Annotated in this window: 31 protein-coding genes and 1 pseudogene (1 of these 32 running past the window's edge); 16 read left to right on the forward strand and 16 right to left on the reverse strand. The window is 64.1% G+C overall.

Annotation, left to right across the window (positions count from 1 at the left end):
• Both E3U47_RS15930 and E3U47_RS15935 read left to right on the forward strand, forming a co-directional pair.
• On the forward strand, positions 1-1,162 hold a 1,162-nt coding region (locus E3U47_RS15930), incomplete at its 5' end, for an MFS transporter (protein WP_134692645.1).
• Between the two features lie 324 nt (positions 1,163-1,486).
• On the forward strand, positions 1,487-1,954 hold the full coding sequence (locus tag E3U47_RS15935; protein ID WP_134692646.1) for a hypothetical protein: 468 nt from the start codon (positions 1,487-1,489) through the stop codon (positions 1,952-1,954).
• 112 nt (positions 1,955-2,066) lie between these two features.
• On the opposite strand, the gene E3U47_RS15940 is transcribed toward E3U47_RS15935, so the two are convergent.
• The gene (locus E3U47_RS15940) at positions 2,067-4,937 is read right to left on the reverse strand and encodes an HD domain-containing phosphohydrolase (protein ID WP_134692647.1); all 2,871 of its coding nucleotides are present in this window, start codon (positions 4,935-4,937) and stop codon (positions 2,067-2,069) included.
• Positions 4,938-5,262: 325 nt separating this feature from the next.
• On the opposite strand from E3U47_RS15940, the gene E3U47_RS15945 reads away from it, so the two are divergent.
• From E3U47_RS15945 to E3U47_RS15970, 6 genes and pseudogenes are all read left to right on the forward strand, one after another.
• Positions 5,263-6,357 carry an MBL fold metallo-hydrolase gene (locus tag E3U47_RS15945; protein WP_134692648.1) on the forward strand — a complete coding sequence of 365 codons (1,095 nt, stop codon included), beginning with the start codon at positions 5,263-5,265 and terminating at the stop codon, positions 6,355-6,357.
• Positions 6,358-6,418: 61 nt separating this feature from the next.
• Positions 6,419-10,315 (forward strand): patatin-like phospholipase family protein, encoded by a 3,897-nt coding sequence (locus E3U47_RS25105; RefSeq protein WP_134692649.1) that lies wholly within the window; start codon positions 6,419-6,421, stop codon positions 10,313-10,315.
• A gap of 189 nt (positions 10,316-10,504) precedes the next feature.
• Positions 10,505-12,397, forward strand: a complete 1,893-nt coding sequence (mrdA, locus tag E3U47_RS15955) for a penicillin-binding protein 2 (RefSeq protein ID WP_134692650.1) — start codon at positions 10,505-10,507, stop codon at positions 12,395-12,397.
• Positions 12,398-12,652: 255 nt separating this feature from the next.
• Positions 12,653-12,877, forward strand: a pseudogene (locus E3U47_RS15960) (FMN reductase); the annotation flags it as partial.
• Positions 12,878-12,931: 54 nt separating this feature from the next.
• The gene (locus E3U47_RS15965; protein ID WP_134692651.1) at positions 12,932-14,119 is read left to right on the forward strand and encodes an acyl-CoA dehydrogenase family protein; all 1,188 of its coding nucleotides are present in this window, start codon (positions 12,932-12,934) and stop codon (positions 14,117-14,119) included.
• 9 nt (positions 14,120-14,128) lie between these two features.
• Positions 14,129-15,232, forward strand: a complete 1,104-nt coding sequence (locus tag E3U47_RS15970) for a sigma-54-dependent Fis family transcriptional regulator (RefSeq protein ID WP_134692652.1) — start codon at positions 14,129-14,131, stop codon at positions 15,230-15,232.
• A 27-nt stretch (positions 15,233-15,259) separates the two neighbouring features.
• On the opposite strand, the gene E3U47_RS15975 is transcribed toward E3U47_RS15970, so the two are convergent.
• The 9 genes from E3U47_RS15975 to E3U47_RS16015 all read right to left on the reverse strand — a co-directional run bounded on the left by E3U47_RS15975 (position 15,260) and on the right by E3U47_RS16015 (position 27,082).
• Positions 15,260-16,642, reverse strand: coding sequence for an MFS transporter (locus E3U47_RS15975; RefSeq protein WP_134692653.1), 1,383 nt, complete (start codon positions 16,640-16,642; stop codon positions 15,260-15,262).
• Positions 16,639-17,850 carry an acyl-CoA dehydrogenase family protein gene (locus tag E3U47_RS15980; protein ID WP_134692654.1) on the reverse strand — a complete coding sequence of 404 codons (1,212 nt, stop codon included), beginning with the start codon at positions 17,848-17,850 and terminating at the stop codon, positions 16,639-16,641. Before E3U47_RS15980 ends, E3U47_RS15975 begins: the two co-directional genes overlap by 4 nt.
• Before the next feature lie 228 nt (positions 17,851-18,078).
• Positions 18,079-19,728 carry an ABC transporter ATP-binding protein gene (locus E3U47_RS15985; protein WP_134692655.1) on the reverse strand — a complete coding sequence of 550 codons (1,650 nt, stop codon included), beginning with the start codon at positions 19,726-19,728 and terminating at the stop codon, positions 18,079-18,081.
• Entirely contained in the window at positions 19,725-20,579 is an 855-nt protein-coding gene (locus tag E3U47_RS15990; protein WP_134692656.1) for an ABC transporter permease, read from the reverse strand. Before E3U47_RS15990 ends, E3U47_RS15985 begins: the two co-directional genes overlap by 4 nt.
• 101 nt (positions 20,580-20,680) lie before the next feature.
• On the reverse strand, positions 20,681-21,736 hold the full coding sequence (locus tag E3U47_RS15995) for an NADP(H)-dependent aldo-keto reductase (RefSeq protein ID WP_134692657.1): 1,056 nt from the start codon (positions 21,734-21,736) through the stop codon (positions 20,681-20,683).
• Positions 21,737-21,814: 78 nt separating this feature from the next.
• Positions 21,815-23,164 (reverse strand): LLM class flavin-dependent oxidoreductase, encoded by a 1,350-nt coding sequence (locus tag E3U47_RS16000; protein ID WP_134692658.1) that lies wholly within the window; start codon positions 23,162-23,164, stop codon positions 21,815-21,817.
• A 14-nt stretch (positions 23,165-23,178) separates the two neighbouring features.
• A complete protein-coding gene (locus E3U47_RS16005) occupies positions 23,179-24,423 on the reverse strand; it encodes an acyl-CoA dehydrogenase (protein ID WP_134692659.1) in 1,245 nt (414 codons plus the stop codon).
• A gap of 20 nt (positions 24,424-24,443) precedes the next feature.
• A complete protein-coding gene (locus E3U47_RS16010) occupies positions 24,444-25,376 on the reverse strand; it encodes an ABC transporter permease (protein ID WP_134692660.1) in 933 nt (310 codons plus the stop codon).
• Complete coding sequence (locus E3U47_RS16015; protein WP_134692661.1) at positions 25,373-27,082, reverse strand: ABC transporter substrate-binding protein; 1,710 nt, start codon at positions 27,080-27,082, stop codon at positions 25,373-25,375. The genes E3U47_RS16010 and E3U47_RS16015 overlap by 4 nt, the downstream gene beginning before the upstream one ends.
• Positions 27,083-27,527: 445 nt before the next feature.
• Here E3U47_RS16015 and E3U47_RS16020 point away from each other — a divergent pair, with 445 nt between their 5' ends.
• The gene (locus E3U47_RS16020; protein ID WP_134692662.1) at positions 27,528-29,633 is read left to right on the forward strand and encodes a TonB-dependent receptor domain-containing protein; all 2,106 of its coding nucleotides are present in this window, start codon (positions 27,528-27,530) and stop codon (positions 29,631-29,633) included.
• Positions 29,634-29,707: 74 nt separating this feature from the next.
• Here the strand turns inward: E3U47_RS16020 and E3U47_RS16025 are convergent, their stop codons facing one another.
• From E3U47_RS16025 to E3U47_RS16050, 6 genes are all read right to left on the reverse strand, one after another.
• A complete protein-coding gene (locus E3U47_RS16025; RefSeq protein WP_134692663.1) occupies positions 29,708-31,480 on the reverse strand; it encodes a tyrosyl-tRNA deacylase in 1,773 nt (590 codons plus the stop codon).
• A 348-nt stretch (positions 31,481-31,828) separates the two neighbouring features.
• Positions 31,829-32,335 (reverse strand): hypothetical protein, encoded by a 507-nt coding sequence (locus E3U47_RS16030; RefSeq protein ID WP_134692664.1) that lies wholly within the window; start codon positions 32,333-32,335, stop codon positions 31,829-31,831.
• Between the two features lie 327 nt (positions 32,336-32,662).
• Positions 32,663-37,915 carry a SpvB/TcaC N-terminal domain-containing protein gene (locus E3U47_RS16035; RefSeq protein WP_134692665.1) on the reverse strand — a complete coding sequence of 1,751 codons (5,253 nt, stop codon included), beginning with the start codon at positions 37,913-37,915 and terminating at the stop codon, positions 32,663-32,665.
• 73 nt (positions 37,916-37,988) lie between these two features.
• Positions 37,989-41,372 (reverse strand): hypothetical protein, encoded by a 3,384-nt coding sequence (locus E3U47_RS16040; RefSeq protein WP_134692666.1) that lies wholly within the window; start codon positions 41,370-41,372, stop codon positions 37,989-37,991.
• A gap of 72 nt (positions 41,373-41,444) precedes the next feature.
• Entirely contained in the window at positions 41,445-46,049 is a 4,605-nt protein-coding gene (locus tag E3U47_RS16045; RefSeq protein WP_134692667.1) for a neuraminidase-like domain-containing protein, read from the reverse strand.
• A 25-nt stretch (positions 46,050-46,074) separates the two neighbouring features.
• Positions 46,075-50,691: a Tc toxin subunit A gene (locus tag E3U47_RS16050; protein ID WP_167659494.1), complete on the reverse strand. Its 4,617-nt coding sequence runs from the start codon at positions 50,689-50,691 to the stop codon at positions 46,075-46,077.
• A 208-nt stretch (positions 50,692-50,899) separates the two neighbouring features.
• Here E3U47_RS16050 and E3U47_RS16055 point away from each other — a divergent pair, with 208 nt between their 5' ends.
• From E3U47_RS16055 to E3U47_RS16085, 7 genes are all read left to right on the forward strand, one after another.
• A complete protein-coding gene (locus tag E3U47_RS16055) occupies positions 50,900-51,199 on the forward strand; it encodes a DUF2388 domain-containing protein (RefSeq protein WP_134692669.1) in 300 nt (99 codons plus the stop codon).
• A gap of 165 nt (positions 51,200-51,364) precedes the next feature.
• A complete protein-coding gene (locus E3U47_RS16060) occupies positions 51,365-52,579 on the forward strand; it encodes a M20/M25/M40 family metallo-hydrolase (RefSeq protein ID WP_134692670.1) in 1,215 nt (404 codons plus the stop codon).
• A gap of 14 nt (positions 52,580-52,593) precedes the next feature.
• Positions 52,594-54,093 (forward strand): glycolate oxidase subunit GlcD, encoded by a 1,500-nt coding sequence (glcD, locus tag E3U47_RS16065; protein ID WP_134692693.1) that lies wholly within the window; start codon positions 52,594-52,596, stop codon positions 54,091-54,093.
• Positions 54,093-55,139 carry a glycolate oxidase subunit GlcE gene (gene glcE / locus E3U47_RS16070; protein WP_134692671.1) on the forward strand — a complete coding sequence of 349 codons (1,047 nt, stop codon included), beginning with the start codon at positions 54,093-54,095 and terminating at the stop codon, positions 55,137-55,139. Before glcD ends, glcE begins: the two co-directional genes overlap by 1 nt.
• Positions 55,140-55,148: 9 nt before the next feature.
• On the forward strand, positions 55,149-56,357 hold the full coding sequence (gene glcF / locus E3U47_RS16075) for a glycolate oxidase subunit GlcF (RefSeq protein WP_134692672.1): 1,209 nt from the start codon (positions 55,149-55,151) through the stop codon (positions 56,355-56,357).
• Positions 56,358-56,578: 221 nt separating this feature from the next.
• A complete protein-coding gene (locus tag E3U47_RS16080; RefSeq protein WP_134692673.1) occupies positions 56,579-56,917 on the forward strand; it encodes a hypothetical protein in 339 nt (112 codons plus the stop codon).
• Between the two features lie 127 nt (positions 56,918-57,044).
• Positions 57,045-57,671 carry the beginning of a PLP-dependent aminotransferase family protein gene (locus tag E3U47_RS16085; RefSeq protein ID WP_134692674.1) on the forward strand. 807 nt of this gene lie beyond the right edge of the window, so 627 of the gene's 1,434 nt are visible here — the first part of the coding sequence; its start codon is at positions 57,045-57,047; the stop codon falls past the right edge of the window.

Below are 57,671 nucleotides of genomic sequence, written 5' to 3' on the forward strand. Positions count from 1 at the left end.
ATGGCTGGCGATCCTCTCGGTCGCCGTGGGCGCCTTCGCCCTGGTGACCAGTGAATTCCTGCCGGTGGGCGTGCTCAACGATGTCGCCGGCGACCTGGGCATCAGCGCCGGCCACGCCGGCCTGATGGTGACCCTGCCAGGGGTCATGGCCGCCCTCGCCGCGCCGCTACTGTCGGTAGGCATCGGCACCCTGGACCGGCGCTACCTGCTCAGCGCCCTGACGCTGATCATGATCATCGCCAACTCGGTGGTAGCTTACGCCACCGACTTCAACCTGCTGCTGCTTGGCCGCGTGCTGCTGGGCATCAGCATCGGCGGTTTCTGGGCCACCGCCATTGCCTTGAGCGGCCGCCTCGCGCCCAGGGGCGTGGGGGTGGCCCAGGCCACCTCGATCATCATGGTCGGTGTCACCCTGGCCACCGTGCTGGGCGTGCCCGTGGGCACCTGGCTCAGCGGCCTGATGGGCTGGCGCATGACCTTCCTGGTCACGGCCCTGCTGGGTATACCGGTGCTGCTGGCCCAGGTCCTGTTGCTGCCACGGCTGACCCCGGACAAGGCCATCCAGGTCAGGGACCTGCCGGCACTGTTCGTCAACCCCCTGGCCCGGGTCGGCCTGATCGCCGTGTTGCTGATCGGCTTGGCCCACTTTGCCGCGTATACCTATGTCGCGCCCTTCTTCAAGCACAACGCCAGCTTCGATGGGCCGACGATTGGCTCGCTGCTGTTGCTGTATGGCGTGGCAGGGGTGATCGGCAACCTGTTCGCCGGCTTCGCCGCCAACCAGAGCGTGCGCCACACCCTGATGCTGGTGGCGCTGATGATCGGCGTCGGCACCGCGCTGTTCCCCTACTTCGCCACCAGCCTCACCGGCGCCGCCATGCTGATCGCATTGTGGGGCTTCGCCTTCGGCGCCTTCCCGGCCTGTGCCAGCATCTGGATGTTCGTCGTCGCGCCCAAGGATGTCGAACGCGGCATGCCGCTGTTCGTCGCCATGTTCCAGGTGATCATCGCCCTGGGCTCGTTCTTCGGTGGGCAGATCGTCGACCAGTTGGGTAGCGCGGTGCTGTTCAGCCTGGCCACCGCCCTGGTGGGCTGCGGTTTCGTCACGGTGCTGGTGCTGGGGCGCAATGTCAGTAATCGCCTGGCGAGCCAACCGCTCTAAGCTGTGTATGAAAAGTCTTGATACGAAGGTCAAGCGAGGCTGTTTTCAACGCAGCATGAACGAGTATCAAGGCTTTTCGTACAAAGCCTAAGCGGCGACCTGGGACACTGGCGCGCATCCGCAAACGTGCCAGGCACCCGCAGTGTACGATCGATTAATATCGCAGTTGTTACCGTGCATACCACACGTTATTCCAAACCTCAATAAAGAGCTACTCTCGCAGGTGTCGTCCCTCATACCTAGCAATATTACTAGTTTCCGCCAACCAGCGATTCACCAATACTTCCTGTGCATCCTTCCAATACACCATCATGGAGCGACATCATGAGCACCAAAGATGAGCAATCAAAAAATGAAGGCCTCGAAGAAAGCACACACAAGAGCTCAATCACCTCGCAAAACGATAATACTAAGTCGGCCACTAAGCTTCCTCCCAGGATTATTAGCATGGATGACAAGCAAATAACCATCAGCTTCACTCATCTCGGCCGCGGAAGTTCAAACCCAGAAGGTAAATCAGACGTTAGGGCAGGTAGTAACTTTGTCAACAAAGAGCAACTTAAAAAGTTTAAAGCCATCTACCTTGCCCCTATAAATGACAAGACAGGTTGGTTCACACTGCGCGTAGATAAACCCTTAAACGACCATTCCATTCGCCGTTTCCAAATTGTCAGTGGGCATTACAATGGATTTTGGAGCTCGGACGCACTTGACTGGAATGCGAACGCTGTATTCCCTGCCGGAAAGAGTGACGCGACGGAATTCAACGTGTACGGCACTAACGACGCCTGAGGAGGCAGGCCTATCTATCCGGCACTACCCTGAGTAGGGCCAATTATGACGCAGTTCGAATAGACCGTGCAGGCATGTCTGCACGGTCATACTTCCGTTTCCAGCTCTGCGATCACGAGGGAGCGTTGGTCGTCTGCGACTGAATCTGCCCCAGCCAGTAGCCCACATCCACCTCATCGATCTGCTCGGGTCGCAGGAACCGCTCGGCATACTCGCGGTACACGCCACTGCTGAGGAACAGCCGCAGCAGCTGGGCGTCGATATGATTGTCGCGGGCCATGAACACCAGGATCTTCACCGATTCGGACAAGGTCTTCGGTGCTTTGTAGGGCCGGTCCGCTGCAGTCAGTGCCTCGAAGATATCGGCAATCGCCATCACCCGTTCGGCAATACCCAACTGCGCCTCGCCCAGCCGCCGCGGATAGCCGTTGCCATCCATCTTCTCGTGGTGGTTGCCAGCGATCGCTGGCACTCGACGCAACTGCCGCGGAAACGGCAGCGAGGTGAGCATGATGATGGTCTGTACGATGTGTTCGTTGACCTTGAAGCGCTCCTCGTCATTGAGGGTGCCCCGGCGAATCGCCAGGTTGTACAGCTCGCCATGGTTGCTGGCATTGGCCGGCAGGCGCATGTCGAAGCCCCAGGTGTTGCGCGGGTCGTCCCTGGCCACCGGCGGCTTGCGCTCACCCCAGGGCACGAGGTGCTCAGGGCGGTCCGCGAGCAGGTGCTCCTCGACAGGCAGCGGCGCGCTTGCCTGGCCAGCAAAGCGGCTTTCCTCGTCACGGGAGATCCCCAGGCGATTATCGAAGTGCCGCCACCAACGGCGCTGACCAATACGCTGCAAGCGGGCGACATCGTCGTCGGCCATGAACTCGCCACCGATATTGGCCTTGGCGACGAAGGCGAATTCCTCGTGCAGCTCGGCGCGGCATTGCGCCAGCGTCTGCTGCAGCGCAGGCTGCGCCTCGCCATTGGCCAGCCCTTGCCAGTAGGCGATCTCGGCGTCGCGCCAGAGCACCTCGAAGCGCATGCGCACTTCATGGATGCGGTTGTACAGGGTCTCAAGCTTGGTGGCCTTGTCCACCACGTACTCGGGGCTGGTGACCTTGCCGCAGTCATGCAACCAGGCCGCCACGCGGAACTCGTAGCGCTCGGCCTCGCTCATGGTGAAGTCGGCATAGGGGCCACGCTCGGCCTCCACCGCCTTGTCCAGCAGCATCTGCGCCAATTGCGGCACGCGTTCGCAATGGCCACCGGTGTAAGGGCTCTTGGCGTCAATGGCGTCGGCCAGCAACTTGATCATGCCGTCCAGCAGGCGCTGCTGCGCCTCCACCAGTTGGCGGGTCTCGATAGCCACCGCAGCGGCACCGGACAGCTCCTCGACGAAACGGCGGAACGGCTGGCTCAACTCACCTGGATCACCCTGGGTGTTTTCAAGCTGCAAGGCCAGAATGCCGAGCAACTGCTCGCTGCGGTCGTTGAGCACCACGGCCAGGCTCTGCCCTTGCAGGGCCAGGGCCTGGGTCACGCTGGCCGCCAGGTCCTCGTTGGCCTCGACCCGCAGTTGCCTGGGGTAGGCTTCGCCTCGACAGCCTGCGGCCAGGTGCAAGTCACCCCGCTCGGCATCGAACAGGTACACCGCCCCCGCACTGACGCCGGCGGCATCCACCAGGTGACGCAGCACACCGTCGAGCATGCGCTCGAGCTGGGTCTCGCGGCTGAGCGTGAGAGTGATCGCCTGGAAGCTGCGGATCGTGCCGGACATGCGGCTGAGCACGCGGCTCAGTTCGCGTACCTCGCTGACCCGCGAGGTCACACCCACCTCGCGGCTGAAATCGAAATCGGCCAGGCCTCGCACCTGTTCAGCCAGCAACCGCAGCGGGCGACCGATGCGTTGCCCGAGCAGCCCGCCAAGCAACAACAGCAGCGCCATCAGCGCCGCTGTCCACAGCAACTGGTCGAACAGTACCTTGCGCGCACCGGCCAGCAGCTCGCGGGCCGGCACCGCAATCAACACCTGAAGGTTCTGCCCGGCCAAGGCCAGCGGCACCCGCATGCCGTACCAGGTCTGCCCATCCACCTGGTACGGCTGGGGTCGCCCGCCCGCAGGCAGCACGGCCTGGATCTGCTGCAGGCTCGGCACCCCAAGCTCGGCGATATGCGTCAGGCGCACCGCCTCGCCCTCGCGCACCACCACCCGTTGCAGGTCCGGATACGCCACCACGCTACCCTGGTCATCGACCACGGCGATCTCGGTGCCGGGGGTGATACGCAGGTCGCGACTTTCACTGGCCAGGTCGTTGACCGAGACATCCATGCCGATCACCGCCGCGCCATCGGCACTACGCAGGGCCATGGTCAGGCCGATCTCACGGGTGGTGAAAAACACGTAGGGACGGGTAAGCACGGTGCTCGCTTGCCGCGAGGCCTCGACGAACCACGGGCGCAAGCGCGGATCGTAGCGGTAGTCCGGCTTGACCTGGGTCTTGAGCAAGACCTGGGCTCGGTCATAGAAGCGCCACTCGCCAAGCGGAGTGCCGGCGGCGTCGTGGCTGACACTTTGCACGAGGAAGGCCGTGTCCGGCGGTGCTTCAAGACGCTGCAGCAACTGCGGGTCGCGCAAGCGCCGCACCAGCAGGAAGTCACCGTTGGGGTAGCCCACATAGGTAGCGCTGAGCATGCGGTTGGCGTTAAGGCATTCGACCAACTGCGGCAACTGCTCCAGGCGTTGCGCAAGGTTGCCGGCAACCGGGTCGACGGCCAGCAGGCGCAGGCTGCTCTGCGCCGGATCGACCAGGCGGCGAGCGCGCTCCTCGATGGTCTTGCCGACCTGCTGGGCAGCGTCGCCCGCAGCTGCCACCAAGGTCTGGCGCACGCCCAGATAGCCTTGCCAGGCCAGAGCCGCGCCGAGCACCAGCATGCCCAGCATGATCGCCAATGCCACCAACAGTTGCAGCGAGATGCTGCGCCCTCGGTTGTTCATGGCTGTTCGCCCCACGCCTGCAGCACGGCGCACCGAGGTGCCAGCCAGGCTGCACGATCAATAAACACGCAACCCATCCCAGGTACTCTCTGTGTGGCGGTTTCAACAGTGTAATCAGCCAATGCGATCGTGCTGGCCGAAATGCGTCGTCGGCAGCCAGGCCACGCCGGATAATGGCATAGCGCCACAATTCACTCCAGCACCTTGCCGACAACCATATATCGGAAACGGTCAGCCACCCCGGCTATCATTTTGCCACCCGCCCCTGCCTGCCCTACGCTGGAGCTTTAGCCGTACCTGAAAACGCCTCTGCGGGGTAGCGTCCATGCACGCAGGCAAAGGGTTTGCCCTGCTTTTTCTCTGTGCTTGCTGCGTCGCCGCTGCGCGGGAGGCACCGCCGCAGGTCTGGTCGGCCACCAGCGCCAGCGAACCGAGCATCCAGTACCTGGGCGTGGGTGGCTGGCTCATGCACTGGCGCGGTGAAGGCGTGATGCTCGCCCCCTCCTTCAGCAACCCGGCAACGCTGTTCGAGGGTGTGCCGCCGCTGTGGGTCAAGGCCGACAAGCAGCGCATCAATACCTACATGCGCCGCGCCCCCGCGGACGACGTCACCCTGCTGCTGGTCGGCCACGGTCATTACGACCACCTGCTCGACGTGCCTTGGGTGATGCACTGGTACGCGCGCAACGCCGAAGTCTACGGCTCGGATACCGTGGTCCATATGCTGCGTGCGTTCAAGGACCCCCGCCAAGTCGGCCAACACAATTGGCTCGACCCTGCCCGGGTCAGGAGCGCCCGCGGCTACATGGCAACCGTGCCCGGCTGCGCGGGCCGTAAACCGCCTGCCCGACCCGGTTACTGGATCACCTCCAGGGGCGGGCATATCCGCGTCATGCCGATCGAGAGCATGCACGCTTCGCACCTACTGGGTCATACCTTCGCCCAGGGCGACTACCACGCCGACTTGCGCACGCCGCCCAGCAGCGTGTTCGGCTGGAAGCAAGGCCAATCCATGGCCTGGTTGATCGACCTGCTCAATGAGGACGGCAAGCCGGCCTACCGTATTCAATACCAGGACAGTGCCGCCTCTGCCCCATGCGGCATTCTGCCAACGCCGCCGGACGCCACGCCGGTCGATGTGCTGGTGCTCGGCGTGGGCTCCTGGCGCCATGCCAGGCTCTACCCGCAACGGGTACTGGCCGCGACCCGGCCACGGATGGTGCTGCTCGGTCACTGGGAAAACTTCCTAGGCAACGACCCCGACGCCCCTGAGCCGATGAAAGGGCAGGAAGTCGCCGAGATGCAAGCCACCGTCGAAGACCTTGCACGCCAGCAGACACCACCGGCCACGGTGTATCTACCCAGCCCGTTCACGCGCATGGCCCTGCCTGCACCGCTAACCCTCCCCGCCGACCGGTAGCTGCCATGGCATTCGAGCAGACCCGACTGGCGTTCCCGGCACACTGGCGAAGGAGTCAGCCATGAATGACAGCGTCCCTCCACCTGCAAACCCGACGCCCCCTGCCAACCCGTCGCCGCCCAATCACTGCGCCGACCTGATCAAGATTCGGCGCACGAAGCTGGATCAGGACGGTGCCTGCATCGCCGACAAACTACGGGGTAATGGGGCGGACGTCTGGGGACTGGCGTTGTCCGGCGGCGGCATTCGCAGCGCGACGTTCAGCCTGGGTTTGTTGCGCGGGCTTGCCAAACGCAAGCTACTCAATCGCTTCGACGTGCTCTCGACGGTCTCGGGCGGGAGCTACGTGGGCAGCATGCTGGGACGCCTCTACGACCGCACCCGCCAACAACCGTCCCAGCACAGCGGCACGGCGGCCGCCGACCGGGTGCAGGAAGCTGTGGCGCAGGCCGATCGTCGCTGGTTCGGCTGGTGGATGCGCACCAACGGCCGCTACCTTGCGCCAGCAGGGTTCGTCGACCGACTGTTTGCCATCACGCTTTACCTGCGCAACCTGTTGGCGTTGCACTTCGAGTTCGGTCTGCTGGCCGTCCTGCTCGGTGGCGTGCTGGCAGCATTCGACCTGCTTGTGTGGGGGACCCTCAGCGAATTGGGCACTCGGGCGGCCACCCCCGCCCTGTTCGACGGATTGAGCCTCCTGCGACCCTGGCTCCCGACCGCCTGGCTGATACTGGTACTGGTGATTCCAGTGGCACTGCACCTGGTGTTCACCTACTGGGACTCACAGTGGATACAGCGGCGACTTGGCTGCTATTGCGCCGCGAAAGTCGCAGGCGCCGGGGTACTGCTGGCCGCAGCCTGGCAACTCGGCCAGACATTGCGGCACTTCGACCCAGGCCCTGGCACCGAAGGCCTGGACATCTTGCTGCCCACGCTTGCCGGGGTAGTCGTCGTACTGTCCTTCACCTCGTTGTCGCACTGCTGCCTGGCCTTGAAGGCCTTGCTCGAAAAGAATGAACAACGGCTTGGCAGCGGCAAACCGGAAATGGATGCGATGGCCGAGCTGCGCAACCGTTTGACCTTGTACTTGATGTACTGCCTGAGGTTCAGTCTGCTGGTCCTGGTACTGGGCATCGCCGAACGCCTGGCCTGGCTGCTGGCTTTCCAGACCCGGAGCTTCGAGACAGTCGACCTGGGGATCACATTGGCGGTCGTATCGGCCGTCGCCCAGGCGCTGATGCTCAACCTCAGGACGGCCAAAGGACAGCAGCAAGACGGCAAGGCACCCAGTCGCCTGCTGCCGCTCGTGCTACAGCTGGTGGGCTACCTGCTCACCGCCGCGTTGCTCGTCTGGTGGCTGTCGCTGGTCCTGAAAATCATCTTCACCCCGGTCTTTCCGGAACTGATCAGATCCGACGGCTCGTCGCCGGACCTCATTGCGCCGCAGTTTGCCGCAGGCTGGTTGGCGCTGCTGTACCTGTGCATGCCTCCAGCACTCTACGTGGCCGCGACCGGAACCAACCTGGGGTTTCTCAACCTTTCGTCCCTGCATACCTTCTACAAGGCGCGACTGGTGCGCAGCTACCTCGGCGCGGCCAACGACTGGCGTTTCAGCGAGGAGCGCAGCGTCTCGGCCCTCGACCCCATCGACCCGCACGATCAGACCACCAGCAAGATACGCAATGTCGGCCGGGTAGCCCCCAACGACGATGTCGCCCTTGCGGATTACGCGCCGCATGAAGCCGGCGGGCCGGTCCACATCATCAACACCTGCGTGAACCAGACCGCGGACCCGAAAGGCCGGTTGTTCAATCGCGACCGCAAGGGGCTGCTGCTGAGCGTGCGTGCCGGCGGAGGCTCGCGCTTGAGCCAGGAAGGCTGGCGCCAGGAATTCACCGGTATCGGCCGGCTCAGCCTGGGTGCCTGGATGGCGATCTCGGGCGCGGCGGCGGCGCCTGGGCTTGGTTATCGCACTCAACGCGGCCTGGCGGCGCTGCTCACTTTCGCAGGTGTGCGGCTAGGCTATTGGCTGACGCAACATGAACGGGGCGGCGCCGAGATCGCGGGTAGCATCATTGGCCGAAGGTTCGCAAAGTCCAACGCGCTGCTGTCGGAGTTGTCCGCAACGTTCGACGCGGGCCCCAAGGACAACTGGTTCATCACCGATGGCGGGCACTTCGAAAATACCGGGGTCTACCCGCTGTTGCTCGAACGGGCACGTGTCATCGTTCTCGCCGATTGCGGCGCCGATCCAGGTTTCTCGTTCGAGGACGTCGAGAACCTGGTACGCAAGGCACGCATCGACATGGGTGTCAGCATCACGTTCCGCCGTCCCCATGACGCCGCGTTCTGGGGTTCGAGCATTCCCCGTGAACTCATGGATAAATGGCGCGAGTGCAGGAAGTACTTCGGCACGCTGCAGGATCTGGCCAAGGACGACAACGAAACCTGCCTGGCGCTGGCCACCATCGACTACCCGGACGATACCTCCCCCCGGCCGGCCATTCTCATCCTGGTCAAACCGAACATCTGCCGCTCCGTGCCAATGGATGTGGCCAACTACAAGCGCCAGAACCCGGTGTTCCCGCAAGAAACCACGGGCGACCAGTTCTTCAGCGAAAGCCAGTGGGAGTCCTATTTCGCCTTGGGAAGCGACCTGGGCAAGCACCTCTCGAGCGAACTGTTCACACTGCTCAAGCTGCACCTGAAATTGCTGTTCGACCTGGACCCCAGCAAGATCACCTCGCATCCAAGCGTACCCGGCAAGTCACTGGCCGACCAAGCCTCCCGAAGCATCTGGGGACGTCAGGTCGGCACTGTCGGCGCGACCGTCGGCGCCGGTGTCGTGCTGTCGCTGGCAGTCGCTGGCTGGCAAGCCTATGACGGTTACCGCGCATCGCTGAACGCACGTCTCGCCGGCGAGCGCCAGGCGCTGCAGGAAATCTCGCGACTTTGGGGCCAACTGCCTCGCGGTGAACAGCATGCGGACAGCGCCAGCACGGCCAACCGGCTTGCCGTCGAGCTGCTGCGCAACGCGGACGCGTATTGCATGAAGGGCGAGGCTGGCTGGCTCATCCAGTCCGAGTTGGGCAAGCGGGTAATCCAGGATGTGGTCGCGACCTGCTCGGCACTGAAGCAGAACATGGGACGCGCCTGTCAGGCACTGGTCGAGGCCCGAGCGGGGCTGGAATCGTTGGATGCGGGAGCTTGCCTGGTCCAGGCGCCACCGCGTTCACCTGCGGTGTACTGGGGGCACGATTACAGCGTGCAGGGCCTTTGGGAAAGGTTGCACCCCTGCGCATTTCGGCGCAATGAGATGGTAGAACGTAACCAGAGCTTCAGCGAAACCTACTGGATCGTGGCAGATGACTCGCATTCAGCGAAGGAGTTGGCTGAGCTACAGGCGGGATGCCGTGATCCGGAAAGAGAAAGATCCGACGATGCTACCCTACCTGGCACCATCACCATGGCAAGCAGCAGCGAAGCCGAACCGGCGGCACCTGCACCTGCACCTGCACCTGCACCTGCACCTGCGCCTGCGCCTGCGCCTGCGCCTGCGCCTCGCTATCAGATCGAGGCCAGCGACATCTGCAAGGACACGACCATCTACATGCAGATCTACGGACCTGAAATGCGCGATGAGGTACGCGCATTCAGGCCATGGTGGCATGGCAAGTGGAAAGCCAGTGTGCCCCCCATCGAGGACGTGACCGCCACTGCCTACCGCGCCGCCCGGCCCGCGCCGGCGCAGGTCCAGACCACGACCGTGCGTTACCACGATTCGCAAGGGGCCGCCTGCGCGGACGCCATCGTCAAGCGGGTGAACCAGGAATCAGGCGTCAGCTGGCGCCTGGAGCCACTTTCCAGCGCCTTCAAAGGTTCCAAAGGCGTGATCGAGGTCTGGTTCGGCAAGCATGACGAAGTGGCGCGGGACCTGCCGGCAGAACCGCAAGAATAATGACCGCCGGGAAGGTGAAGGAACTTTCATGTTGGCCAAAGCCCCCGGTCAGCCGGGGCGCAAGCAGGGCAAGCCACCGTCCCCCAGGGCGGCTTGCCTTGAGCCGGCGCACCGGCTTGCGTAGCATCGCCGCCCCGAACAACGCCCGTGCCTCTTCTGGAGCGGGCAGGCGCGACCTCACGAGCCCCCATGCCCCAACCCATCCCCCTCAAGGACCACGAAACGGAAAAGCACCTGGTCAACCGCCGGCTACTGGCCTGCGCCATCCTGGTGATCTCCCTGTGCGCGGTGCTGGTGGGGCGTCTCTATGTGCTGCAGGTGCTGCAACACGACCAGCAAAGCGCGGTGTCGGAAAACAACCGCGTGCACGTGCTGCCTATCCCGCCCGAACGCGGGCTGATCTACGACCGCAACGGCGTGGTGCTGGCCGACAACAAGCCCAGTTTCAACCTCACCATGACCCGCGAACGCGCCGGCGACTCGGCCAAGGTGCTGGACAGTCTGAGACAGGTTCTCGGCTTGTCCGAGGACGATCGTCAGCAGTTCGACAAAGACTTGCGCCGAGGCCGCAAGCCCTTCGAACCAGTCACCCTGCTGGTGGGCCTGAGCGAGGAGCAGATCGCCCTGATCGCGGTCAACCAGTTCCGCCTGCCTGGGTTGGAGGTCGAGCCGCAGTTCATCCGTGAATACCCGCTGGCCGAGCATTTCGCCCACTCGGTGGGTTACGTTGGGCGCATCAACGAGAAAGAAGCCAAGACCCTCGACAGCACTGAATATCGGGGCACCCAGTCGGTCGGCAAGACCGGCATCGAACGTTTCTACGAACAACAGTTGCATGGCCAGGTGGGCTACGAGGAGGTCGAGACCAACGCCCAGGGCCGGGTGATGCGCGTGCTGCGCCATCACGCCCCAGTGCCGGGCAAGGATATCGTGCTGAGCCTCGACGCCCACTTGCAACAGGCCGCCGAAAAGGCCCTGGGCGAGCGCCGTGGCGCGGTGGTGGTGCTAGACCCGGCCAACGGCGACGTACTGGCGATGGTCAGCAACCCCAGCTTCGACCCCAACCTGTTCGTCAAGGGCATCAGCTACAAACAATACGCGGCGTTACGCGACTCCATCGACCGACCGCTGTTCAACCGCGTGCTGCGCGGCCTGTACGCGCCGGGTTCGACGGTCAAGCCGGAGGTGGCCATCGCCGGCCTGGACAGCGGCGTGATCACCCCCGGCAGCCGGGTGTTCGACCCCGGCTACTACGAGCTGCCCAACTACGACCACAAGTACCGCAACTGGAACCGCAGCGGCGATGGCTGGGTCGACCTGTACAGCGCGATCATGCGCTCCAACGACACCTACTTCTACGACCTGGCGCACAAGCTGGGCATCGACCGCCTGCACGACTACATGGCCGAGTTCGGCCTGGGCCAGAAAGTGTCGTTGGACATGTTCGAGGAAGCCCCCGGGTTGATGCCGTCCCAGGCCTGGAAGCGCGCCACCCGGCGCCAGGCCTGGTTCCCCGGCGAGACGCTGATCCTCGGCATCGGCCAGGGCTACATGCAGGTCACCCCACTGCAACTGGCCCAAGCCACCAGCCTGCTGGCCAGCAAGGGCGCCTGGCACCGTCCGCACCTGGCCATGACCGTCGGCGGCGCCAAGCCGGTCGACCCCAACCCGATGCCGGACATCGTGCTGCACGACAGGCACGCCTGGGACCAGGTCAGCCAGGGCATGCAGATGGTCATGCACGACCCGCGCGGCATCGCCCGCGCCGCCGCCGCCGGCGCCCAGTACCGCATCGCCGGCAAGAGCGGCACGGCGCAGGTGGTGGCCATCAAGCAGGGCGAGCGCTACAACCGCGACAAGACCCTCGAGCGGCATCGCGATAACGCCCTGTTCGTCGGTTTCGCCCCGGCCGAGCATCCGGCGCTGGTGGTGGCGGTGATGATCGAGAACGGCGAGGCCGGTGGCCGGGTGGCCGGGCCGGTGGTGCGCGAGGTGATGGATGCCTACCTGCTGGATGAGCAAGGGCGCCTGAAAGCGCAGTATGCCGGTGCGGCGCAGGCCCATGCCGTGCCGCACACCTAAATCAAAACATATAAGAATATAAATTCTTATTCTTTTTTATCGATCAACAAACCCTCTATAACGTCTGCAACTGTACAGCCGCCAACACCCGGTCAACTGTTCGCAGCGCAACACTTGTTCAACAGGCAACGCCCACCCGGCTACAGCGGTCGCCAGCCGAAGACCGCAACCTTTTGATCCATAAAGCAATAACAACCCGGCACGACGATTGCTCAAGCAAAGTCCCCCGCTCACCAAGAACCGGAGACCTGCCCCATGAGCACCCCGTTGAACGTCGTCGCCCTGTCCGGCGGCACTGCCCGCCCATCGCGCACCCTGGCCCACACCGAAGCTTTCCTCGCCGAGTTGGGCCAGCACCTGCACATCAAGCCGCAGCTGATCGAACTGGGCGATATCGCCCGAGCGCTGGGTGCCGCGCTGTGGCGTGGCGAGCTGCCCGATACCGTGGAGCAGCAACTGCGCCTGGCCGCCGAACGCGCCGTGCCGTTTTTCGCCGCCCACCATGCGCTGCGCAAGAGCGCCTGAGGAGCGATCATGAACGCACCTGTGACCGCAACCCGACGCCCGCCACTGGTCGTTGCCCGTGAACTGGCCGGGCAGTTCGCCGCCAGCGCCGTGGAACGCGACGAACGCGGCGGCACCCCCAAGGCCGAGCGCGACGCCTTGCGCGCCAGCGGCCTGCTGTCGTTGGCCATTCCCCAGGCCCAGGGTGGCCAGGGCGCCAGCTGGCGCGACACCTTCGAAGTGGTGCGTACCTTCGCCCGCGTCGACAGCTCCATCGCCCATGTGTTCGGCTTTCACCACCTGATGCTGGCCACCGTGCGCCTGTTCTCCCGCCCCGAACAGTGGCAACCCTGGTTCGAGCAGACTGCCCGCAAGCAATGGTTCTGGGGCAACGCCCTCAACCCGCTGGACACCCGCACCCTGGTCAAGCATTTCGACGGCTGGTGCGAGTTCTCCGGCAAGAAAAGCTTCTGCTCCGGCGCCAGCGATTCGGAAATGCTGATCGCCTCGGCGGTGGACGAGCGCGCCGGCGGCAAGCTGCTGATCGCCGCCATCCCCAGCGGACGCACCGGCATCACCCTGCACGACGACTGGCGCAACATCGGCCAGCGCCAGACCGACAGCGGCAGCGCCAGCTTCGAACGGGTCCGGGTCGAACACGACGAGTTGCTGCTCGACCCTGGTCCGCTGAGCACGCCATTCGCCGCCCTGCGCCCACTGATCGCCCAGTTGCACTTCGCCAACCTGTTCCTCGGCATCGCCGAGGGCGCCTTCGACGAAGCCCGCCAATATACGCTCAAGGAAAGCCGGCCGTGGTTCCGCTCCAACGCCGCCAGCAGCGCCGAGGACCCTTATGTGCTGCGCCACTATGGCGAGTTCTGGGTCGGCCTGGAGAGCGTGCGCCTGTTGCTCGAGCGCGCCCTCGAGCAACTGGACGCCGCCTGGGCCCATGAGCATGCCCTGGGTGCCGAGGCCCGCGGCGACCTGGCCCTGGCCATCGGCGCCGCCAAGGTCGCGGCCACCCGTCACGGCCTGGATATCTGCAACCGCCTGTTCGAGGTGACCGGCGCCCGCGCCACCCATGCTTCGCTGCGCTTCGATCGCCACTGGCGCAACCTGAGGACGCAAACCCTGCACGACCCGGTGGACTACCGCATCCACGAGCTCGGTGAATGGGCCCTCGGCGGCAAGCGCCCCGTCCCCTCTTTCTATTCCTAAGGACTGCCCATGCAACTGCTGACCCTCCCCCCGTCGCCGTCATTGGCCACCTCGATCAGGGCCACCGCGCAGGTCTTCGAAGACCCCAGGTCGCAGGCACTGCTCGCCCACCTGCAGCAGGTCGCGCCCAGCGAGGCCAGCGTGCTGATCATCGGCGAAACCGGCACGGGCAAGGAGCTGGTCGCGCGCCACATCCACGACCTCAGCGGTCGGCGTAACGGCCCGTTTGTCGCGGTCAATTGCGGCGCGTTCTCCGAGTCGCTGGTCGAGGCCGAGCTGTTCGGCCATGAGAAAGGCGCCTTCACCGGCGCCCTCGCGGCCAAGGCCGGCTGGTTCGAGGAGGCCAACGGCGGCACGCTGTTCCTCGACGAGATCGGCGACCTGCCACTGCCCATCCAGGTCAAGCTGCTGCGCGTACTGCAAGAGCGCGAGGTGGTACGCCTGGGCTCGCGCAAAAGCCTGCCGATCAATGTGCGGGTGCTGGCGGCGACCAACGTGCAACTGGAGAAAGCCATCAACGCCGGGCACTTCCGCGAGGACCTCTACTACCGGCTGAATGTGGTGAGCCTGCGCCTGCACCCGCTGCGCGATCGCCCCGGCGACATCCTGCCACTGGCCCGGCATTTCATTCGCAGCTACAGCGAGCGCCTGGGCTATGGGGCCGTGGAGCTCAGCGCCGGCGCGCAGGCCAAGCTGGTCGACTACGCTTGGCCGGGCAATATCCGCGAACTGGAGAACGTGATCCACCACAGCCTGCTGACCTGCGCCGCTGGCGTGATCCACGCCCAGGACCTGCGCCTGTCCAACCTGCGCCTGGAACGCCAGCACACTCCCGCCGGTACCGGCAACACCGTCGAAGACCTGCTGCAACAAGCTTTCAGCCGGCTGTACGAGGAACAACCGGGCGATCTATACGAAAAGGTCGAGCAGGCGCTGCTGCGTTCAGCGTATCAGTTCTGCCATTACAACCAGGTGCACACCGCGCAGCTGCTCGGGCTGTCACGCAATGTCACGCGCACCCGGCTGATCGCCATTGGCGAGCTGGTGGTGAACAAGCGCCGGGCAGAAGTACCACCCGCCCTCGATAGCCGGGTGGTGCGCTTGTCGATTTGAATCCGTGCCTGCGCAGCCCGGCGGTAATCAGCCCGCCAGGCGCCGGAACACCAGCCCCGAGGCCCCGCACAGCAACGCACACAGCAGCATCACCGTGGTGATGTCGCCCACCGAGGTTTCACCGCGCCCGTCCAGGCCGGCGAGGACACTGAGCAGCACCCCCGCCAGGCTTACCGCCATGGCCATGGTCAACTGCACCGACATGGCCGACAACGAACTGGCCGCCGCCGAGCGCTCGCCGGGCACGTCCTGGTAGCTGGCAGCGCCCAAGGTGGAAAACTGCAACGAACGCACCAGCCCCGCGCCGAACAGCACCAGCGCCATCAGCCAGGGCGCGGTGTCCTGGTCGAAGGCCGCGCAGGCGGCGATCCCCAGGCCGCTCAACAGCGCGTTGCAGCTCAGCACCCGGCGATAGCCGTAACGGCGCACCAGTGGCACCGCCAACAGTTTCATCAGCAACGCGCCGACACCGCCGCTGACCACCAGCCAGCCGGCCGCCAGCGGGCTCATGCCCAGGCAATTCTGCAGCAACAGCACCAGCAGGAAGGGCTGCGCGGCGGACCCCAGGCGAAACAACCCGCCACCGGCCTGGGCCACGCCAAAGCTGCGCAGGCGCAACAGCGTCAGGTCGAGCAACGGCGCGGGATGGCCGCGGGCATGCAGCAGGTAGCCCAGCGCACAGGCCACGCCGCCGGCCACCAGCGCCAGCGCCCAGGGCCAAGGCAGTTGGCCCAGGCCCAACGATTCCAGGCCGAACACCAGCAGCGCCAGGGCGCCGCCGCTGAGCAACAGGCCACGCAGGTCCAATGGCGGTACTGGGCGTGCCGGGTAGTCCGGCACATGGCGCAGGATCAGCCAGCTGCCCAGCAGGCAGATCGGCAGGTTGATCAGGAAGATCCAGTGCCATGACAACACCGTCACCAGCAGCCCGCCCAGCAAGGGCCCGACCAAGGGCCCGAGCAGCGCCGGCAAGGCCAGCCAGGACATGGCCTGCAGCAGTTGCTGTCGGCTCGACCAGCGCAGGATGATCACCTGGCCCACCGGGGTCATCAGCGCCCCCGCCGCCCCTTGCAGCATGCGCCCCAGGCACAGTTGCCAGAGCGATCCGGCCAGGGCGCAGGCCAGCGACGCCAGGGTGAACAGTGCCATGGCCACGAGCATCACCCGACGTGGCCGAAAACGCTCGGCGGCCCAGCCACTGAGCGGCACGCACAACGCCAGGGCGAGCATGTACAGCGACACTACCAGGTTCATGCGCAGCCCGGGCTCGCCGAAATCGCGGGCCATCTGCGGCAAGGCGGTCAATACCGCCGTGCCGTCGACCAGCTCCATGAACAATGCCGCGCCGACGATCACCGGCACCTTGGGGCTTTGCGCCTGGCCGGCGAAGGGCGCCGACTGGGCGGTCAAAACAGCCCCGAGACAGGTGGTCGGATGCCCTTGAGTTGCCAGGCACCGACTACCGCCGCCTTCCACTGGCGCGGGTTGTGATTGGCCACGGTACGGGCGTTGCGCCAATGGCGATCGAGGTTGTGCTGGCGGCCGGTGGTGGAGGCGCCACCGACCTCGAACAAGGTCTCGGCGGCCTTGAGCGCCAACTCGGCGACCAGGTACTGCGCCTGGGCCACTTCGATGGCGGCCTGCTCCACCGCAGGTTCGGCCAATTGCGCGGCCCAGGCCCGGTCGATACTGGCCGCGGCCTTGAGCACCAGCGCCTCGGCGCCATAGGCACGGGCGGCAATATCGCCCACCGCCAGCGCCACGTACGGGTCATCCACCGAGCGACTGGCCGTGCTGTGCTTGATGGGCCGGGCATGTTCGCGGGCGAATCGCGTGGCGTCGTCCAGCGCATTGCGGGCGATACCGGCCAGCACGGTGGCGAGGAACAGTTGCAGGAATGGCGTGACAAGGGTGCGCTTGCCCTCCTCCACGGTGCGCGTGCGAATCTCGCTGGCCTCGACCCGCACATCACGCAAGTGGGTGGTGCCACTGGCGGTAAGGCGCTGGCCCATGGCATCGAAGTCGTCGACCAGCTCCAGGCCTTCGCGATCACGCGGCAGCACGAACGACACCGGCTGCTCGTCCTCGTCCAGGGCCACGGCACTGACATAGTCGGCAAACAGCGCGCCGGTACTGTAGAACTTGCTGCCGTTGGCGCGATAGTGCCGGCCTTCGCGCACCAGGCGCGCAGCGATGACACCGTTGGCACCGCCCAGCTCCCAGCCGGCGTTGCCGATCACCACGCCGTCGAGGTAACGCGCGAACCAGCGCTCGCGTTCCTGTTCGGCGCCCTCGTCCTGCGCCACCAGCAGCCCTTCGACGAAAGCGAAACCCGGGCGCAGGGCCTGGGCGATATTGGAATCGACCGCGGCAATCTGCAGCAGCAGCTCGATCACATCGCTGACACTGCCGCCAGGGCCGCCGTACCGCTTGGGAATGCGCACGGTGTAAAGCCCGGCGGCGGCGAGTCGGGCGATGGCTTCGTGAGGCAGCTGGCGTTCACGTTCGCGCTGGGCGGCGCCCGCGCCGATGTCGGGCAGCAATGCCACGATGCGCGCCTTGAGCGCATTGATGTCGGGGGCTGGCGGTTGGCTGGAGAAACGTTGGAAGGTGGTCATGTTCTGTCCATTGGCTGGAGTTGGTGAAAGCGCTGAGGCTGGTAGAGAGGGCGGGCCGGTCGGAAAGAGGCGCCCAGCGGCCCCAGATTCCGAGCCACCCTCGAAATTGCAGGGGGCTGCTGCGCAGCCCTTTCGCGACGCAAGGCCGCTCCTACAGCGGGACTGCTCCCTGTGCGCCAACGCAGCCCAAAGGGCTGGGCAATCTCCCACAGGGATCGCGCTTGGTGGTCATACCGCGATCCTGCGGGCCCAGGCCGGTCGCGCCGCGGGCAGGTGCGGCACCGCCTCCAGCAGCGCGCGGGTATAGGCATGCCGCGGCTGGCTCAGTACCTGGCGCGCCGCGCCCTGCTCCACCACCCGTCCGCCCTGCATCACCAGCACCTGGTCACTGACCTGCTCGACCACGCCAAGGTCATGGGAGATGAACAGGCAGGCCAGGTTCAGTTCGGCCTTGAGTTCGGCGAGCAACGCCAGGATCCGCGCCTGCACCGACACATCCAGCGCCGACACTGGCTCGTCCAGCACCAGTACCTTGGGCTTCATGGCCAAGGCGCGGGCAATGGCAATGCGTTGCCGCTGGCCACCGGACAACTCCAGCGGCCGGCGGTCGAGCAAGGCCACCGGCAACTGCACCCGTTCCAGCAGCGCGGCCGCCTCGGTCCGCCGCAACCCGCGAGGCACGCCGACCTGGGCCAGGGCCTCGGCCAGCACCCTGAGCACGGTGTAACGCGGGTCGAACGAGGCCAGTGGATCCTGGAACACTACCTGGATACCTTGCCGAGCCTGCCGGCGCTGCGCCGCCGAGAGCGCCAGCCAGTCTTGCCCGGCCAAGCGCACCTGGCCTTGCTCTGGACGCTCAAGGCCGAGCAGGATGCGGCCCAGGGTGCTCTTGCCGGACCCGGATTCGCCCACCACGCCCAGGGTCTGCCCGGCCCGCAGCTGCAGCGACACATCCTGCAGCACAGGTCGCGGTTGGCCATCGGGCCCGACAAACGCCTTGTTCAGGCCTTGCGCTTCCAGCACCACCGGTCGTTCCTCCACAGCGTCCTCCACCAGCGCCAGCACAGGCGCCGCCGGGCGCTGGAAATGCACCACCCGCGCCGCGCTCAGCAGGCGTTGGGTATAGGGGTCCTGCGGGTCCAGCAGGATCTGTTCGGCACTGCCCTGCTCCACCACTCGGCCATGGCGCATCACCAGCACCCGGTCGGCCAGGCGCGCGACCACCGCCAGGTCATGGCTGACCATCAACAGGCTGTTGTCGCGCTCGCGCAGTTGCTCCAGCAGGTCGAGAATCTGCGCCTGCACCGTGGCGTCGAGCGCGGTGGTCGGCTCGTCGGCGATCAGCAGGCGCGGCTGGCAGGCGATCGCCGAGGCGATCAGCGCGCGCTGGCGCAGGCCACCAGACAACTGCCACGGATACTGTTGCGCGCGAACCTCGGGCTCGGGCACCCCCACCTCGCGCAACAGCGCCAGGACCCGCTGGTGCCGCTGTTCGGCCCCCAGCGGAGTATGCAGCCGCAGGGGCTCCTCGACTTCGGCGCCGACTCGGCGCAACGGGTCGAGCGAGCCGAGGGCGTCCTGCATGACGAAGCCGATACGCCCACCCCTGAGCCGCTGCCAGGCGGCTTCGGACAGCCCCTGCAAATCCTGGCCGGCAAACGCCAGGTGACGGGCCCGAACCTGGGCGCCGGCCCCGGTCAGCCCCACCAGGGTCCGGGCGGTCACGCTCTTGCCCGAACCCGACTCACCGACCAGGGCCAGGCATTGGCCGGCCTGCACTTGCAGGTCGACGCCATGCACCACCGGCACGCCGTGGAAACTCACCCGCAGGTCCTGGATATCCACCAGCGGTGCCGGGATGTTCTCGAAGATGCTCATAGGCTTCTGCCCTCGCTACGGCGCAGCCAGTCACGGCCAATGACGCTGATGGCAATGACGGTCAGGGTGATCGCCAACGCAGGCCAGGCCATCAGCCAGGGCGCGTTGGCCATGAAGTTGCGTGCCACGGCCATCATCGCGCCCCATTCCGGCGCCGGTGGCGGCGCGCCGAAACCAAGGAAACTGAGCACCGCGGCGGCGGTGATCGCGCCACCCAGGCCCAGGCAAGCGAGGATCAGCACTGGTTGCACGGCATTGGGCAGCACATGCCAGGCAACCACCGCCAGTGGCCGCCGGCCCAGGGTCACCGCGGCCTCGACGAAGCCGACGTGACGGATGCTCAGGGTCTGGGCGCGGACCAGCCGGGCATAGCGCGGCACCGAGGCGATGCCCACGGCCAGGATCAGGTTGCTGGTGCCCTGGCCGAACAGGGTGATGATCACCAGCGCCAGCAGCAGGTCGGGGAACGCCAGCAGCACATCGACGGCGCGCATCAGCAGGTTGTCCAGCCAGGCCGGCGCGAGACCGGCAAGCAACCCCAGCAACGTGCCTGCGCCCAGGCCGACCAGGGTGGCGGCCAGGCCAATGAACAGCGATGGCCGGGCGCCATGGATCAGGCGGCTGAGGACATCGCGGCCATTTTCATCGGTGCCCAGCCAAAACGCCGGGCTTGGGGGCTGGTAGGCCAGGCGCGCGTCGGCGGCCAGGGGGTCGACGGGCGATAGCCAGTTGGGGAAAGCCACTGCCAGCAGCAGTAAGCCCAGAGTGGTCCAGGCCAATAACAGGCCCGGGCGCAATTGCAAACCCTGCCTGCTGAACAAGGTGCTGGGTGTCGATATGATCGCGTTCATGACGGTCCTTCTGGGTTGTCTGTTCCGGCCTCTTCGCGGGCAAGCCCGCTCCCACAGGATCACCACCAGCCCGGAGCCGGTGAGATCCCTGTGGCAGCGGGCTACGGAGCCGGGTTTGGAATGCGCTGGTGCACGGCCTGGATCTCGGCCAGCACCTCGTCACTGAGCTGCACATCCAGTGCACTGATGTTTTCCTGCAACTGCGCCAAGCTGGTCTGCCCGGTAATCGCGCTGGCCACGAACGGCTGGCGAATGACGAAGGCCAGCGCCAGTTGCGCCGGGGTCAGCCCATGCGCGCGGGCAATCTGCACATAGCTGCCAATGGCGCTGTCGGCCTCGTCGCTGCCATAGCGGTTGAACGTGCGGTACACCGATGACAACCGGGAACCCTCCGGCCTGGCCCCATCGAGGTACTTGCCGGTCAACGCGCCGAAGGCCAGTGGCGAATAGGCCAGCAAGCCGACCCCCTCGCGATGGCTGAACTCCGACAGGCCGTTTTCGTACAGGCGGTTGAGCAGGCTGTACGGGTTCTGGATGCTGGCGATACGCGCCAGGTGCCTCTCTTCGCTGTGCCGCAGAAACTGCGCCACGCCCCAGGGCGTCTCGTTGGACACACCGATATGGCGCACCTTGCCGGCCTTGACCTGCTCATCCAGCACCGCAAGGGTTTCTTCAATGGCGGCGGTTTGCGGGTGGTCATCGACATAGGGGTATTCGCGGATGCCGAAGAAGTTGCTGCTGCGGTCGGGCCAGTGCAACTGGTAAAGGTCCAGGTAGTCGGTGCGCAGCCGGCGCAGGCTGCCGTCCAGGGCCGCGACGATGTTCTTGCGGTCGTGGTGCGACAGGCCATCGCGAATATGTGCCTGGGCCCCGGGCTCGCGGGACGGGCCGGCGATCTTGCTGGCCAGGACCAGCCTGTCACGCCGGCCACGACTGGCCAGCCAAGTGCCGATGTAGCGCTCGGTGGTGGTCCAGGTGTCGGCGCGGGTGGGCGTGGGGTACATCTCAGCGGTGTCGATCAGGTTGATGCCGGCATCGAGGGCGGCATCCAGTTGCTGGTGGGCATCCTGCTCGGTGTTCTGGTGGCCCCAGGTCATGCTGCCCAGGCTGAGCAGGCTGACCTGGAGGTTGGTGTGGCCGAGTGGGCGGTAGTGCATGAAGGCCTCCTGATGAATGGGGTTTGGGCTTGAGGCCCTGGGGCTGCTGCGCAGCCCTTTCGCGGCACCAGGCCGCTCCTACAAGGGCTCGCGCAGCGGCGCCTGCTGGGCAGCGAACTGGTTCTGCGCCTTGGGCAATCCCAGGTGCTCGCGCAGGGTGGTGCCGGTGTATTCGGTGCGGAACAGCCCGCGCTTCTGCAACAACGGCACCACCTCCTCGACGAACACCCGCGCCCCGGAGGGAAACATGTCGGGCATGATGTTGAAGCCATCCCCGGCGCCAGCCAGGAACCACTCGGCCAAGGTGTCGGCGACCTGCTCCGGAGTGCCCACGGCCAGGCGATGACCGACCAGGATGCGCCGCGACAACTGGCGAATGCTCAGGTTCTCGCGGCGCGCCAGGTTCAGCTGCGCCTCGAGAAAGCCATGCGAGCCCCGCTCGAACTCCGCCACCGCGCCAATACGCGCCCAGGGCAACGGCGCGTCCGGGTCCAGCTCGCTGGCGTCGATACCGATGCGCCCGGCCACCTGCTGCAGCAAGCCATGCTCGCCATGCCAGGCATTGAGCGCGTCGAAACGCGCATGGGCCTCGGCCTCGCTGCTGCCGATCACGGTCGACAGGCCCGGCATGATCTTCAGGTGCTGGGGGTCGCGCCCCCAGGCCTTGGCCCGGGCTTTCATCTCGCGGTAGAACGCCAGGCCATCGGCCAGGGTGGTCTGGGTGGTGAAGATCGCATCGGCGTAGCGCGAGCCCAGCGCCTTGCCACCTTCGGACGAACCGGCCTGCACCAGCACTGGCCGCCCCTGGGGCGAGCGCGGCAGGTTCAGCGGTCCCTTGACCTGAAAGTGCTTGCCCTGGAAGTCCAGGGTGTGGACCTTGCGCGGGTCGGCGAAGCGGCCGGCGGCGCGATCGCCGATGATCGCGTCGTCCTCCCAGCTGTCCCACAGCTTGAGGGTCACATCGACGAATTCCTCGGCGCGGCCATAGCGATCCACATGCACCGGCGCGCCGCTCAGGCCAAAGTTCTGCGCCGCCGCGTCGCCGGCATTGGTGACCACGTTCCAGGCCGCGCGCCCGCCGCTGACATGGTCCAGCGAGGCGATGCGCCGCGCCAGGTTGAAGGGTTCGTTGTAGGTGCTCGAGCAGGTGGCGATCACGCCGATGCGCTCGGTGGCCGCGGCCACCGCGGTCAGCAACACGGTCGGTTCCAGGCGCCCGCCCGGCTGGCTGGCGACGTCCGGTGGCAGCGCCGGGCCATCGGCGAGGAAGATCGCGTCCAGGCAACCACGTTCGGAAAACCGGGCGATATCGCGGTAATAGCCGACATCGATATAGGCATCCAAGGCTGCCTCGCCCTGGCGCCAGGCACCGGAGTGGGCACCGAAGCCAAGGATGTTCATGCCCAGGCTCATCTGTTGGTCAGACATTCAGGTTCTCCTGTTCAGACCGCGCTGGCTTCGTCGCCCGCGCCCTGCCCTTCGCTGGCCGCGGCATGCCGGGCACGCCAGGCCTGGGCCGGGCTGATGCCGTTGAGGTAATAGTCGCCCAGCGCCTGTTCGCGGTAGATCGCCGGGTTGTGCGAGGCCAGGGTGCGGGCGTTGCGCCAGTGGCGATCGAGGCGGCGGTTGTTGCTGGTGGCCGAGGCGCCGCCCACTTCGAACAGCAAAGTGCTGGCTTCGAGCACCTGCGGCAGGACGATCTGCTGCGCCTGGAACGCCTGGATTTCAGCATCGGTATACAACTGTTCGGGCACCGCGCCCTGCTGCCCGGCCTCGTACACCACTTGCAGGCCCTGGCCCACGGCCGCAACCTGGGCCTCGGCGGCGAAGGCCAGGCTCGACAGGTTGCCGACCACGGCTTGCACCAGGGGATCGGCGGCCGGTCGCGACTGGCCCGGCACGCCGAAGGCACGGCTGCGGCCCTGGACAAAGGCCACGGCATCGGCCAGCACGGCCCGGGCAATGCCCGCCAGGGTGGCCAGGTGCACGGCCTGGTAGAAGGCGGTGAGGTAAGACTCGGCACGCAGCTCGCCCTTGGCGAAGCGCCGCAGCACATGCTCGCGCGGCACGCGGACCTGCTTGAAGCGCGTCGTGCCGCTGCCGGTCAGGCGTTGGCCGAAGCCGTCCCAGTCGTCGAGCACCTCCACCCCGGGCGCCCGGGTCGACACCGCCAGGCTGACCAACTCATCGCCGTGGTTGGCCACCGCCGCCACCCAGTCGGCATACAGCGTGCCAGTGCAGTAGAACTTCTCGCCATCGAGCCGGTAGCCGTCACCGTCATCACTCAGTTGCACGCTATTGCCGGTGCTGTCGGTACGCTCGGCCATCGCCGCGCCCCACAGCTCGCCGGCCACCACCCGGGCGAACCAGTAGTCCTGGGAGGCGGCGTCGTTGGCGGCCAGACGCCCTTCGACGAAGCCGAAATGGGCGCGGAAGATCTGTGGCAGGTTGGAATCGGCCTGGCCCAGGCGCACCAGTTGGCGCAGCAGTTGGGGCAGGCTCGCGCCCAGGCCGCCGTGGCTGCGCGGCACGCGGATCGCGCCGAGACCGGCTTGGCGCAGCCAGGCCACGGGTTCGTGGGCCAGGCTGCGTTGCTGCTCGCGGGCCACCGCGCCCTCGGCGATACGTTGGTAGATCGGCGCGAAGCGGGCATCCAGCTCGACGTCGGTAATGGCAAGTTGGCTCATGGGGGTTCCTTTGTCTGAAATCAGTGGCGCGCGGTGCGCGGGTCGATGGCCTGGGTCGCCAAGTCCACCAGCAGGTTGACCAGCACGTAGAGGGTCGCCGCCAGCAGGGTCACGCCAAGCACCAGTGGCACGTCCTTGTTGGTGGTGGCGTCGAGCATCAGCCGGCCAATGCCCTGCCGGCCGAACAGCAGCTCCAGCACCACCGCGCCGCCGAGCAGGCTGGCGAAGACGAAACCGGCCAAGGTCACCAGCGGCACCAGGGCGTGGCGCAGGGCATGGCGCAGGCGCACGGCGGTGTCGCCCATGCCACGGGCGCGGGCCTGGGTGATGAAGGGCTGCTCGAGCACCTGTTCCAGGGACTGGCGCAGCACCTGGGCCAGCACCGCCGCGATCGGCAGCGCCAGGGCCACGCTGGGTAGCACCAGCGAGCGCCAACCGCGCGAGCCGGACGGCGGCAACAGGTGGAAGTGGAAGGCAAACGCCAGCAACAGCAGCGTGCCGATGACGAAGTTGGGCGCAGACGACAGCACCAGCTCGATACCCGAGACCAGCGCGCGCAGACGTCGCCCGCGGTTGGCGGTGAGCAGCGCCGAGCACAGCGCCAGCAAGACCGCGAGCAATGCCGCGCTGCTGGCCAGGGCCAGGGTCGCGCCGACCTGCTCGCCGATGGCCTGGCCCACCGGTACCCGCAAGCGGTACGACTCGCCCAGATCGCCCTGGGCCAGGCGCGCCACGTAGCGGCCGTATTGCACCCACAGCGGTTGGTCGAGGCCGTACTCGGCGCGCACCTGGGCGAGCATTTCTGGGGTGGGCATGGCATCCGGGCCGCCGAGGATGGCCAGCGCGGTGTCGCCACCACTGTGCTGCACGCCGAGGAAGGTCAGGCTGGCCGCCGCCCACAGCACGATCACGCCGTCGCGCAGGCGGCGTAGAAAAATCATCAGCACGTTCATGGTTGCTCCTTGGCCAGCCACACGCTGGTGAACAGGGGAACGTTGTGCGAACCGTCGAACAGCACGCCACCCACCGCGTTGCGGTAGGCCACCAGCATCTGGCTTTCCACCGAGGGCACCGCCGGCACGGTCTCGCCCAGGCGCTGCTGGGCCTGGCGATACAGCGCGCGACGTTGCGCCGGATCGGTGCTGCGACGGGCCTCGCCGAGCAGGCGGTCGAGGCTGGCGTCGCGGAAATGGCCGACGTTCTGGCCCAGCATCCGTGCCGAGGGAATCGAATCGCTGTGGTAGAGAATGAACAGCCCATCGGCAGTGTTGGTATGCCAGTAGCCGCCGCCAAAGGCGTCGAACTGGCCTGCATAGCGCAGTTCCATGACCTTGGAGATGGGCAGGAGCTCGATCTGCAGGTCAAAGCCGATCTTGCGCAAATCAGCCTGGGCGGCGACCGGGACATTGGCCGGGAACGCCGGGTTGTCATAGGTCAGCAAGGTGGCGCGCAAGCGTTGGCCGTCACGGGTACGAAAGCCCTCACGGTCACGTCCGGTCCAGCCTGCGGCATCAAGCAGGCGGCCGGCGGCCAGCGGATCGTAGGCCAGCGCATCGCGGGCCACCGGGTCGTAGCCCGGGGTGTTGACGGCGAGGAAGTCGCCCTTGGCCAGGTATTCGCCAAAGCCCGAGATCCACGCCAGCCCGTCGCGGTCGATGGCCTTGGCCACCGCCTGGCGTACCCGTACATCGTCGAACGGTGGTCGCTCGACGTTGAAGGTGATGCTGCGCGACGGATTGCCCTTGCGGATACGGTTGCGCAGGGTCAGCGCCGGGTTGGCGCGTATCGCGGCGGCGTTCTGTGCCGGGGCGTCCAGGGCCATGTCGCTGTCGGCGGCCTCCAGCGCGGTATAGCGGATCATCGCTTCGGGCACGTAGCTCAGCTCGATGCGGTCCAGGTAAGCCTCGCCAGGGTGGTTGATCGCCGCGGGCGCCCAGCGATAACCCTCACGCCGCTCGAAGCGCGCACCCTGGTCGCGGGTCCAGGCGCCGAGCACGAACGGCCCGGTGCCGATCGGCTGGCTGGCGATGGTCTTTGGCGCCTCGAGGATCTGCCGCGGCGAGATCATCCCCAGCCAGGCCTGGGCCAGCACATCGAGGAACGGCGCATAAGGCGCGCGCAAGGTCGCTTCGAAAGTGTATTCATCGATCACCCGGCCGCTCAGGTAGGGCGCGATGTAGGCGGCGGTCAGGGGCGATTTGGTGCGTGGGTCGCGCATGTGCTCGAGGTTGACCCGCACCGCCTCGGCATTGAAGCGCTCGCCGTCGCTGAAGGTGACGTCGTCGCGCAGGTGGAAGGTGTAGGTCAGGCCATCGGCGCTGATGTCCCAGCTTTTCGCCAGCCACGGCGTGAGGCTGCCGTCCTCGGCCTGGTATACCAGGCAGTCGAACAGGATGCGGCCCAGCCACTGGATATTACCGTTGGACAAGGCATGGATATCGAAGCTGCCGGCATCACTGGCGGCGGAAACGCGCAAGGTGCCGCCACGCACACCGGGGCGCTGTTCGACGAAGTCGCTGGCGGGATAGCGCAGCACGCCGCTCGCCTCGCTGACCGCCTCGCCCTTCAGGCCGCTGGCGGTGTCCGCTGGCGTGGCGGGGGAGCAAGTGGCCAGGCAGAACAGACTGGCCAATGTGGCTCGATGAATAAAGTGCCTCATGTAATACCCACACTTTCGCTGATCGACAGCTGGGGTATTGCACTAGTCGTGCCAGGGTTAAAAAGCCTTATTTATTGATCAGGCGATGCGCACACCATCTTTAAACACGACAAACTGTTCAATCGGTGTTGCCTGGTCAACATCCAAACCACCCGCCCAGACCGCTCTACGGCAATACTTTCATGGCACGACAGAAAACCAGGAGCGGCAAAAAAGATCGCGAACAATTTGGGCATTTATATATAACCGCGGCTGTTCGCCAAACAACATCCGTTCAACAATTCGTCGCTGACTGTTCAGGCTTATTGTTCGACAACAGGGTGACTGCCCATAACTTCAGGGCAGCCACTCATCTGGCACAGAACCTGCTCTGTACCTTCTCCGACTGGCCTGACTATTCCCATAGAACGCCGAGGACCTACGATGTTTTACAAGGAATACAACGATGCGTGCGATCCATCCCCTCCCCTTGCGCCTGGCGATCCGCCGCGCCGCCCTGGCCACCACCGCGCTGCTGGCACCGCTCCCGGTGCTGGCCGCCGACCCGACCCTCGGCACGGTGACGGTGCAAGGCGCCAAGCAGACTGAAGTACAAAAAGCCAGCAGCGTCCTGGCCGAGGTACCCGGCGGTACCAGCGTGGCCGACAGCGAAGAAGTGGGCAAAGGCCGTACCGCCACCCTGCAGGACACCCTCGCCTACCAGCCCGGTGTGTTCGTGCAATCCACCGGCGGCAACGACGCGGCGAAGATCTCGGTGCGCGGCTCGGGCGCCAACACCTCCCCGGGCTACTTTCGCGAAGGGCTCAAGTTCCTCTTCGATGGCCTGCCGCTGACCGGCCCCGGCGGCACCCCCTATGAGTTCCTCAACGCCAGCGGCGTCAACTACACCGAAATCCTGCGCGGCGCCAACGCCTTCCAGTACGGCGCCCTGACCCTCGGCGGCGCGGTCAACTTCGTCAACCACAGCGGCTACACCGCCCCCGGCCTGCGCCTGCGCGCCGAGGCCGGCAGCTACCGCTACCAGAAGCAGAGCATCAGCTACGGCGGCGTCGAGGGCGACCTCGACTATTACCTGCAGGCCGACAACTACCGCAACGACGGCTACCGCGACTACAGCCTGTCGCAAAGCTCTGGCATCGTCGCCAACGCCGGCTACCGCTTCAGCCCGAAACTCGAGACCCGCGTGCTGCTGCGCTATCGCGACGAAGTGCACAACGACCCCAGCGCCACCACCCTGGATGCCGCCCTGCATCACCCGCGCCGTGCCAGCGCCACCGCCGAAAGCAGCGGCAACGGCGCCCGCCGCCCCGGCAGCATCTGGCTGGGCAGCAAGACCACCTACACCTTCGACGACGACGCCCGCCTGACCGTCGGCCTGTCCTACCACGACTACCGCCACGCCAACAGCCCGCGCAGCCCGAGCAACCCCAGCTACTGGGACTGGCACGACCTCGGCCTGCTGCTGGGCTACGACCGCACCGACTACCTGTTCGGCCATGAAAGCCGCAGCAATATCGCCTTCACCTCCACCCAGCACCTGCGCGGCGGGGTCAACTCGGCCACCGGCGACAAAGTGCCGCTGAAGAAAGTCGACTACACCGACTCGTTCGACCGGGTCATCGCCCTGGGCAACGACCTCAACCTGGTCGACGGCCTGTGGCTGACCAGCGGCGTGTCGTTCATCAATGTGCGGCGCAAGATCGACATCGACTACGCGGTGAACGCCAACCGCACCGACTTCCCGCAGCACGTCGACTACGACAACTGGAGCGTCGCCCCGCGCATCGGCCTGCGCTACGAATTCGCGCCGAACCTGCAGGTGTTCAGCAACTTCAGCCGCAGCATCGATCCGCCCGCCACCTGGGAGTACTCCGGCTCCGGCCCGACCCTGCCCTACGTGCGCCCGCTGGTGGAGCAGAAGGCCAACACCTTCGAGGTCGGCATCAAGGGCTCTCATGGCATCTTCGACGGCAGCCTGGCGCTGTACCGTTCGTGGATCCACGACGAACTGCTGAACGTGCAGATCATCCCCGCCAGCGCCACCTCGGCCGCGGTCACCGGCGCGTTCAACGCCTCGCCGACCATTCACCAGGGCATCGAGGCCGGGCTCAACACACGACTGTGGGAAAACGACCAGGGCGACCTGCTGCGCTGGCGCCAGGCCTACACCTACAACGACTTCTACTACCGGCACGACACCACCTTCGGCGACAACCAGTTGCCTGGCGTGCCCAAGCACATCTACCAGGGCGAGTTGCAGTACCAGGACCACAGCGGCTGGTACACCGGCATCAATGTGCAGTCGGCGTCACGCACGGCGGTGGACTATGCCAACAGCCTGTATGCGCCGTCCTACACAATCTGGGGGGCGAACCTGGGCTATGAAGCGCCCAAGGGCAATTGGAAAGTCTCGCTGGACCTGAAGAACCTGGCGAACAAGGCCTACGTCACGGCGGTGACGCCGGTGTACAACGCCCAGGGGCAAGACACTGCATCGTTCTGGCCCGGGGATGGGATCGGGGCGTATGTAGGCGTGGAACTGCGTTATTGAAACAGGCCTGCGCAAGCCCGACGTGAAAAAACAGAAACCGCCTCGAAGGCGGTTTCTCGATGACCCACAGGCCCTCAACCCTGGGAAGCCCTGCGTTCCAACTCAGCACGGTAGTCGTTGAGCGAGGCGATACGTTGGTTGCTGGCCGCCTCTCGATCCTCGGCAATCACCTTGAGCTGGTGAGAGGCCTGAACCAGATAAGCCTTCAGTTCGTCGCCCGTGATGTAACTGCCCGACAGCTTGTTCAACTTGCTCCAGCCGTCGTTGAAGATTTGCGCGAACTCGGCAGACACGGCGCCGACCGCATGCCATTGGCCTGCCTGGGTGACGAAGAAACGATCGGTGGTGGCAATCAGCTGATTGAGGCGGTTGCGACGCAGCGATTCACTGCTGCCCGCCCGATCATAATCGTCCACACGCTCCTGCGCGTCATCGATGATCAGTTGCATGAAGTCCGCGAAGGATTTGAAGAAGAAGGCGATTTCCTCGACGATTTCCTTGCTGCGCTTGAGCGCCGCAACACTGAGGTTCAGCGACTTCACCGCCAACTCGATGCTCTGCTGCTCGTCGCGCTGGCCATTGAGCAGAATGGTGATACGAACCAGCTCGGCGGCCTGCTCGCGCCTCGCGTTTTCGTATTTCTCCACGTTGTCGAGCATTTGCCGCTCCAGCTCACGCAGTGTCATGGCCTGCTCTTTCATCTGCTCGCCAAAATCGGCGGCGGCGTCCGACAGCTCACGCAACAGTCCGGCCACTTGCTGCTCGAGGCCACCCAGTTTCTTCTTGGCCGCCTCCAGCTCGGCACGTGCTTGCGCCAGGCTCTTGTCCAACGTTTCCCTCTCCAACTCGCTGGTGGCTGCCTCGCGCTGCGCATTCAGCTCGTCGACTTTACGCGACAACGCCTCGACGATATCAGCCTGACTATCACGCAGGCCTTCCAGCCTGGCCTTTTCCACCAGTTTGCCGGGGTCGACACTGCCATTGGACTGACGGCCCAACGAGCCGACCGTGGCGGCCCCCATCAGCGCGCCCGCTCCGCCCGAGGCGCCAATGGCAGCCAGCGGAACCACGGCAGCCAATACCTGGGTCAGGTTTTTCAGCAGCGAGGCCCAGAATGCTTTCTTCTCGGCGCTGTCGGCTTGCGCGCCATATTGGCTGGCCAGCTTTTCGAATCTGTCGACCTGCTGTTTGAGCTCGCTGACCAGCTTGTCCAGTTGTTCACGCTTGGCCGTCGATTCGACGATCTCCTTCTTGATCCGCTGGTTGGCTTCGATGGTCTCGCTCAGGGCCAGCTCGCTATCGGCCATCACCGCCTCTACATCACGCAGAATTTGCTCGTAGCGGTCGACAATGGTACCCAGGCTGAACTGCACGGTCGCCGCATCATCGACGATCCCCTTGGCCAGCTCGAGCAGATCGCCGCTGACAAAGGCACGGATTTCTGCCGCGTCAGCCTCTTCGCGCACATCCAGCCAGTCCGGCAACTGATCGTTGAGTTGTCGACCGATACGTGCGGCGATACGTGCGGCGCCCTTGATGGTGCGCTCGCTGTCCTGCTGCGCGCGGATCAACTCATTCATGATCCTCGCGATTCTGATACGGATGGCGCCTTGTTCCTGAGGGGTGGTGTTATAGGCGATATACAGCAGTTCGATTGCGTGATCGGTATCAGTCTTGGCACGGGCAATCTCATAGTTGCCCTCCAGCTTTTTCTTGAAGGTAGTAACCAACGGTGCGTTGGCCGCTGGCAACTGCAGCGGGTTGGCGCGGATGAGGGCCTCGACTTGCTCATCAATCTGGCTTTCCAGCAGGATGTTGCGGTTGGTGTAAGAGACAATTTCGGACATGAGGTCATTCCTTTTCGGTCGAGTATCGATCGCGCTTCAGGCAGTAGCTCGAGCCTCGCCCGGCTTGCCAGGCTTGCCAGGCTTAGCAGCTCGTGTTTATTGACTACTTCTTGGCAGCGCCACTGTGCGCGCTGGCGGACCTCTTGGATCAGCAGGAACAAATCCCATCGAGCGTAAGTAGCGTCGGTCGCACGGCGTAGGAAACCAGCGAAAAGCACGGACGGAACGGCATCAAGCCCAAGCTGCGACATCAGCAAGCGGCCCGCGAACAACCGGAGCCCCGGTCAGCGGGAAAGACATTGCGGCGATAGGTGGGGCCCGCCGCAAGATCCACGGCGGGCCCTGAGATCAAGGCGTGACGGCAGTGCAATCGTTGGGCCAGCTCGAGGAGAACTGGAAAGCCACGCGGCGCAGAGGCGGTTCGGCGTCATAGAGCAGCTGGTAACTTTCGCTCAATGCACGGCTGAGCTGCTGTTGCAACGGCTGAACTTCCTGGACGCGGCAGCGCGCTTGATTGCTCGGCTGACGGGCGCATTGCTGGACGGCGAAGCCCCAATCGTCCAGTACCGTACCATTGCCATGGCTGCGCACCCGCGCCAAGCTTTGCCAGGGCTTGACTGCCGCCACCCGTTTCTCGGCATCCAGCGCCGCGCGCAAGCTACGTTGGATCTGACTGTGCTCGCTTTCAAGGCCTTGAATATACAGACGATGCTCGGGTCGGTTGGGTGGATTTCCATACAGGGCCTTCGCCGCTTTGATTTTTTCCAGCATGTCACGTTCCAAATGTTGCAACTGCGCCTTGCGGCGTAGTTCGGCGCCAAAGCGCTGCTCGATATCCTCGAGGAACTCGATCATCGATCGCTCGAGGATGGCCAAGCGTTGCTGACATTGGTCCATGCGCGCCTGCAGCGCCTGGTCAAAAGGATCCGCTGCTGATAGAGCGCCAGCCTGGGAAACGGCGCTTATGCACACCCACGTCAGGCCAAGCAGGCCCCGTGCCCATGGGGTAAGGCGTTGGTACGGGTACATTTGCAAATCTCCGTCAAAGGGAGCTTGCATTGCATTACCGCGCAAACCTTCTGAGCAGAGGGAACCCTTGCCCAGCATGCGTCGCGCAACGTCCAAGGTGCCCAGCTCCCGGCCACCAGGTACTCGACCGTTGTTACCGGCCCTTGGCGGTGATCATATGTTTCCCGCTCGCTCGATGACCTCGGCCCAGGTGTCGTTTTCGTCGTACACCACGGTGAACCAGGGATACAGCCGCGTGCGGTATTCGTAGTTCACCCAGGTTTCGCCAACCTGTTCGCCGTTGGCGCGCACGACCCTGGTCTCGCGCCCCAGGGCATCATACACATGGGTGTCGGCGTAGATCCCCTCACGCGCGCTGTCATCACGCAGCCAACGCCAGTCATCCAGGTAAAACGGCAGCCACTGGCGCACCGCCTGGCCCTTGTTGTCGTACTCGGTCTTGCCGCTGACGGCCCAACGCACAGGCGTATCCGCCAGCACCACGCGGCCCTGATCATCCAGTTGCAGGCCGCCTGCCTCGGTGCGCACATAGGCTTCGCCGGGTGGGTTGAGCCGAGCGGTCTGCAACAATTGCCCGCCACCATTGAGCAGCACCGCCACACGCACCTGTTGCTCGGGGTCGAGGTCGTAGCGATCGGTCTGGATATGGATCACATGGGGCGGTGCTTGCCCGCTCATCTGTGGCACGATGCCATCCTTGCGCAGGCGCTGTGCATCGCGTTGCCAGGCCAGTGCACCATAGCGCCGCTCACGGTCGACACTGCCATCTGCGCGCAGCGCCCATGGCATCCAGGTATCGGCGACATAGGTAAACGCCTCGGCCACCGGGACCTGCTTGCTGTCGTTCAACGCGACCGCGGCGTCGACGGTGAGCGGCGCCAGGAACACAACATCTTTGCTGTAACCTACCTCGACAGGCTTATCACTACCCGCTGGGGTTTCAGTGCCGTAGAACCGTGTCGACATGACCCGACCCAATGCGTCCAGCTCAACCTCATGGGTATTGTCGTTGGGATCCTTGATCCGCACCGGGACGACGAAGCGCCAGTCGTACGCCTCGACGCTGGTCGTCAGGCCTGCCGCATCGATCACTGCCTGCACGGCTATATCGTGGGTGCTGTAGCGCAACTCGCTGGGGCCGACCTGGGTGCTGCCCTGGGTGCGCGCTGGCAACCAGAAGCGCTCAGCAGGCAGGTACCCGGTAATATCGTGATGGCCGCAATAAGCCTCCTCGATCGCAGGCCCCCAGGGGATGCCCGGTGCGCCGCGATCGTCTGGGTCATGGGGATCTTCCAGTTCCCCATCCTCGGGCGGGCGGTTCATGGCGACATAGCCGCCACGCTTGAGCAACGCCTCCAGCGACTCCTCCTGCACTCGGCTATCCAGCACCTGCGCAACGTCGTCCAGCCAGCTTCTGGCCTGCGCTTGCAGGTCGGCATCCGCCCGTTCCGACACCCAGAGCACGATCGGCCAGAATACCTCTGGCGCTTGGAGCGCGTTGTCCAATTGAGCAAGAAAACCTTCTTGGCTGGCGTAACTCTGCGCCAGCCGATTGGACAGCGTGGCGCGCAACGTTTGCAGGTGCTCTGCCTCGTCCGGTTCGCCAGCCAATAGATCGAGGTGGGCTTCGATTCCCGCACGCACGCCAGCTTCCTGGTCGAGGTACCAGGTCACTACTGCCCATAGCGCATCATCCGGCACGCGACTAGTCCCGCGCAGGCGCGCTTGTAGCCCTTGTGGCAGCTCTTGCGCTTCGGTCTCGAGCAACAGTTGCTGCAAGGATTGCACTGAAATGGCTGATTTCAGTGCGCCGCGCAGCGCCCGACAAGCCGCTTCATCCTGCGCCCCTACTGGCGCATAGGCGGCCACCAGCGCGTACAACACATCAGGCTGTGGGCGGGGCACACGCAGGCGCATCCGCTCGAGCATGTCCATGGCAGTGTCCGACCTGTCCAGCCCATCCTTGACCAGTTGTCGCAAGGTCTGGGTAAAGGTGGGCCGCAGCACGTCGAGCGCGGCCTTGTCGAGCATCGCGGTACGGGTGTAGGCCTTGAGCGCCTGGCGCGATGGCGTACTGCTCACGCCCGTGCCATCGGCCTTGCGCCAGATGACCTTTTCATAACCGGCGAAGCTGGTGCGACTGGGATCATCCCACTTGAAGTCAGCCAACCCTTCCACGGTGAAGCCTGCCTTGGGCACCTCAGCCACTTCCAGTCGAACCACATCTCGACGCGTCGCCCCCGGCAGGCCGATGACGAAGTCGTCGCTCGCCACCAGATTGTGCAGCGTGGCCCAGGTCAGGTTGAGCCAACAGGTGTATTGCTGGGGATCGATGCTGTCGACGATCAGCCCTTGCGGTAGGTCTTTCGGATAAACCTTGCGGTCACGCTCCTCGTCTGCCAGGTCCTTCTCGGTCAACCGCCGTGGGTAATGAATGACGACACTCTGCAGCGGGTTGCCGTATTCATCCGCCTTCAGCGTGAGGGTTTGGGTAATCTGCGGATCCTCGGTGATGCGCTCACAGGCGAACGACAGCGCTTGCACGGTGCTGACCAGCGCTGTAGGACGTTGCGTGTCGGGCAGCGCGTGGGCGCGAATCTGCAGGCGCTGGCGGGTGACACTGTAGGGCCGGTCGGCGCGGTCGGCGCCATCTTGCCCATACACCTCGGTACGCATCACCTGGCCGCGCACGGCCCGGTACAGCCAGGCCCGCAAGGCCGAATTCGGGGCAGGTACATCATCCTGCTCGCCCTCCAGGGTCCAGCTCGTGAAACGCACGGTGTCAGGGGCGAAGTCTTTCTCCATGTCGGTGAAAGCCCCCTGTGCGCTGCCGTCGTGCGCCTCCAGGCCGGTGTAGAACCAGGTGCAGGTGCGCATCGGCGGCGACAGCTCGGCGGCAGTGATGCTTGCCCGGTCATGACTGTCGACCTGCACCAGCCGGCTGAAGCCGGCGAACTCGCGCTCCTCGGCATCCCAGACACCGCCCAGGTAGGTGGCCTCGCTGCCCAGGCACAGCCCGGTGATGTCGTTGACCGTGGTCACGCGGCGGACGGTGTGCACAGGGAACGGCAGGTAGCTGACCGCAGGCGTGCCCGTGCCGGCCGCTGCCTTTTCGTCCAGCCAGGCCTGTGCCGAGCTGCGGTACTCGAGCAAGGTGCGCGAACCGGCATTGTCCACGACCTGCTCGAGCAGCCAGGGTCGCCGGTCGTTGAAGCGGAACAACCAGCTGCGTGGCCGCAGGCCAGGTCCGCCATGGGGCACGGTCAGCAGCAGGTCGGCGGTGCCCTGCCCGCGGATATCGGCAACCTGCAACTGGCACGTCGCATCGAACCTCACCCCGGCCGGGGCCGGGATACTGTTACCTTCGACATAGCGGTTGCCACATTGGCTGACGAACACCCGGATGCGCTCTGGCTCCAGATACAGGATATCCGTGGTACCGGCGCCGTCGGTGTCAGCCAGCCATACCCGCGAGGCATTGAACTTGGCCACGGCGAAACCAGGAATCGCCACGGCTTCGGCGAACTTGCCGTGGCCCAGCGACGGCCACAGGGTCACCCCCTCGCCGGTGATCCGCAGCAAATGCTGCTGGCCGCTGCCGCACGGGTCGGCGAACGCCACCAGTTGCAGTTCGGATGCGGCCAGCGACGGCAAGCGCTGTTTGCCCTGGTACTGCTGGGTGACTGCGGCAGACCAGCCAGCCTTGCCATTGGCGGGGTAAACCCGTACCGTCCGGGGGCCTAGCGGCAGCAGCACGACATCTTGCAGGCCGTTGCCGGTCAGGTCGGCCAGCCGCGCCTGGGGGTGGCCGAGTTCCGCGGGCACCTTCAGCGAGGTCAGCGCGCTCCACTGCCCGTCCGGATTGAAGGTGATGCTGCCACGGACGCTACCGGTGACCAGCCACTCCGGCCGACCATCGCCATCCAGATCGGTCAAGGTGCCGTTCATGCTGGGGTGCAGCGGCAACAGCTGTGGTGGGCCCCAAGTGATCGCGTCCTTGGGCTCCACCCTGCCAGGCTTGGAGGCCAACCACCGAGCAAACGCACGCGCCTCCAAACGCTGAAAGATCGCATAGCGCCACGGAACGTCGCGCACGGGTGTCAATCCACGCCAGATTGGCGTGCTCAGGCGTTGCGGCCGACGATACATCCAGGCACCGCTGCCTTTGTACAGCAGACCCGGTACACCGTCACCAAACAAGTCCACCAGTTGCCAGGCCTGCTCCCAGAACCCCTCCAGGGCCGGCATGGCCTCCCAGCGAGGCGCCCCCCGGCCTGGGAGGATCATCTGGAACTCCATCGGCGGCATCCGGGTATGGGCGTCGTAGGTGACCTGCTGCGCAGATTCCAGCAAGCTGGTCACACTGCCTTCGGCGTATTTCAGGTGCAGCCGTTCAACCAGTACCGGGGTGTTCCCTTCCTCATACGGCGTCGTGCCCATGCGCCGCCACAACAGCACGTCGCGGCACAGGCGGCGGATCCGCACCTCGAAGCCATAGCGCCAGAACGAATGCAGGTCCTGGCGCACCGGCCACTTCTGGTCGGTTTCCAGCAAGGGTGGCGCACTGGTATCGGCGCCGCGCTCGCCGTAATCGAACAGCGTGAATTCCTTGAACTGACCTGGGTCGAAGGCGTTCTGTGGCAGCAACAAGGCGTCCGACGGGGAAATTGGCTTGGCATACACTGCATCGAGGTAGACATGGCGAACCTGTGGATGGGCGGCACGCTCGTCGGCGTCGCAGCCCTCTTCGTCCTCCAGGCGGTAGCAATACACCACGTGCTCGCCGACAGCCGAGACGGCCTCCTCCAGGTACCAGCCGGCCACACGTGCAGCCGCCTGCGGGTCACGCAGGCGCGCGGTGTCCGACCAGCCATACAGCGACAGGCTGCCGTCCGGCGATCTTTGCAACCAGAAGCCCGGATCCTGAGCCACGTCTTTCGCCACCCAATGCTCCAAGCACTGTGCTGGGCCGCCGGTACGCGCCCGCCAAGGGGTGACAGTGAAGTCCGGTGAGTCCGGCCAGAACGGTAACTGCCTCGTTTTGCCGTCACCTGCGCGCAGGATCTCCTCGCCATTGGGCCCGAACATTCGATCGTTGCCGTCGTACTTCGGGAAACCGAAGCGGGTCATGTGCAGGACCGCGGGCAACGGGCAGTTCCAACCCGCACCGAAGGCCCCATTGCCGCCCCCGGAGGAATACTGCAGCGTCAGCTCGGCGGACAAGGCCCGCCCCTTGGGCGATGGCAGCGGCAATTGCCAGCTGGCGGCACCGTCGGGGCCACCGGCGGACAACATGCCGCCACCGATGGAGACGGTGCCGCCACCTTTGGGCAAGGCAAGTGTGGATGAACCTGAAAATCCACGCTCATCCGCGACAGGGGCTACGGCGCTCACTGGTTCCAGCATGTTCGACTCCAGCACAGGCAAGGTAATGAACAGCGTTTAGCGCAGGCATGCGCCAAGGAGATACAATCGCGCCTCAAAGCACATGAAGAGTCCCAGCCTTGATCGGTGTTTTGAACAGTGAACAACTAAAGCTCAACTCCCCCTTCCCGCCATGTGCCGTGCCAGTCACACGCCACAGGGTAGAATCCTTTGTCGCATCCACTGCATTGTTCCCGCCAAGCTCTGGCACCGCCTTCCAACTCGTCGGGTACTTGTCATCTTTGATTGTCAGCACCAGGCTCAACTTAAGCGCTGCCAAAGGCGAATTCTTCTTATGCTTGACGAGCAGATCGCGAGGCAGATGGCTGATAAGAGGTTCATAATCAGGCACCCATTCTATTTCTTTCGCCAAGTCATTCGACATCAATACCGCCACGGGTAACCTGAGCCGCTGCGAAAACTTCTCCAGTTCGAGTTCCAAGTTAAAAACTCCACCCGTTTGTGTCATGGGTTGCATTTTCCATGTCACGCCATTTAATTCAATCGCATTGTCGCTGCCATAGCCTGGCGTGGGCGTTATATCGCCGCTGCCCACCCCACCATTCGCTACGCTGACAAAATGTAGTTTCGCTTTGAGGCCCAACTCATAAAGCGCACTGCCTTTGCGGGGGATATACTTAATCTCGCCTATTTCTCCCAGCCAGAAACACCCGCCTGCCAATGCCTCAGAGCCGGTTACCACCAGTACGCCTTCATGCCCCAGGTTTCTGGACAACACCGCACACTTTTTCCACAACAGTGGCTTTTTAAACCCCAGCATTTTGACAAACAGCGAAAACTCTCCGCCTTCCATTTGCCCGGTAATGTCCCAGGCCAGGTCCTCTCCTAACTTTCTGAACGTGCCATAATCGGGGATCGCACCCACGTCTGTCGCATCAAGGTAACCGGTCTTGACAAACTCGAGCGACGCCTCCCCCCCCAGCTCAGCCAAGGGGCTTCCATTGCGGGGCTCCAATTTCAGCACCCTGGTTTCTTCGCTCCAGTAGATCTCGGTGCCATTGATGTTGTCGCCAACCGATGTCAGGACGGCCTCGTCCGTCAGATCTTCAGACATCAGGATCGCATCGCGCACCACACAGGGCTGCACAAACCCGGCACTGCCCAGGATTAAGTTATACTTACCGCTCGGCAGTACTCCAGCTCCCCGTTTACCCGTCAATTGCCATTGCGCGTGCCATTGCTCGGCATCCTCCGTCAACCTTTGCGGTACTTCATAGCTGGGGATCGCTTCGACATGTTCTTTGCGCGTCGTATCGGTTTGTTCGTCGAATTGCAGGTGGTAATCGAAACCCAGCCCTGCCACCGGGCTGTCGCTCCTGGCCGTAATGCTCAAGGTCTGCGCACTCGCCGTGTCGCCATACCTGAGGATGAACGGCTCCGTGGCGGACGATTCGCCCAGCGTGATCACGAACTCATCCTCCAGACGCGGCGAGATCATCGCGCAACGCGGCAAGGTGACCGAACCTAGGCCCATGGTCTCGATGTGCAACTTGAACCAACCGCTTTTCGGTTCGCCGGTAAGCGCCCACTCGGCAGTCCCAGCCACGAACGGAGCCCACGTGGTAAATGCGGAATCGGGCTTGATATCCCCGGCATCCAACGCACCATCCTTTTCGAACACCAGGCGCGCCTCGAGTGGCAACTGGGTCAACGGGCTATCAGCCAAGGCATGCAACGTCAGGGTATAAGCAACACCTCTGCGACAGACCGGCGCGGCGAAAGCTTCGAGCTCCTCCGCCAACGGACGCATCTGCACGCCCTTGAGCCCGAAGCCTACTTTCAGATCTTCAACCAGCGCTTGCAGCGTAAAGATGCCACGCTCAGTCGAGCCAGCCGTAATCGTCCACTCCAACCCGGTCGTAAGCATCTCCCGTGGCTCATTGGAGCCCAGGTCGATCCCCAGGGTTTCACCGTCCGGCCAGTCCAGCCACACCTTCTTCCCAAGGAAGTCCTTTTCTTTATCTTTGGGGCGCAGCGTCAGCGTGTATTGCTCCCCGCAGATCAACTGCAATTCCCCCCATTCGAACGCTTCGATCCGCTCGCCATCGAGCAGGAACTCCATTTGCGCAGGCCATGGACTGGTCTCGAAAACATTGAATACATGAGCGGCTCTGCTTGGCAGGCCGAAGACATCGGTACACTCGGCTTCGATCACCATCTGGCCGTTGCTATCGATATCCTCGCGGGTCGGCGGGTACTCAAATAGCGACTGTCCCTTGTCGTCTGTGACGATCGTTGTGTAGTCACTGCCATTGATTTTCCAGTGCACCTCGATACCTGCCAGGCCAGCGTCGGAAAATGGCGACTTCACCCTAGCGGTCACTTGTGCTTTATCGCCCTGGTCGATTACCAGCGCGGCATTGCTGGCATCCAGCTTGCCGATGGCATGTCGGAAGTGGCCGATCTGCACCGCAAACGAATGCTTGGGGGCCACCCAATAACTGCCAAAGCCAAGGGTGGTCGCACCGGACTGCAGCCAAGATCCGTCGCTCAGCTCGAGTTGCCAATCTGTATCCGCGCCAGCGGACAACGGCTGGTAGGAGTCGAGCTTATCGGCGTCGTTGACATTGAGTAATGGGCTCGTCGTCACGCCATAGCGCTCAGGTGGCAAGCTGCTCTCACCCAGCCATTGCAAACTGCAGCCCTGTTCCTCCCAGGCATCATCCTTGGCAACCTGTACGCTCAAGATCGACGAGGTACCATGACACAGCAGATAAGGTGCCTTGGTCTGATCAGGCACGGCCGCGTCAGGGTCATCGGTGCGCAGCGTCAGTTTCTCCAGGCGGAGCTCGCCAAGGTGCGCATGCAATTGCACATCGGTGAGGTACAGATAAGACACCCCGTTTTGACGGGGTGTTTCGAACTGTACCCGGACACGTTCTAGCTTTTCCGTTACCTTGCTCGTATCCAAGGCTGATGGCGTCAGCCTTTGCCAAGCACGTGCCTGTTCCCGCTCTCCTGCCGTGCCAAGGCCTTGCAAGGGCTGACGCAACAATTGCTCGCCGACTGCATCGCCCCTTAGCGCCCAGACGGTCACGTAGCAGGTGTCGAAACGCTCGACATCGTACTTGCAGCCAAAGTAGTACACAGGTTGAGCCTGGGCCCCGGGCTCATAGGCAATGGGCAGATCGATATCCTGTCGAACCCAGGTATCCGCGCCAATTCTGATGTAGGGATCGTCGGCTGGCCCGGTCGAGAACCTCGAACTCTTGCATAACCAGGGTTTGTTCGCGGTCGTTTGCCGTTGTGAGCGGAACGACCCTAAGCTCAGGAGCGAACGCAACACGCGCATGAACCATGAGTTCGGCCAATCAATGCTGTCCGGTGGGAAGTTAGGCGCCAGGACAATATTGTGACCCGGTGTTTTCGCAGCATCATCGACGTTGCTGGCGCCTTGCAGTTCATTAATGTTGGACATGTCCGTTCCCTTGTTCCCAATCCGTCATCGCCGGTTTGTCCGCGCCAACTGGGGCGCCGAACCTGGCACTTTTCAATAAGCCGCAGAATCACTCGCTACCCTCGGCGACACGGTCTCGAGCAACTGTTTAACGTCCTGTTCAAATTGTCTATCTCCACGCAAAGCGTAATAGGCGACATGGACGATGACGTCGCTCAGACTCGCGAGCATGCCGCCTTGACGGTCATGCAGCGGCAAGTGCAGATGCCATGTCGACACTGCCCCGCAGCCCTCGTACGGTAGGTAGCGTTCATCGGACGGGTCGAAGTTGAACATTCCGGTGTCACGGTCTGCCATGGAGTGACAGGTACGCTGCCCCGGACGCAGGCTCAGCCTCACGTAGCGATCGTCACCCGAGCCTGGAGTTTTTGCCGAAAGGTGCTTCACGCCGTCGATATCCGCCTCGATCAACAACCGACTTTGGCTTTGGCGCAACTCGACGCGTACATTCTCGTAGGGGCCCAGCAATGCCGGCATGCTCAAGGCCACACTGTGCAATCGGCGTTGGTAATGACCGGGGTAGTCTTGGTTGTAGAGGTCTTCGGACAGCGTGAACCACAACTCGCCTTTGCCGGTGAGGATCGATTGCACGGTGTCCTTTGCCGGGTCATACGCCGTACCGTTCTCATCGCACACCAAGCCCTCCTGGAGCAATGCTTGCAGCGACACGTCCTTGCGGATCTCCAGTTGCCGCTCATTACGCATCAACCACTCTTGCAGCAAGCGCTCCAGGTCCATCTTCAGGTCGCCGAAGGCATTCAGGCCGTAGCGGTCGGCGCGCCACACCACCGGACGCAGGATCCGCGTGTCATAGCGACCGGTTTCGAATTGCCAACAGGCCTCGGCGGCATTGCACAGGCTGACGGCCACATCGAAACAGGTCGCATACCAACCAGAGGCCTGCGCCCGTAGCCAACTGTAAAGCGACGCGCTGGTCGACTTGTTCTGATAGAACTCGTGAAGCTGCTGGGCATGTGCCAGTAACTGACGGCTATGCAACAGCGCGCGGTTGGCGGCCAAGGTAGCGTGTTTCTGCGCCTGCAGTTGCTTGTCGATGGCCAGCAGGTTCTTTTCCGCCAGGGCGAACTGCAAGCGCCAATCCTGCTCACGACGCTGGTAGCCTGCCGTTTCGCGCAGTATGCCCGCCGCAACGTCCTCGGCGCCCGCCAAGATCTGCCCGCCATAACCCAAGGCCATCAAGGCGGCGCCGAAATTCATCCCGCCATTGGCCAGCCCGAATACATTGGGCGCCATGGTCAGCATTTGCCCGGCCGACTGCAACACACCAGCGCCCGTAGACGTCAACCGGGCGTGGCCAGCCAGGACCATCGCCGCGATTTCCTGGGCACTCAAGCCTTTTTCGAGCAGGGCCTGGTAATGATCGCGTTGCACTGTAACAACACTGCGCTGTGCTTCCAGGGCCTCCAGGGTTTTCGCTTGCTGTTCGTAGAGCTGCTCCTGAATACCGATGACATAACCGGCGATCTGCGCAGCATGCTCGAACTGCAAGGCTTCGAGCTGGGTGCGCTCCTCCATCTCCATGAAACCGCGCAGTTGCTCGCCGAACTGCATCAGCGCCGTCACGGTCTCCTGGGCTTTGGCAACCACCACGCGGAAGCGGTACGGCGGCACCAGCATGCGATGACCTTGCAGGTGCGAGGGGCCACCAGCACCACCCATGCGCGCCAACAACAGGTCGAAGGGGTTGGCCACCGGGTCGTACAACGGCAGTTGCATCAGGTTGCCGTCGATACTGAGGAAATGCCGCAGGTTGTATTGACGATGGTCGAGCACTTGCCATACATCCAGCAATTGCTGGTTGATGGGTAGCCGAAACGCAGGATGCGCCGCTGCGCCAACCCAAAGGAAGGTGTCCAGGCGCTTGGGCAGGTCCGCGGGCTGCACCGCCTGTTCGTGGCGCAACAGCGCGTGCTCATCGAGCCCGGCCTCGAGCAGTTGTGCGAGCGTTTGCGGTTCCCAGGTGCTGATCGTTCGGGCATCAGGGGTCTCGCCCATCAAGTCCGAGGCTCGGCGATACAGGTCCCAGGCCCTGGCCAGGCTGGCGCGCGTCTGCTGACGGTATTCCAGGTCCGCTTCATCGATCAGCAACTGCACGTACTGGATGAATACTGCCTTGCGGTAATGAGAGGGCGCGTGCAAGGCAATGACGTGGGGATCGACCAGCTGATGCTCGAGGCCGGGGGCGTCGGTATCGTCGTGCAACAACCAGGCACACCCCCAGTAGTCGACGCCCACCACTTCGGTTGGTGGCTGCCGGCGCTGCGGATTGAAGATCAGCCCCAGCCAGTCACGGGCCTCGGCGAAGCGCTGTTCTTCCTGCAAACGCGAGGCGATGGCATGGGGGACATAGAAAAACAGCTCGCGCAGGTAAAGACCGTAGGCATCGAAATAACCCAGGGCAGGATCCTCGTCGCTACGCTGCCAGCCCAAGTAGGTATCCCCCCGGAGCGTTGGCATGTAGACAGGCTCACGCAGGTGTTGCGCTTCCCAGGCAAACACTGCCTGGGGCGAGACTTCGGCTCGATTGATCAAGTCCGTGACTTGCTGCGAGTTGAGGCGAACGGTCAGTTTGTTTGCCGAACTGCCTAGATTGTCGAAGACCAGGAAATCAACGCCGCTGCCCTGCGATTCGAGATAGGGCACCCAGGCGCCTGTGGGGTCTGTATAGACGGCCACGGTCACGCTGAAGTCGTTATCCGGGCTGTTGTCTGCGCTGGGCCTCCAGGTGACATTGAGTGATCCGAATTGCGAGACTTCATATTCCACCCAGTCCGTGGCCGCGGCACCGTTGAGCGTCAGCTCATTTTCCCACTGCCTGGAGCCTATGCTCAGCTTCATTTTTTCGGATGCATCGTTTTGCGGGTGCACCGTGATGAAGTTGTTGCCGTTGACCAGCGGTGTCCAGTCGCCGCCTCCGACCTTGAACGTGAAACCCGCACCGTCTTTGATTTGCTGCAAGGTATAGGTGGCAAGCTGACGCGGGTTCTTCAGCTTGACCGGCTTCTGGGACTGCAACCAGCCATAAGCGGTGCCATTGAATTCGTCCAGGATCAGCTCGGTTGCCAACTCGGCGTGCTTGAGCACCACCGCCAACCCCTCTGTTTCCTTGGCAAGGGCGCAACTGAACCGCAGCTCATTGTTCGGACCGGTGCTGACTTCAACGCGCACCTGATTGCCGTCCTCGATGGTTGTGACGTGAGACAGGTACACCCATGCCGGCTGCTGAACTGTCCGTACTTCACTGCTGCGGCCACGCAAGGACAGCCAGTGCTTCGCGCCGCGCTGTTCGAGGTAAGCCTCCAGGCTCAGGTAGGGGTTTCTAGGTTTCAATGGATCAATTGGAGGATCGCGCTTGACGGACGTCAGCTCATACTCGGCGTCCGCAAGACGACGCTGCAGGTAGCGCTTGCCGGCGTGCGTTTTACTCGAGGGAAAGAAGTAGTCAAACAACTTGTTCCTGGCACCAACCACGAACGCGTCGTCTGATATGACACGCTTGAGCACATCACGCTGAAGGCTGAACACTTCCGTGGCGTTAGCCATCTCGACGTTAACACCGAACTTGAGGGCAACGAACATCTGGTCATCACTGCCACGAACGCGCTCCACCGCCGTGGCCACGAGTTGCGTGACGAACGTGGGCGCCAGCTCTTCGCCGTCCTTCTGCTTTACCGTCACAAACTCATCACGCGCCCACAGCACCTCCGGCGCGGACCACTGCTTGTCCAGGCCCACATAGATAAGCTGCAGCTTCAGCGGGTAACGCCAGAGCTTGTCCGGATCCTTTGGCGGATCTTCAGGCGGCTCCACCGGCACCTCGACACGCGCATCATGCTGTAGCCAAACCAACTGCAACCGTCCAGCAAACCACAGCAGCCGTGCCTCGAGCAGCGTGCCACCCGTGGGCACCTTGATCTCCTGCCATTCGCTCCAGGCATCCGGCAGGATATGCGTGGAGCTCCGATCCAAGCGTACCTTGACCTTGCGCCAGTAGTAACGAGGCGGGCTGGCGTTGTCGCTGCCCAGCAAGTAATAGTCCGAGTTGGCAAAGGTATAGCCGGTATAGTGGTCGCCATCCTGGTAGCCCCCCCGATAGTCGATGAAACCGGACTGGGCACGGATACTGTTTTGCTGTTCATACCCTTTAAGGTAGGTGCGCACGGCAGTGTAGATCGTCTCGTCCTTGAGGCGTCCCTGGCCTAGATCGACCGTCAACTGCTTGAACAACTCCGTGGCATCCAGACGCAGGTCGTAGCGAATGTAGTTTTCTGGGTAATCTTCCAGTTTCTGATACGCCGCCCACATCGAGTAATTCGACATGGCCTGTTCCCAGAACACTTTCAGTTCCGCAGGGAAGTCCGCGTCGTAACCGGGCTCGATATTGTCGAAGATCGAGTGGATATGGCTGACCGTGCAGGCCTGTGCCTCGGCCACGAAACTGGTGGTGACCGCCGACGTGGCTTGGGTGTCGGTCTTGAAATAACGATCCAGATGATCGGGCGTGATCATATTCAACCCCGATACGCCCAGAATGTCCGGCATGTAATGGTGCATAAACAGATCGCACAAGGCATCCCGCTCGTGCTCGTTCAATAGATTGCGCAGTGCTGTGTCCATGGTGACCTCGCAAGATGCTGCAGGCTTAGTGGTGGCGCGCCGTTGCGGGCGCCTCGGCAGCGGGTATCACCGTGATCTGGCACGGGATGGTCTTCTGGGCATGTTCGAAGCGAACGGCGAAACGCATCGTGGTGGTGAATTCCAAATCCACGTTTTTGCTGTCGATTTTCCAGCGCAGCCTGGGCTCGCCCTTCTCGAGCTTCTGCCAATCGCCCAGGACCGGGTCGAATTCCAGACCCAACGACCCTGCGGAGGGGCCTTCTCCGGATGCAAGGCGCACGTTCTCCCCGAGCTCCAGCAACCGATGCCCATCTGGCAGGACAAAATCCAGATAGTAGGTTTGGATGTCCTCTTTCGGCTCATAGAGGGTGAACGACGGGCCTTCGCCGACCGGCTCTACTCCGTTGAACCATTCGATCTGCTCATCCAGGGCAGGCACGATCGGAATTGACGGGAAGCTATAATCGGGCGTCGAATTCCACTTACGCAGGTGTCCATCCATCTCCTGCGTTAATGCCGGTTCTCGACGTGCAATGAACTGTGCGTGGGCATAACCATCGGGGCCAACCAAGGCATTGACAGCAGCTACGGTACGAGTAGAAAAGACCACGGGGAAATTGACCACTGGCCGGCCATCAGAGCTGAACACCTTCACGGCATACCTGACAACATCATCGCCTTCACGTACCGGCCATGTTGTCGGATCAACCCAATCGATCTGCGCGACGTCTTTCAAGACGTCTATCGCCAGACTGCCCTCCGAATCCGCGTGGCCCCCTTCAGGTTTTACGGTGACCGTCAATGTGCTGGCAACGCTGGCGACCAACGTTGCGCTAACCCATCCCGAGGCATCGCTTTCACTGCGCGCGTCTTTGATAGCCATACCCGCCGGCACATCCCAGGAGACGACTATTCCCACGGCCGGTTCACCATCCAGGCTAGAGAGCATGGCCCGAACCATTATGTCTTCGCCAACAACGGCGTGGGTGGTCTGCTTGAACGCACTTACATACGGCTGGTCGGCAAAACCTACGGTGACTTCCTGCAATGAGTTTTCGATAGCCGGGCAATGGTAGAGAACGCCCCCTGTCCCTTTGCCAAGGCCTCTCACCCTGACCGTACTGAAGCCCTCATGATCCGTAAGCGTGCGCCCGGTGCTATCGCGGAACGTCCAGTCATCCCTTTGCGTGGTCCAGATGACTTCCTGGTCAGCCGCCGGGTTTGCGTGTATGTCCATCACTCTTACACGCAGCAAGTGAGTACCCCGGTTGCCTGACAGTGGCCAGGGCTCACGGGGACGACTCTCGAGATCATCCAGCACCAGGTTGTCAGCATCGTAGCCAACGGTCACCGCAGTGCTCACCTGTCGACCCAGCAGGTACGTCGCGGTGATGGTGGCTACGCCCATCTTGCTACCGGCATCAAAAATGACTTGGGCTACGCCATCGCTGTCGGTGTAGCTGAAGTCGTCCTTCAAGATCCCCAGGTTGGTAGCCCAGTTCACACGAATACCCGAGACCGGAACCCCATCCCTGTCGAGCAAGCTGAAAGTGATTTGCGTGGCGGCAGTCACCTTAGGGTTGGCGATGAGATAATCTTGCCAGGGCTTGCAGGACGGCAATTGGCTTTGACGCAACTCTGCGTCGTTAACCGCTGCGCTGACCGGGCGTTCCAGGCTCACCAGCATTTCTTGCGCAGCCTCACGGTAAAGCTGGTGGTTGTCATGCATGCCGAGCCGACTCAGTTTCATCACCGACGCGGCGCTCAGGCCGGTCTTTGCGCAAAACTGCTGGATACGCGCCACCATCCACAACTGCGCCACATTGCGCACGATGCCATCGTCGCTGGCCTGCTTGGCAACGTCGAACACTTCGTTGATACCCCAGCCCAGCAAGGCAGCCACTTCCTCGGCGGCAGCCTCGCGCACCAAGCGCAGTTCGTTTCCACTCAGCGGGCCCAGCTCCTCGATCAACCTGAAGTAGTCCAGCACAGCGTCTTCGCTCTTGCGTGCCTGACGCACACAGCGGGTATAGCGTGACAGGAAGTACAGGGTGTGCAGGGTCAGGTCGAGGGAGAGAAGGCTGAAGTGCGTACGCTGTTGGCGTGTCAGCAGGCTGGTGAGCATTGCCGGACTCAAGTCGAACTGCACAACGACCTGTGCCAGCCGTTGCATCCGTCGCACCAACGGTAAAATGTCCTTCATCGTCTCGGAAATGCGGCGCGTGGGGACGAATTCGACCGCAAGGGCCAACAGCTCATGCACCGTACCAGCGGCCCAATACAGGATCGGCACCGCCAAGGTCGGGTCAACGCCAAGCAACTGGGAAACACTCTGCTGTACCAAACCCCACTGCTGCGTGCGAACACGCAACACAACGCCCAGGATCAGCTCGACGACCCGCTCGCTATCTTCGTCACCCAGCGCGACCTCGACCACCACCTGGATTTCCCGCTTGGCAAAGTTCTCGTACAGGACCGGGTCGAAATCCCGCGTCCCAGGACCGCTTCTGATAACCAGGCCGAGGGCATCGACGACCCTTTCCAGCCGGGCTTGCCAACGCTTGCCCTCCAGTGCTGGAACGCCAGCCTCCAACAACAGCTTGTCAATATCCGTGAACGGCGACACCTGGTTGGCCAACTCGATGAGCAACTCGCTGACCTCAACCGGAATGACATCCAATGTTTCCAGCGGCATGAGCTGCTGCACCAGCCAGCTAACCTGCAACCCTTCCTCGCGACACCACAGCACGCATTGGCTGACTGCATGAATGACACTGACCGTGTCGGTGTGCGAGGAAGACTGGTACGGGGTGTTATGCACCTGGCCGGTCAACTGCTTGAGGACCCGACCATCAGGGCTAAGCACTTCTAGCAAGGCCAGCAGCTCGATCACGCTGATACCGAGCAAGCGGGCCAGCAAGGTCACCCGGTAGAAGGTGCTCACCGTTTGCACGGAGCGTTTCAACACCGATCCCTCATGGAACTGCATGATCGCCCGCGCCAGGTAGCGGAACGCCTCCATGTTCAAGCGCAGGCCCCGGCACAATTGCTGCACAGTCCGCATGCTGTCGTCGTCGCTGCCCGCCAGGCTGAACGGCTCGTCGTCCAGCACCAGCGGTACGCTGTCGTCGAAATTGAAGACCCGATCGAAATGGCTGGGTGTTTCGCCTGGGCCGTACACCGCGATATCGCCAAGCAAGGTGGCGAAGTCCTCTGCCGTGCAAGCGAACTGTTCCCGCAGGTACTGGAACAGCCCCAAGGCACGAAGGGTAGCGGTGCCAATGCGCAACGGCGTGGCCTCGACCCGGGCTCGGCGCCTCGTGGGTTCGCCACGTCGTTGCGCATCGATGGCCGCGCAGAGCACCTGGTCCGCCTGCGCGGGTGACAGCTGCATGGCATTGGCCACCCGTATCAGGCGGTTGAGACGATCGCAACGTGCCGGGGTCAAGCCGAGGAAGTGGTTGTCGTTGTCATTGCTGTCCTCCTCCTTCTTGATGGGGCGTGCCACCGCGACAGGATCTGCACCATCGCTGTTGATGAAGCGTGCGCCAAACTGCATCGAGGCCTTCACCATGGGCGGCGGCCGCAGATTGCCAGAGACTATGGGCGTATGCTCGGCCAGCGCGAACACGGCGTTCATCTGGTCTTCGTCCATGTTCAGCACTTGGCAGAAGCCCTGCGTTGTCTGAAGGTCCGCATAGCTCTGGATGCCAAAATTTTCCTTGAAAAATCTGCCATCGGCCTGCGCCTGCGCCTGATCTTCATGAAGCGCCACACCTTCACCGAAGTACGGATCGTCAAGCAGCATGCCCCGCAGAATCGGCCCCAGGCCCGAATATTGCTGCAACGCCGTATCCGACCACCGCGCATGCACGCCGGAGTGAATGAAATAAGGGAAGTCGATGTCCCCCACTGCCTCCAGGTCGCTGATATGCAACTGGTTGTGCGCCAGTACGGTTTTGACCTGTTCGGTATAGAACTCATAGGGAAACCGCTGGTAGGGGTGGCGCACCGCGAGCAGTTTGTCCTGTACCGCGATGGGGTCGTAGGTGCCGGTATCCGAGTTGCCGGCGATGGCATACTTGAGCATGTTGATGACCACCTCGACCTGGGTGACCACACGATTGACTGCGCGCTCATCGAGCACCAGGCTGAGCACATCAGGCCGACGCTGGGCGAACGTCACAGCGGTGCGCGGATTGGCGCGCTTCTCGAGCTCACGCATGAGCAACTGCAGATCGACCAGCCAGGCCGTCGGCGAATCGGTACTTTCCATAGCACTAGGCTTGACCTGACCGTTCCACCCGTAGCCAAGCAACTGTTCCAGGACCGGCGCGGCTGGCTGCGCCAAGAGACCTTTGCGTTGGTCCCCTGCCTGGCCGCTGCCTGCGCTCAGGCGCGCCTCCCTGAACCTGCGCATCAGGGCGAAGAACGTCACATTCAAGCGCTCGCTCAGTTGCTTGGCCTGATTGGCGTCGAGCCCTGGCAGGCGAGCCATCAAGTATCCCAGGTCTGCCCGCTGCCAATTGAACATCGAGTCCTGGACGAGGACCTGGCTATCCAACGTGTCCGGCAGGCCAGGCAGCGTATTCAGCACACGCCCCACCACCGATTCCTTGCGATTGTTGTCAGCTTTTTCCACCACCGTGCCTCCACCAATGTGCACAGGCCTACACAGGGCAGGCATCCAAATGCTTTGGGTACAAATTAGTGCCTGGAGCGCGGCAAACCTACTGGTAAAAATGCTAGGTGGGGCGCCCCGCGAGGGGCCCGGGAACTCCCGGGCAAGGCTAAGGTTCTTAACAACATGCAGTAATTCCCTTGGGCTTCACCCTGTTGGAGGACTCACCATGCGCCGTTTACTGCTTGTTGCTTCGCTGTTGCTGCTGCTCCCTGCCGGCGCCGCGCTGGCCCGCGTCGATGCCGGTGACGTCGCCACCTCGGCCGGGGTCTCCGCCTCGTTGTACTCGACCTTCAAGGACGACAAACGCATCATCCCCGCCCGCGACGAACTGGCGGCCTTCGTCGCCAGCGGCGGGGCCATCCGTGGGGCGTACCTGGAGTCGGCGCTGGATCAGGCGCGCCAGGCGCACCCGGGCATGCAGATCAGCGACGAAGACCTGGCCCGCGCCCTGCTCTCGCAGGATTGATGCGTCCCGCCGAGCTTGCTGGCCCGGCTTTTTCGGTATTGCCCTGGACGCCCTCGTAGCCGTTGCGGCCACTGACTCGCCTGCAAACTGGCCCCCACCGGGCGTTCAGGGTCTACGCTGAACGGTTCATGACCACGCCATTCATCATGGACCGAGGCCTTGCCCATGCGTTTGCTAGCCACCACCCTCAGCCTTGCCCTGGCCAGCGCCCAGGCCGCCGACATCACGCCACAAGACCTGTTCAAGCAGGCCCAGGCCGAACAATCCCACTACCTGGAAACCCTCAAGAACCTGGTCGCGGTAGACACCGGCACCGGTACCGAAGCCGGCCTCAAGCAGGTCGGCGCCGAATTGGCCAAACGCCTCGAGGCCCTGGGCGCCGAGGTGAAAGCCACAGCGGCCACGCCCTCGGTGGGCGACAACATCGTCGGCACCTTCAAGGGCAGCGGCAGCAAGGACTTTCTGCTGATGGTCCACTACGACACGGTGTTCGCCCCCGGCACTGCGGCCAAGCGCCCGTTGCGCCTGGACGGCGCGCGCGCCTATGGCCCCGGCGTGGCCGACGCCAAGGGTGGCGTGGCGATGATCCTGCATGCGCTGAATCTGTTGCAGACCCAACAGTTCAAGGGCTACCGCACCCTGACCGTGCTGTTCAACCCCGACGAGGAAATGGGCTCGGCGGGCTCGAAGGCACTGATCGGCGAACTGGCGCGCCAGCATGATTTCGTCTTTTCCTACGAGCCACCCGACAAGGACGCCGTGACCGTGGCCACCAACGGCATCAACCGTCTGAAACTCGAGGTCAAGGGGCGCGCCTCACATGCCGGTTCAGCCCCCGAAGAGGGGCGCAATGCGCTGCTGGAACTGGCGAACCAGCTGCTGCAACTCGATGCGCTGGGCGACCAGGCCAAGGGCACCACGGTCAACTGGACCCTGGCCAAGGCCGGTGAAAAAGCCAACATCATCCCGGCCCTGGCCAGCGCCGAAGCGGACATGCGCTACACCGACCTGGCCGAGACCGCGCGGGTGCAAGCCGATGCCCAACGGATCATCGGGCAACGGCGGATTGCCGACACCCAGGTCAGCCTGGTGCTGGAAAAAGGCCGGCCGCCGCTGGCGCAGAACCCAGCGTCGACACAATTGGCAGCTACGGCGCACCAGCTCTACCGCAAGATCGACCGCAGCCTCGAGCCCATCGCCATGCGCTTCGGCACCGATGCCGGCTACGCCTACGTGCCGGGCAGCGACAAGCCGGCGGTGCTGGAAACCCTGGGCGTGGTAGGGGCCGGGCTGCACGGCGACGACGAGTACATCGAAGTCGACAGCGTGGCGCCGCGCTTGTACTTGAGCGTGGCACTGATTCGGGCGCTGGGGCAGTGAGCCACGCCAACAGCATGAGCATCCTCCACGACCAGCGCATCGACGGCGCGCTGCCGGTGGTCGACAAGCCCGCGTTGCTGGCGGCCCTGCGCGCGGCCCTGCCCGACCTGGAAATCCTCCACCGCGACGAAGAGCTCAAGCCCTATGAATGCGACGGTCTCTCAGCCTACCGCACGCTACCGCTGCTGGTGGTGCTGCCCGAACGCCTGGAGCAGGTGCAAGCGCTGCTGCAACTGTGCCACCAGCGCGGCGTGCCGGTGGTTGCCCGCGGTGCCGGTACTGGCCTGTCCGGCGGCGCGCTGCCCCTGAGCCAGGGCATCCTGCTGGTGATGGCACGCTTCAACCGCATCCTCGAAATCAACCCACAAGGGCGCTTCGCCCGGGTCCAGCCTGGGGTGCGCAACCTGGCGATCTCCCAGGCGGCGGCGCCCCATGGGCTGTACTACGCGCCGGACCCCTCGTCGCAGATCGCCTGCTCGATCGGCGGCAATGTCGCCGAGAACGCCGGTGGCGTGCATTGCCTGAAATACGGCCTGACCGTGCACAATCTGCTCAAAGTGCAGATCCTCACCATCGAGGGCGAACGCCTGGAACTGGGCAGCGACGCCCTGGACAGCCCCGGCTTCGACCTGCTGGCGCTGTTCACCGGTTCCGAGGGCCTGCTTGGCATCGTCACCGAAGTGACCGTCAAGCTGCTGCCCCGTCCACCGCTGGCGCGGGTGCTGCTGGCCAGTTTCGCCAGTGTCGAGGACGCCGGCCGCGCGGTGGCCGAGATCATCGCCGCCGGCATCATCCCCGCAGGGCTGGAGATGATGGACAACCTGGCGATCCGTGCCGCCGAGGCGTTCATCCAGGCCGGTTACCCGCTGGACGCCGCGGCGATCCTGCTGTGCGAGCTGGACGGCGTCGAGGCCGATGTGCACGACGATTGCACGCGGGTCGATGCCGTGCTGCGCCGGGCAGGCGCCCGCGAAGTACGGCTGGCCTGCGACGAAAGCGAGCGCGCGCGCTTCTGGGCCGGGCGCAAGAATGCCTTCCCGGCCGTCGGGCGGATCTCGCCGGATTACTACTGCATGGACGGCACCATCCCGCGCCGGGAACTGCCAAGGGTACTGCGCGGCATCGCCGCGCTGGCCGAGCAGTATCGGCTGCGGGTGGCCAATGTGTTCCACGCCGGCGACGGCAACATGCACCCACTGATCCTGTTCGACGCCAACCAGCCGGGCGAGCTGGCGCGCGCCGAGGCCATCGGCGGCAAGATTCTCGAGTTGTGCGTGGCAGTGGGCGGCAGCATCACCGGCGAACACGGCGTGGGCCGCGAGAAGATCAACCAGATGTGCGTCCAGTTCAACCACGACGAGATCAGCCTGTTCCACGCGGTAAAAGCCGCCTTCGACCCCAAGGGGCTGCTCAACCCCGGCAAGCACATCCCGACCCTGCAGCGTTGCGCCGAATTCGGCGCCCTGCACGTGCATCAGGGGCAATTGCCCTTCCCTGACCTGGAGCGTTTCTAATGGATGCCGACCACAGCAGACACCTGCTGGAGCAAGTCAACCAGGCGCTGAACCTGAGCACGCCACTGCGCATCCAGGGCGGCAACAGCAAGGCCATGCTGGGCCGACCGGTGGCCGGCGAAATCGTCGACTTGCGCGACCATCGCGGTATCCTCAGCTACCACCCGAGCGAACTGGTGCTGACCGCCCGCGCGGGCACGCCACTGCGGGAAATCGAGGCGGCGCTGGAGCAGGCCGGGCAGATGCTGAGCTGCGAGCCACCGCATCTTGGACCGCACGCCACCCTCGGTGGCATGGTCGCCGCCGGGCTGTCGGGGCCGCGTCGGCCCTGGGCCGGCGCGGTCCGCGACCTGGTGCTGGGTATACGCTTGATCAGTGGCCACGGCAAGTTGCTGCGTTTGGGCGGCGAAGTAATGAAGAACGTTGCCGGCTACGACGTCTCGCGGCTGATGGCCGGCAGCTTCGGCTGCCTGGGGCTGCTGACCGAAGTCTCGTTCAAGGTACTGCCCAAGCCACGCCGGTGCCTGAGCCTGCGCCTACCGATGCCGGCGCAGCAGGCCTTGGCCGCGTTGGCGCAGTGGGGCCAGCAGCCACTGCCGATCAGCGCCGCCTGCCATGCCGGCGAGGCGTTGCACCTGCGCCTCGAAGGCGGGCCGGGGTCGGTCCGCTCGGCCCATGAGCGGCTGGGCGGTGAAGTGATCGATAATAACTTCTGGCAACACTTGCGCGAACAGCGCCTGGCGTTTTTCGACGACCCGGCCCCCCTGTGGCGCCTGTCGCTGCCGATAGGCACCGGGCTGCTGGACCTGCCCGGACAACAACTGCTCGATTGGGCCGGCGCCCAGCGCTGGCTCAAGTCCGCCGCGCCGGCCGCGCTGATCCGCCAGCGGCTAGCCAAGGTCGGTGGCCATGCCACCGCCTATACCCCAGGCGACCACAGCAGCGCGCCACTGGCCCCGGCCCTGCTGCGCTATCACCAGGCACTCAAGGCGCGACTGGACCCCCAGGGCCTGTTCAACCCGGGCCGCCTGTATGCCGACCTGTGAGGCCCCACCATGCAAACCCACATGAGCGACGCCGCCCGCCAACTGCCCCGCGCCGAGGAAGCCGAGCGCATCCTGCGCACATGCGTGCACTGCGGTTTTTGCACCGCCACCTGCCCCACCTACCAACTGCTCGGCGACGAGCTGGATGGGCCGCGCGGGCGCATCTACCTGATCAAGCAGGCGCTCGAAGGCGCGACGGTCACGGCCAGCAGCCAACGTCACCTGGACCGCTGCCTGAGTTGTCGCAGCTGCGAGACCACCTGCCCGTCGGGGGTGGAGTACCACAACCTGCTGGACATAGGCCGCGCCGTGGTCGACCAGCAGGTTGCCCGACCACTGGCCCAGCGCCTGCTGCGCCACAGCCTGCGCGCCGTGGTGCCGCGGCCGGCGCTGTTCAAGGCACTGGTCCGCGCCGGCCAAGCGCTGAGGCCGCTGCTGCCTAGCAGCCTCAAGGCCAAGCTACCGGCCAACGCTGGCGGGCGACGCCCCGCGCCCCGTCACCCCCGGCGCGTCCTATTGCTTGAAGGCTGCGTGCAACAGGTGCTGGCGCCCAGCACCAATGCCGCCGCCAGCCGTTTGCTCGATCGCCTGGGCATCAGTGTCGAGCCGATTACCGAGGCCGGCTGCTGTGGCGCCGTAGACTACCACCTGGACGCCCAGGCCCAGGGGCTGGCGCGGGCACGGCGCAATATCGACGCCTGGTGGCCGGCCATCGAGGGCGGCGCCGAGGCCATCGTGCAAACGGCCAGCGGCTGTGGCGCGTTCGTGCGCGACTATGCTCACCTGCTGGCGCACGACCCCGGCTATGCCGCCAAGGCCGCCCGTGTCAGTGCGCTGTCGCGTGACCTGGTGCAGGTGCTCGAAGCCGAGCCGGTTGAACAGCTAGGCTTGTGCGCCGAGCAACGCCTGGCCGTGCACTGCCCCTGTACCTTGCAACACGCGCTCAAGCTCGGCGGCGCGGTCGAACGCCTGCTGACGCGCTTGGGCTTTCACCTCACCGATGTGCCCGACGGCCACCTGTGCTGCGGTTCGGCCGGCACCTACTCGCTGACCCAGCCGGTCCTGTCGCGGCAATTGCGCGACAACCGTCTTGCCGCGCTGGAGAGTGGCAGCCCGAACCTTATCGCCACCGCCAACATCGGCTGCCAACTGCACCTCGGCGGCGCTGGGCGCACCCCGGTGCGGCACTGGATCGAGATTGTCGAAGCCGCCCTGTAGGCACCGGCCTTGCACGCCAGCCTGAGCGAAAAAGTGCGGCGTACCTGGCGCGTGGCTGACGGGGATCAAGGCACAGTTCAGGCCGCTACCTTTATTTTCGGAAACCTCCTACCACAAGTACGGACGCTTCGTGATTGTTGCCCCACCTTCGGCAAACCATCATCCGGCCTGGAGACGCCACCACCGCCCACCGCGGCAGCCCTGCCAGACGAGGCCATGCCATGCCCAACGACAACCACCCTACCCGTGAACTGCGCCATACCTTGCGCCAGCTGATGGCCCATGAGGTCAGCAACCCCGATGACAACCCGCACCTGTCGGGCGTGCGGTTCTTCTGTGCGACCGACGAACATACCCGGCAGTTGATAGAGCAGGTCGAGCTGCTCGCCAGCGAGGCGTTCTTCGATGCCAATGGGCGCGCTATCGCGGCGCGCATGCGCGATGCCGCCATCGATGGCGTGTGCATCAAGCAAAAGCGCAAGGTGGCCGAGGATGAAACGGTGATACGGATCGCGCTGCCTGACAAGGGGTACATCACCATCAGTGCGGCGCGGCTTTGAGGGGATTCGCCGATGGCCTTGCGGTGAACACCTGCAAGCCCTGCCCGGCCCGCCAATAAACCTGCCCCTCTTGCACCTTCCCGCGCAACCCCCGAAGCTTGACCATCCCCGCGCTTCGGACCCCCCCATGGAACTGCACATCCGCCTCGATGGCCGCAAAGGCCTCGCCGACCAGCTCTACCAGCAACTGCGCGCCGGTATCGACAGCGGTCACCTGGCCGCCGGCACCCAACTGCCGCCTACCCGCTTGCTCGCCGAGCAACTGGGCGTGTCGCGCAAGACCGTGGCCGAGGCCTATTCACGGTTGACCTACGACAACCTGCTCAGCGGCGTGGTCGGCCGTGGCACCTTCATCACCCCGCGCCTGCCATTGCGCGCCGATAACGCCGATGCGGCGCCACTGGCCGCTGCTGCCACCCTAGAGCGCTGGCGCCAACGGACGACGATCCTCGGCCAACGGGCACTGGATGCGCCCTCGCGCTACGACTTCGTCGGCGGTGCCTCGAACAAGGCGCAGTTCCCCTACGACCAGTGGCGCAGTTGCCTGAACCATGCCCTGCGCCGTAGCCAGCGCCACAACGAACGGCAATTCCCGGCCCAGGGCCTGCCCGAACTGCGCGAGGCCATCGCCCATCACATCGCCTTCGCCCGCGGCGTGCAATGCAGCCCGGCCGAGGTGCTGGTGTGCAACGGTGCCCAGCAGGCCTTGGACCTGATCGCCCGGGTGTTGATCGAGCCAGGTTGCAAGGTGGCC

The sequence above is a fragment of the Pseudomonas sp. RIT623 genome (assembly GCF_004519305.1).
GTDB lineage: Bacteria > Pseudomonadota > Gammaproteobacteria > Pseudomonadales > Pseudomonadaceae > Aquipseudomonas.

Coding starts and splice junctions, on each gene's coding strand:
- E3U47_RS15935 (WP_134692646.1), top strand. CDS start 1,487: ATGAGCACCAAAGATGAGCAATCAAAAAATGAAGGCCTCGAAGAAAGC.
- E3U47_RS15940 (WP_134692647.1), bottom strand. CDS start 4,937: ATGAACAACCGAGGGCGCAGCATCTCGCTGCAACTGTTGGTGGCATTG.
- E3U47_RS15945 (WP_134692648.1), top strand. CDS start 5,263: ATGCACGCAGGCAAAGGGTTTGCCCTGCTTTTTCTCTGTGCTTGCTGC.
- E3U47_RS25105 (WP_134692649.1), top strand. CDS start 6,419: ATGAATGACAGCGTCCCTCCACCTGCAAACCCGACGCCCCCTGCCAAC.
- mrdA (WP_134692650.1), top strand. CDS start 10,505: ATGCCCCAACCCATCCCCCTCAAGGACCACGAAACGGAAAAGCACCTG.
- E3U47_RS15965 (WP_134692651.1), top strand. CDS start 12,932: ATGAACGCACCTGTGACCGCAACCCGACGCCCGCCACTGGTCGTTGCC.
- E3U47_RS15970 (WP_134692652.1), top strand. CDS start 14,129: ATGCAACTGCTGACCCTCCCCCCGTCGCCGTCATTGGCCACCTCGATC.
- E3U47_RS15980 (WP_134692654.1), bottom strand. CDS start 17,850: ATGACCACCTTCCAACGTTTCTCCAGCCAACCGCCAGCCCCCGACATC.
- E3U47_RS15985 (WP_134692655.1), bottom strand. CDS start 19,728: ATGAGCATCTTCGAGAACATCCCGGCACCGCTGGTGGATATCCAGGAC.
- E3U47_RS15990 (WP_134692656.1), bottom strand. CDS start 20,579: ATGAACGCGATCATATCGACACCCAGCACCTTGTTCAGCAGGCAGGGT.
- E3U47_RS15995 (WP_134692657.1), bottom strand. CDS start 21,736: ATGCACTACCGCCCACTCGGCCACACCAACCTCCAGGTCAGCCTGCTC.
- E3U47_RS16000 (WP_134692658.1), bottom strand. CDS start 23,164: ATGTCTGACCAACAGATGAGCCTGGGCATGAACATCCTTGGCTTCGGT.
- E3U47_RS16005 (WP_134692659.1), bottom strand. CDS start 24,423: ATGAGCCAACTTGCCATTACCGACGTCGAGCTGGATGCCCGCTTCGCG.
- E3U47_RS16010 (WP_134692660.1), bottom strand. CDS start 25,376: ATGAACGTGCTGATGATTTTTCTACGCCGCCTGCGCGACGGCGTGATC.
- E3U47_RS16015 (WP_134692661.1), bottom strand. CDS start 27,082: ATGAGGCACTTTATTCATCGAGCCACATTGGCCAGTCTGTTCTGCCTG.
- E3U47_RS16020 (WP_134692662.1), top strand. CDS start 27,528: ATGCGTGCGATCCATCCCCTCCCCTTGCGCCTGGCGATCCGCCGCGCC.
- E3U47_RS16025 (WP_134692663.1), bottom strand. CDS start 31,480: ATGTCCGAAATTGTCTCTTACACCAACCGCAACATCCTGCTGGAAAGC.
- E3U47_RS16030 (WP_134692664.1), bottom strand. CDS start 32,335: ATGATCGAGTTCCTCGAGGATATCGAGCAGCGCTTTGGCGCCGAACTA.
- E3U47_RS16035 (WP_134692665.1), bottom strand. CDS start 37,915: ATGCTGGAACCAGTGAGCGCCGTAGCCCCTGTCGCGGATGAGCGTGGA.
- E3U47_RS16040 (WP_134692666.1), bottom strand. CDS start 41,372: ATGTCCAACATTAATGAACTGCAAGGCGCCAGCAACGTCGATGATGCT.
- E3U47_RS16045 (WP_134692667.1), bottom strand. CDS start 46,049: ATGGACACAGCACTGCGCAATCTATTGAACGAGCACGAGCGGGATGCC.
- E3U47_RS16055 (WP_134692669.1), top strand. CDS start 50,900: ATGCGCCGTTTACTGCTTGTTGCTTCGCTGTTGCTGCTGCTCCCTGCC.
- E3U47_RS16060 (WP_134692670.1), top strand. CDS start 51,365: ATGCGTTTGCTAGCCACCACCCTCAGCCTTGCCCTGGCCAGCGCCCAG.
- glcD (WP_134692693.1), top strand. CDS start 52,594: ATGAGCATCCTCCACGACCAGCGCATCGACGGCGCGCTGCCGGTGGTC.
- glcE (WP_134692671.1), top strand. CDS start 54,093: ATGGATGCCGACCACAGCAGACACCTGCTGGAGCAAGTCAACCAGGCG.
- glcF (WP_134692672.1), top strand. CDS start 55,149: ATGCAAACCCACATGAGCGACGCCGCCCGCCAACTGCCCCGCGCCGAG.
- E3U47_RS16080 (WP_134692673.1), top strand. CDS start 56,579: ATGCCCAACGACAACCACCCTACCCGTGAACTGCGCCATACCTTGCGC.